This is a genomic window from Terrilactibacillus tamarindi (assembly GCF_009718825.1).
Classification (GTDB): domain Bacteria; phylum Bacillota; class Bacilli; order Bacillales; family Sporolactobacillaceae; genus Terrilactibacillus; species Terrilactibacillus tamarindi.
Genome location: NZ_WNHB01000007.1, coordinates 1 through 57,671, shown reverse-complemented (window position 1 = coordinate 57,671; position 57,671 = coordinate 1). Strand labels below are relative to the sequence as shown.

At 36.9% G+C, this 57,671-nt stretch carries 58 protein-coding genes (1 of these 58 running past the window's edge); 16 read left to right on the top strand and 42 right to left on the bottom strand.

The features are described from left to right. The 3 genes in view from flgK to flgM are tightly spaced (at most 45 nt apart) and all read right to left on the bottom strand, a layout consistent with a single transcriptional unit that may run on beyond the window. Positions 1 to 231: the 5' end (the start) of a flagellar hook-associated protein FlgK gene (gene flgK / locus GMB86_RS05960; RefSeq protein WP_155217748.1), read on the bottom strand. It extends 1,239 nt beyond the left edge of the window; only the first 231 of its 1,470 coding nucleotides appear in the window; it begins with the start codon at positions 229 to 231; the stop codon falls past the left edge of the window. A gap of 14 nt (positions 232 to 245) precedes the next feature. After that, positions 246 to 740, bottom strand: coding sequence for a flagellar protein FlgN (locus GMB86_RS05955; RefSeq protein ID WP_155217746.1), 495 nt, complete (start codon positions 738 to 740; stop codon positions 246 to 248). Positions 741 to 785: 45 nt separating this feature from the next. Next, positions 786 to 1,070 (bottom strand): flagellar biosynthesis anti-sigma factor FlgM, encoded by a 285-nt coding sequence (flgM, locus tag GMB86_RS05950; protein ID WP_196220137.1) that lies wholly within the window; start codon positions 1,068 to 1,070, stop codon positions 786 to 788. A 215-nt stretch (positions 1,071 to 1,285) separates the two neighbouring features. Between flgM and GMB86_RS15470 the strand changes: the two genes are divergently transcribed. Continuing rightward, positions 1,286 to 1,423, top strand: coding sequence for a hypothetical protein (locus GMB86_RS15470; protein ID WP_196220136.1), 138 nt, complete (start codon positions 1,286 to 1,288; stop codon positions 1,421 to 1,423). A 46-nt stretch (positions 1,424 to 1,469) separates the two neighbouring features. Here the strand turns inward: GMB86_RS15470 and GMB86_RS05945 are convergent, their stop codons facing one another. Continuing rightward, complete coding sequence (locus GMB86_RS05945; RefSeq protein WP_155217742.1) at positions 1,470 to 1,871, bottom strand: TIGR03826 family flagellar region protein; 402 nt, start codon at positions 1,869 to 1,871, stop codon at positions 1,470 to 1,472. A 263-nt stretch (positions 1,872 to 2,134) separates the two neighbouring features. Here GMB86_RS05945 and GMB86_RS05940 point away from each other — a divergent pair, with 263 nt between their 5' ends. Then, positions 2,135 to 2,917 (top strand): C39 family peptidase, encoded by a 783-nt coding sequence (locus GMB86_RS05940; protein ID WP_155217740.1) that lies wholly within the window; start codon positions 2,135 to 2,137, stop codon positions 2,915 to 2,917. A gap of 149 nt (positions 2,918 to 3,066) precedes the next feature. On the opposite strand, the gene GMB86_RS05935 is transcribed toward GMB86_RS05940, so the two are convergent. The 4 genes from GMB86_RS05935 to GMB86_RS05920 form a co-directional block, all read right to left on the bottom strand. Further along, the gene (locus tag GMB86_RS05935) at positions 3,067 to 3,861 is read right to left on the bottom strand and encodes a ComF family protein (protein WP_155217738.1); all 795 of its coding nucleotides are present in this window, start codon (positions 3,859 to 3,861) and stop codon (positions 3,067 to 3,069) included. 3 nt (positions 3,862 to 3,864) lie between these two features. Then, positions 3,865 to 5,250 carry a DEAD/DEAH box helicase gene (locus GMB86_RS05930; RefSeq protein WP_155217737.1) on the bottom strand — a complete coding sequence of 462 codons (1,386 nt, stop codon included), beginning with the start codon at positions 5,248 to 5,250 and terminating at the stop codon, positions 3,865 to 3,867. 230 nt (positions 5,251 to 5,480) lie between these two features. Then, the gene (locus GMB86_RS05925) at positions 5,481 to 6,185 is read right to left on the bottom strand and encodes a response regulator (protein WP_155217735.1); all 705 of its coding nucleotides are present in this window, start codon (positions 6,183 to 6,185) and stop codon (positions 5,481 to 5,483) included. Beyond that, positions 6,182 to 7,351 carry a sensor histidine kinase gene (locus tag GMB86_RS05920; RefSeq protein WP_155217733.1) on the bottom strand — a complete coding sequence of 390 codons (1,170 nt, stop codon included), beginning with the start codon at positions 7,349 to 7,351 and terminating at the stop codon, positions 6,182 to 6,184. The genes GMB86_RS05925 and GMB86_RS05920 overlap by 4 nt, the downstream gene beginning before the upstream one ends. Before the next feature lie 321 nt (positions 7,352 to 7,672). On the opposite strand from GMB86_RS05920, the gene GMB86_RS05915 reads away from it, so the two are divergent. Next, complete coding sequence (locus GMB86_RS05915; RefSeq protein ID WP_230459016.1) at positions 7,673 to 8,350, top strand: YigZ family protein; 678 nt, start codon at positions 7,673 to 7,675, stop codon at positions 8,348 to 8,350. Positions 8,351 to 8,606: 256 nt separating this feature from the next. Next, a complete protein-coding gene (locus GMB86_RS05910; RefSeq protein WP_155217729.1) occupies positions 8,607 to 9,608 on the top strand; it encodes an LCP family protein in 1,002 nt (333 codons plus the stop codon). Positions 9,609 to 9,860: 252 nt separating this feature from the next. Here the strand turns inward: GMB86_RS05910 and GMB86_RS05905 are convergent, their stop codons facing one another. Then, positions 9,861 to 10,916, bottom strand: a complete 1,056-nt coding sequence (locus tag GMB86_RS05905; RefSeq protein ID WP_155217727.1) for a glycosyltransferase family 4 protein — start codon at positions 10,914 to 10,916, stop codon at positions 9,861 to 9,863. A gap of 712 nt (positions 10,917 to 11,628) precedes the next feature. Here GMB86_RS05905 and GMB86_RS05900 point away from each other — a divergent pair. Beyond that, entirely contained in the window at positions 11,629 to 12,897 is a 1,269-nt protein-coding gene (locus GMB86_RS05900) for an aminopeptidase P family protein (protein WP_155217725.1), read from the top strand. 129 nt (positions 12,898 to 13,026) lie between these two features. On the opposite strand, the gene GMB86_RS05895 is transcribed toward GMB86_RS05900, so the two are convergent. The 3 genes from GMB86_RS05895 to GMB86_RS05885 all read right to left on the bottom strand — a co-directional run bounded on the left by GMB86_RS05895 (position 13,027) and on the right by GMB86_RS05885 (position 15,453). Then, positions 13,027 to 13,827 (bottom strand): SGNH/GDSL hydrolase family protein, encoded by an 801-nt coding sequence (locus GMB86_RS05895; protein ID WP_155217723.1) that lies wholly within the window; start codon positions 13,825 to 13,827, stop codon positions 13,027 to 13,029. A gap of 80 nt (positions 13,828 to 13,907) precedes the next feature. Next, entirely contained in the window at positions 13,908 to 14,660 is a 753-nt protein-coding gene (locus tag GMB86_RS05890; protein ID WP_155217721.1) for a flagellar motor protein MotB, read from the bottom strand. Between the two features lies 1 nt (position 14,661). Then, positions 14,662 to 15,453 carry a flagellar motor protein gene (locus GMB86_RS05885; protein ID WP_155217719.1) on the bottom strand — a complete coding sequence of 264 codons (792 nt, stop codon included), beginning with the start codon at positions 15,451 to 15,453 and terminating at the stop codon, positions 14,662 to 14,664. 506 nt (positions 15,454 to 15,959) lie between these two features. Between GMB86_RS05885 and GMB86_RS05880 the strand changes: the two genes are divergently transcribed. Further along, entirely contained in the window at positions 15,960 to 17,711 is a 1,752-nt protein-coding gene (locus GMB86_RS05880) for an HD domain-containing phosphohydrolase (protein ID WP_155217717.1), read from the top strand. Positions 17,712 to 18,008: 297 nt separating this feature from the next. Here GMB86_RS05880 and GMB86_RS05875 read toward each other — a convergent pair whose 3' ends face one another. From GMB86_RS05875 to GMB86_RS05865, 3 genes are all read right to left on the bottom strand, one after another. Next, positions 18,009 to 19,307, bottom strand: a complete 1,299-nt coding sequence (locus tag GMB86_RS05875; RefSeq protein ID WP_155217862.1) for an Nramp family divalent metal transporter — start codon at positions 19,305 to 19,307, stop codon at positions 18,009 to 18,011. Between the two features lie 321 nt (positions 19,308 to 19,628). Then, positions 19,629 to 20,681, bottom strand: a complete 1,053-nt coding sequence (locus GMB86_RS05870) for a YkvI family membrane protein (RefSeq protein WP_155217715.1) — start codon at positions 20,679 to 20,681, stop codon at positions 19,629 to 19,631. A 213-nt stretch (positions 20,682 to 20,894) separates the two neighbouring features. Further along, the gene (locus tag GMB86_RS05865; RefSeq protein WP_155217713.1) at positions 20,895 to 20,990 is read right to left on the bottom strand and encodes a YjcZ family sporulation protein; all 96 of its coding nucleotides are present in this window, start codon (positions 20,988 to 20,990) and stop codon (positions 20,895 to 20,897) included. A gap of 264 nt (positions 20,991 to 21,254) precedes the next feature. Between GMB86_RS05865 and GMB86_RS05860 the strand changes: the two genes are divergently transcribed. After that, positions 21,255 to 22,487: an aminopeptidase gene (locus GMB86_RS05860; RefSeq protein ID WP_155217711.1), complete on the top strand. Its 1,233-nt coding sequence runs from the start codon at positions 21,255 to 21,257 to the stop codon at positions 22,485 to 22,487. A gap of 63 nt (positions 22,488 to 22,550) precedes the next feature. On the opposite strand, the gene GMB86_RS05855 is transcribed toward GMB86_RS05860, so the two are convergent. The 8 genes from GMB86_RS05855 to GMB86_RS05820 form a co-directional block, all read right to left on the bottom strand. Then, the gene (locus GMB86_RS05855; RefSeq protein WP_196220135.1) at positions 22,551 to 24,599 is read right to left on the bottom strand and encodes a methyl-accepting chemotaxis protein; all 2,049 of its coding nucleotides are present in this window, start codon (positions 24,597 to 24,599) and stop codon (positions 22,551 to 22,553) included. Positions 24,600 to 25,041: 442 nt separating this feature from the next. Continuing rightward, complete coding sequence (locus GMB86_RS05850) at positions 25,042 to 25,572, bottom strand: VanZ family protein (RefSeq protein WP_155217707.1); 531 nt, start codon at positions 25,570 to 25,572, stop codon at positions 25,042 to 25,044. Between the two features lie 358 nt (positions 25,573 to 25,930). Continuing rightward, positions 25,931 to 26,680, bottom strand: coding sequence for an MBL fold metallo-hydrolase (locus tag GMB86_RS05845; protein ID WP_155217860.1), 750 nt, complete (start codon positions 26,678 to 26,680; stop codon positions 25,931 to 25,933). Between the two features lie 223 nt (positions 26,681 to 26,903). Further along, positions 26,904 to 27,860 carry a mannose-6-phosphate isomerase, class I gene (manA, locus tag GMB86_RS05840; RefSeq protein WP_155217705.1) on the bottom strand — a complete coding sequence of 319 codons (957 nt, stop codon included), beginning with the start codon at positions 27,858 to 27,860 and terminating at the stop codon, positions 26,904 to 26,906. Positions 27,861 to 28,095: 235 nt separating this feature from the next. Then, positions 28,096 to 29,163: an iron-containing alcohol dehydrogenase family protein gene (locus tag GMB86_RS05835; protein WP_155217703.1), complete on the bottom strand. Its 1,068-nt coding sequence runs from the start codon at positions 29,161 to 29,163 to the stop codon at positions 28,096 to 28,098. Next, positions 29,150 to 29,824, bottom strand: a complete 675-nt coding sequence (locus tag GMB86_RS05830; RefSeq protein WP_155217701.1) for an MtnX-like HAD-IB family phosphatase — start codon at positions 29,822 to 29,824, stop codon at positions 29,150 to 29,152. The genes GMB86_RS05835 and GMB86_RS05830 overlap by 14 nt, the downstream gene beginning before the upstream one ends. A 223-nt stretch (positions 29,825 to 30,047) precedes the next feature. Next, positions 30,048 to 30,782 carry an oxygen-insensitive NADPH nitroreductase gene (gene nfsA / locus GMB86_RS05825; protein ID WP_155217699.1) on the bottom strand — a complete coding sequence of 245 codons (735 nt, stop codon included), beginning with the start codon at positions 30,780 to 30,782 and terminating at the stop codon, positions 30,048 to 30,050. A gap of 188 nt (positions 30,783 to 30,970) precedes the next feature. After that, positions 30,971 to 31,945 carry an NAD-dependent epimerase/dehydratase family protein gene (locus GMB86_RS05820; RefSeq protein WP_155217697.1) on the bottom strand — a complete coding sequence of 325 codons (975 nt, stop codon included), beginning with the start codon at positions 31,943 to 31,945 and terminating at the stop codon, positions 30,971 to 30,973. A gap of 299 nt (positions 31,946 to 32,244) precedes the next feature. Here GMB86_RS05820 and GMB86_RS05815 point away from each other — a divergent pair, with 299 nt between their 5' ends. Together GMB86_RS05815 and GMB86_RS05810 are read left to right on the top strand one after the other, a co-directional pair. Next, a complete protein-coding gene (locus GMB86_RS05815) occupies positions 32,245 to 32,625 on the top strand; it encodes a DUF3888 domain-containing protein (protein ID WP_196220134.1) in 381 nt (126 codons plus the stop codon). 185 nt (positions 32,626 to 32,810) lie between these two features. Continuing rightward, entirely contained in the window at positions 32,811 to 33,005 is a 195-nt protein-coding gene (locus GMB86_RS05810) for a hypothetical protein (RefSeq protein ID WP_230459014.1), read from the top strand. A gap of 115 nt (positions 33,006 to 33,120) precedes the next feature. Here GMB86_RS05810 and GMB86_RS05805 read toward each other — a convergent pair whose 3' ends face one another. From GMB86_RS05805 to GMB86_RS05730, 16 genes are all read right to left on the bottom strand, one after another. Next, positions 33,121 to 34,053, bottom strand: a complete 933-nt coding sequence (locus GMB86_RS05805) for an ROK family protein (RefSeq protein ID WP_155217858.1) — start codon at positions 34,051 to 34,053, stop codon at positions 33,121 to 33,123. Positions 34,054 to 34,529: 476 nt separating this feature from the next. Then, positions 34,530 to 35,252 carry a metallophosphoesterase family protein gene (locus tag GMB86_RS05800; protein ID WP_155217691.1) on the bottom strand — a complete coding sequence of 241 codons (723 nt, stop codon included), beginning with the start codon at positions 35,250 to 35,252 and terminating at the stop codon, positions 34,530 to 34,532. Positions 35,253 to 35,408: 156 nt separating this feature from the next. After that, complete coding sequence (locus GMB86_RS05795; protein WP_230459013.1) at positions 35,409 to 35,939, bottom strand: KdsC family phosphatase; 531 nt, start codon at positions 35,937 to 35,939, stop codon at positions 35,409 to 35,411. A 3-nt stretch (positions 35,940 to 35,942) separates the two neighbouring features. Then, positions 35,943 to 36,926: a KpsF/GutQ family sugar-phosphate isomerase gene (locus GMB86_RS05790; protein WP_155217689.1), complete on the bottom strand. Its 984-nt coding sequence runs from the start codon at positions 36,924 to 36,926 to the stop codon at positions 35,943 to 35,945. A 14-nt stretch (positions 36,927 to 36,940) separates the two neighbouring features. After that, positions 36,941 to 37,786 carry a 3-deoxy-8-phosphooctulonate synthase gene (kdsA, locus tag GMB86_RS05785; protein ID WP_155217687.1) on the bottom strand — a complete coding sequence of 282 codons (846 nt, stop codon included), beginning with the start codon at positions 37,784 to 37,786 and terminating at the stop codon, positions 36,941 to 36,943. Between the two features lie 482 nt (positions 37,787 to 38,268). Then, complete coding sequence (locus tag GMB86_RS05780) at positions 38,269 to 39,366, bottom strand: response regulator aspartate phosphatase (RefSeq protein WP_155217685.1); 1,098 nt, start codon at positions 39,364 to 39,366, stop codon at positions 38,269 to 38,271. A gap of 266 nt (positions 39,367 to 39,632) precedes the next feature. Continuing rightward, entirely contained in the window at positions 39,633 to 40,424 is a 792-nt protein-coding gene (locus tag GMB86_RS05775) for a histidinol-phosphatase HisJ family protein (protein WP_155217854.1), read from the bottom strand. A 229-nt stretch (positions 40,425 to 40,653) separates the two neighbouring features. Continuing rightward, positions 40,654 to 41,607, bottom strand: coding sequence for a nuclease-related domain-containing protein (locus GMB86_RS05770; RefSeq protein ID WP_155217683.1), 954 nt, complete (start codon positions 41,605 to 41,607; stop codon positions 40,654 to 40,656). 499 nt (positions 41,608 to 42,106) lie between these two features. Continuing rightward, positions 42,107 to 43,147: a HoxN/HupN/NixA family nickel/cobalt transporter gene (locus tag GMB86_RS05765; protein WP_155217851.1), complete on the bottom strand. Its 1,041-nt coding sequence runs from the start codon at positions 43,145 to 43,147 to the stop codon at positions 42,107 to 42,109. Between the two features lie 105 nt (positions 43,148 to 43,252). Continuing rightward, positions 43,253 to 44,071: an urease accessory protein UreD gene (locus tag GMB86_RS05760; RefSeq protein WP_155217681.1), complete on the bottom strand. Its 819-nt coding sequence runs from the start codon at positions 44,069 to 44,071 to the stop codon at positions 43,253 to 43,255. 21 nt (positions 44,072 to 44,092) lie between these two features. Continuing rightward, positions 44,093 to 44,713, bottom strand: a complete 621-nt coding sequence (gene ureG, locus GMB86_RS05755; RefSeq protein WP_155217679.1) for an urease accessory protein UreG — start codon at positions 44,711 to 44,713, stop codon at positions 44,093 to 44,095. Positions 44,714 to 44,754: 41 nt separating this feature from the next. Continuing rightward, positions 44,755 to 45,444 carry an urease accessory protein UreF gene (locus GMB86_RS05750; protein ID WP_155217677.1) on the bottom strand — a complete coding sequence of 230 codons (690 nt, stop codon included), beginning with the start codon at positions 45,442 to 45,444 and terminating at the stop codon, positions 44,755 to 44,757. Beyond that, positions 45,437 to 45,892, bottom strand: a complete 456-nt coding sequence (gene ureE, locus GMB86_RS05745) for an urease accessory protein UreE (protein ID WP_155217675.1) — start codon at positions 45,890 to 45,892, stop codon at positions 45,437 to 45,439. Before ureE ends, GMB86_RS05750 begins: the two co-directional genes overlap by 8 nt. Before the next feature lie 605 nt (positions 45,893 to 46,497). Next, positions 46,498 to 48,210 carry an urease subunit alpha gene (gene ureC / locus GMB86_RS05740; RefSeq protein WP_155217673.1) on the bottom strand — a complete coding sequence of 571 codons (1,713 nt, stop codon included), beginning with the start codon at positions 48,208 to 48,210 and terminating at the stop codon, positions 46,498 to 46,500. Continuing rightward, a complete protein-coding gene (locus GMB86_RS05735; protein WP_155217671.1) occupies positions 48,210 to 48,521 on the bottom strand; it encodes an urease subunit beta in 312 nt (103 codons plus the stop codon). The genes ureC and GMB86_RS05735 overlap by 1 nt, the downstream gene beginning before the upstream one ends. Before the next feature lie 68 nt (positions 48,522 to 48,589). Continuing rightward, positions 48,590 to 48,892, bottom strand: a complete 303-nt coding sequence (locus GMB86_RS05730) for an urease subunit gamma (RefSeq protein WP_141191316.1) — start codon at positions 48,890 to 48,892, stop codon at positions 48,590 to 48,592. A gap of 323 nt (positions 48,893 to 49,215) precedes the next feature. On the opposite strand from GMB86_RS05730, the gene GMB86_RS05725 reads away from it, so the two are divergent. The 4 genes from GMB86_RS05725 to GMB86_RS05710 all read left to right on the top strand — a co-directional run bounded on the left by GMB86_RS05725 (position 49,216) and on the right by GMB86_RS05710 (position 52,442). Beyond that, entirely contained in the window at positions 49,216 to 50,142 is a 927-nt protein-coding gene (locus GMB86_RS05725) for an LCP family glycopolymer transferase (RefSeq protein WP_155217669.1), read from the top strand. A 156-nt stretch (positions 50,143 to 50,298) separates the two neighbouring features. Beyond that, a complete protein-coding gene (locus tag GMB86_RS05720) occupies positions 50,299 to 50,982 on the top strand; it encodes a queuosine precursor transporter (protein WP_155217667.1) in 684 nt (227 codons plus the stop codon). Further along, positions 50,949 to 51,443, top strand: coding sequence for a preQ(1) synthase (gene queF, locus GMB86_RS05715; protein ID WP_155217665.1), 495 nt, complete (start codon positions 50,949 to 50,951; stop codon positions 51,441 to 51,443). Before GMB86_RS05720 ends, queF begins: the two co-directional genes overlap by 34 nt. 87 nt (positions 51,444 to 51,530) lie before the next feature. Then, entirely contained in the window at positions 51,531 to 52,442 is a 912-nt protein-coding gene (locus GMB86_RS05710) for an alpha/beta hydrolase (protein WP_155217663.1), read from the top strand. A 49-nt stretch (positions 52,443 to 52,491) separates the two neighbouring features. On the opposite strand, the gene GMB86_RS05705 is transcribed toward GMB86_RS05710, so the two are convergent. Both GMB86_RS05705 and GMB86_RS05700 read right to left on the bottom strand, forming a co-directional pair. Further along, positions 52,492 to 52,935, bottom strand: a complete 444-nt coding sequence (locus GMB86_RS05705) for a hypothetical protein (protein WP_155217661.1) — start codon at positions 52,933 to 52,935, stop codon at positions 52,492 to 52,494. 131 nt (positions 52,936 to 53,066) lie between these two features. Further along, positions 53,067 to 53,636, bottom strand: a complete 570-nt coding sequence (locus tag GMB86_RS05700; RefSeq protein WP_196220133.1) for a DUF6944 family repetitive protein — start codon at positions 53,634 to 53,636, stop codon at positions 53,067 to 53,069. A 332-nt stretch (positions 53,637 to 53,968) separates the two neighbouring features. Here GMB86_RS05700 and GMB86_RS05695 point away from each other — a divergent pair, with 332 nt between their 5' ends. Together GMB86_RS05695 and GMB86_RS05690 are read left to right on the top strand one after the other, a co-directional pair. After that, positions 53,969 to 54,622 carry an ABC transporter ATP-binding protein gene (locus GMB86_RS05695; protein ID WP_155217657.1) on the top strand — a complete coding sequence of 218 codons (654 nt, stop codon included), beginning with the start codon at positions 53,969 to 53,971 and terminating at the stop codon, positions 54,620 to 54,622. Continuing rightward, on the top strand, positions 54,619 to 55,368 hold the full coding sequence (locus GMB86_RS05690) for an ABC transporter permease (protein ID WP_155217656.1): 750 nt from the start codon (positions 54,619 to 54,621) through the stop codon (positions 55,366 to 55,368). The genes GMB86_RS05695 and GMB86_RS05690 overlap by 4 nt, the downstream gene beginning before the upstream one ends. A gap of 139 nt (positions 55,369 to 55,507) precedes the next feature. Here the strand turns inward: GMB86_RS05690 and hmpA are convergent, their stop codons facing one another. Beyond that, positions 55,508 to 56,728 (bottom strand): NO-inducible flavohemoprotein, encoded by a 1,221-nt coding sequence (gene hmpA, locus GMB86_RS05685; protein ID WP_155217655.1) that lies wholly within the window; start codon positions 56,726 to 56,728, stop codon positions 55,508 to 55,510. A 275-nt stretch (positions 56,729 to 57,003) separates the two neighbouring features. Here hmpA and GMB86_RS05680 point away from each other — a divergent pair, with 275 nt between their 5' ends. Further along, positions 57,004 to 57,639, top strand: coding sequence for a spore coat protein (locus GMB86_RS05680; RefSeq protein WP_329602774.1), 636 nt, complete (start codon positions 57,004 to 57,006; stop codon positions 57,637 to 57,639). The last annotated feature ends 32 nt before the right edge of the window (positions 57,640 to 57,671 follow it).

Genomic DNA, 57,671 nt, shown 5'->3' with positions numbered 1-57,671 from the left:
TCGGATGCGCTGTACGGTTGTTGCATCAACGCCTGTTCCAATTTGGCCTGGAATATTCGGGGCATTAGCTCCAGGTGATGGAAATGCATTCGATTCGGTTAAATTCACACGCTGACGTGAATAACCTTCTGTGTTGGCATTCGATATATTATTTCCAGTTGTTGAGATGGCGAGCTGCTGAGCGGATAGTGCCCTGCGCATCATGTCTAAACTTGCAAAGCTTGAAATCATGGGGTACCTCCTGGTTAAGCTCTAGAATCAATACGAGATAGGGCTGATTGATAAGCCGACCGCCTGTTGGGTTTGTTATAGTTTGAGAACTTTGGCTTTTTCTGCAGTAAATTTAAATTCAATCGGATCCACTGTAACGAATGCCTTAGCATCTCTTGATTTAAATCATTGGCTTGTTTTAAATTAAATACACTCTCAGCGAGTCTTAGATGCAATGCATCCCACATCGCTTTATCTTGTTCATTCATAGATACCTCGATAATCCACTCACTAAATGTGACCCGCTCCTTCATGTTAAGTTCTATTGCTGATTGTTTGATCAACTGTTCTCGATGACTTTCTAAACGGGCTAAAGATTCAATCAATGGTTTTTCCTGAATAACCAGTTCATTTACAGCATGATGATCTCCCACTTTTATCGCCTCAAGTTTAGTTACAGCTAAAGCGTATAATTGATCATGAACATCAATTAAAGATTCAATCACTGCTTTGACTACTCTTGTCTGCATGTCGGGCTCGCCTCCTCATTCTAAAACTTCTAAATGGTCCTGCTCTTATTTACTTTTCCAATAAGAAAGCATTTTTTTTGCGACTTCATCTGTATTAATCGAATACGTTCCATTTTCAATTTTTTCTTTAATGGTATTAACTTTAGTTATCCGTTCTGTTTCTAAACGTTTGATCCCTTGCAACTTCTTCGCTTCATCGGAAATATTCACTTGGTCACTTTTCACCTGTGATGGTTGCTTGGTTTTTTCAACTTTTTTTGTTGATTGCGAATAATGTTGGTATGGATTAATGGGATTCGAATGGTACCCATTGATTTTCAATTTTTTCACCTCGTCCTTAATGAATCCTTAAGATAGTTTAATGACTTCTTTTTGATTTTCTATATAGACCTTCATCTGTTATTTTTCAGTACTTAGTCATATGAATACGTTGCAGTTATTTTCACTGTCTATCTATAGTATCGGATACTATCCTAACGATGTTTAACCTTTTTCTATAAGCCATTATATCTATTTATCATGATAAACTTAAGTTTTTTCTTATAATGCGTGTTCAAAAAGGTGACAAATTAGAAGCAAGAAGATCAAGGCGGCGCTGTTTTGAGGACCGGAATGTAGATTTTTGCTACATGAGGACCGGAAAAACAAGCCAACGCCGAGATTCGCAGCTTATCATTTGGTGACTTTTTGAACAACCTCTTATATGAGTCTTTTTTACCGTTCATATGGTTACTTCTTCGTATAATACGTCCGACTGTTTTTCTGTACCTCTTGTTGTTTTTTCTCCTGCTCAGTGAACGTTCGTAATTCAGTCTGTATTTTCTTTTGGCAGCTCGTGCATAGTTGACCTGATTGAATCATCGTTCCACATGATTTACATGGATATTTTAAACCAGGAAATTCAGCTGGTGTTAATCGACCTTCTCTAATCCAGTCATAAATTAATTTTTCTTCCACTTCTGTTGCTTCATGAATTTCTGGAACTGAGGCCATTCGATTGTCTCGATCACGAATAAAATCATACACTAAATCAAATAATTGTTCATGTTCCCTTCGACATGATGGGCACACATTTGTTGTCGTTCTAACGAATAATTTCCCGCAATAGTTACAATTTGCTAATTCAGCCATTTCTGTTCTCTCCTCTTTATTTATGTAAATTTAAGAAAATAGACCTAAAATTTTAAAGTGAAACTTCAATCAGTGGGGTTTTCTTCATTCCCCGCCTAGGAGGGCTCATTTACCCTCATGACCTTGAGGTAGGAGTCTTACTGCCGTTAAATCATGTCAATCATGTGTCACCTCGTTCTAAGTGATTGACTTCTGGTAGATGACCTAGGAAAATGAAGTTGTCCTGAGTTTCATTTTTTTGTAAGAAAGGAGCCTTTTCATCATTGAGAGTTCTACGGAAATATTGGCTACCCCTATTTCTTATTTTTGATTTACTTTTTGCTATATATGCCTTTCGTTTATATATAACGGATTCATTGAATGACGGATCTTCCGTATTTTCCATCATAAATAACAAGTTGAAAGCGACAGTGACCACTATATCGGATGTAGCTTCCACGGAAGTGAGTAAATTAACCGATAATAAAATAAAACTTGATGCGCCTCAAATTCAGCAAAAACCTGAATTGCCACGCGGTTGTGAAGTCACCTCTCTCGCCATGATGCTTCAATACGCTGGTATTAAGGCCGATAAGATGACGCTAGCATCACAGATCAAAAAAATCCCTTATCAAAGCAATGGACTGTATGGAAATCCGAACGATGGGTTTGTTGGTGATATGTACCGAATGAATCAACCAGGCTACGGTGTCTATCATAAACCACTTGCTCATCTCGGAAACCGATACCTTTCTAATGGTATTATCGACCTAACCGGTCAATCTTTTGAGTCTGTTCTCGATCAATTACGAAAAAAAATACCTGTCGTCGTGATTACGAATGCCTCTTTTAAACCATTACCTAAAAGTGCCTTTGCCACTTGGAACACAGCGTCTGGTCGCGTTAAAATCACCTTTCATGAACATGCGGTCTTAGTCACTGGTTTTGATGACGAGAACATTTATTTTAATAATCCTTTAGGGAAAAAGAATGAATCTACGGATCGAGAGACATTTATCAAAGCGTGGGAACAAATGGGACATCAAGCCATTAGTTATCAAAAATAAATTTCAAAACAGAGCATAACATGTTGCTCTGTTTTTTCATCCCGCCTGAACGGCTAGTAAAGACCCACCCCTCAAGGTCGTGAGTGTAGACGAGCATCCTAGGTGGGGGTAACTGCTCGCCTAAACCCCTCATTGATTGAAGTTTCACTTCATCCATGACAAAGGGTTAAGGAGATGACTTGCTTAGGTTTTGCCACTTTCAGTGCGGCCGCAGCGAGTCGAAGTGTCGTTCCTGTCGTATAGATATCATCGATTAATAAAATATATTTATCACGAATGGCATCTGTATAATCACTATCCAAACGATATGGATTTTGAAAGGTATTTAATCGTTCCGCTCGTCCTTTTTTACTTTGTTTTCCCCCATCCTCTCTCCGTTGTAATGCTGGGATCACCGGTTGTTGAAGAAGTTCTGCTAATACGACAGACTGATTGTACCCTCGTTCTTTTAGACGTTCTTGACTAAGAGGTAATGGAACGATCACGTAAGGATATTCTTTAAACTGCCAACCCATCTGATATAAAAATAAGTATCTTGCTTTTTCAAACCACGTTAAGGGTGATTCTTTGATCACTCGTTTATACAACCATAGAACAAGCGGCTTAAAACCTACTGCCAGTAACACGTCGCCTCTAAACTTAAAGGTTGACATGATTTCTTTCATAAAATCATTGTAACTATAAAGGGCATAGTTTTTTTCCAACAAACCATGTAAAGGACCTTCCTCCCACTTCATGCAATCCAAACACGTCCCGTCTTTAATATAAATGGCATCCAATTTTGTTAAATCTCGCCCGCAAAGACGGCACGATTGATGAGCCGGAATTTGTTCTAGCTTAGCGACGCATTGTGGACAATAGCCGACTTGGTTAGAAACAGACAATAAATGTCGGAAATCAAGCGGATGGGCATAAATCGATTGGCACCATATACATAAACTCATTAATTAGAACCCCCCTTCTCTATTCATCGACTTAATATGGTTGATCGCCTTCATCATTTCAAGCGTTTTTCCATAATGAAAAAAGACAACTTCGCCCTTCGGATCTTCAAGCGATCGTCCGGCTCTTCCTGCCATCTGAACAAGAGCTGCCTCATCAAAAATGGCATCCTCTGAACCAAAGATAGCCACCCTGCTTCGGGACACGGTAACGCCTCGTTCTAGGATCGTTGTTGTGACTAAAACCTGCGTCGCACCTTGTCGAAAACGGGTAATTTTATCGTGCCGATTTGGATCCTCCGCGTGTACATGATCTATCGATACATCAATTTGTTCTTTTAAGGCATGAAATAGATGTTTGAGAATGGTAACGGACGGAACAAAAATAAAAATGGGGCAGTTAAATTGCGAGGTTTTCATCAGCCATTTCATAAACAAGGATGGTAGTCGGGATTTTTTTAATCTTCTTTTCCAATTTCCAATCCAAATGCATTTTGGAACAGGCAAAGGGTGACCATGAAACCTCACGGGGATTCGAGTCCCTTGTAATTGATTCTTTAGAAAGGGCGTCTTCAAATCAGCTGGCGGGGTAGCCGACAAATAAGCCTTAGAGCTTTTTAATCGGCAAGCTTGATTAACCGCAAAGTGCAGCATCGCATCATGATGAAACGGGAAAGCATCAATTTCATCAATGATGATGTGGTCAAAGTAACGATAAAAGCGAAGAAGCTGATGTGTGGTTGTCAGCACTAGTGAGGCGGAATCTTGTGTATCTTGGCTTCCTGAATAGTGAGCACTCATTCTAACTTGAGGAAAGGCTTTTTTTAATCTTGGATAAAGCTCGCGAACAACATCGGTTCTTGGAGTGGCTATGGCAATAATCCGACCATCTTGGAGAAGTTTTTCAATCGCAGGAAATAAAAGCTCCGTTTTACCCGCACCGCAAACAGCCCATATGAGGTAATTTTCACGACGCATCAGCGCTTTAGCTAGTCCATCTGACGCCTCGATTTGTCTGGAAGAAAGCTGTCCTGTCCATTTACAAATGGGCATCGTATACTCTAGAAACTTAGGAGGCGGGCCCACCCAAGTGACCAGTTTTGAACAGGATTTGACGACGCCCATGTTTAGGCATTTGCGGCAATAGGTACATTCTTGATGACATTTTTCACATGGGTAAGAATGAAAGAGTCTTTGATCCGTATTACCGCACCGACAACACCGATGGATTGTCTGTTTTCCCCATGGTCTTTTTATCTCACATTGAACAATGCCTTGTTCCATTTCTATTAAGCCATTTTGATGTAGCTGATCGAGTTCCTGAATCGAAAAAGGAATTTCATCTAACAATAATCTTTTACCAAATAATAGGTTTTGAATCTCATTCGTCAATAATGAAAGCCACCTTTCTAAAAAAAAATCGTAGATAATGGAAAAAAGGATAAGTCACCTGAGGGATTAGGGGTGTTAATAAAATAAAAAGGGGGAATCCTACCCTATACAAGTGGCTCCTTGGTGTAGTGCCTATACACCAAGGATCGTACGAGGATGATTCATCTCATACCGTTTGTATACGGAATTAATTAAGTCTTTAACTAGTTCGATATGAATCTTCGTTGTGACTAACTGACTTTGACCCAACCTTTTTTAATGGCTTGTACAACCGCTTGGGTACGGTCATCAACATTCATTTTTTGTAAAATGTTACTCACATGATTTTTCACGGTTTTCTCACTGATATAAAGAGCTTCGCCAATTAAGCGATTACTTTTCCCATCTGTCATTAATTGCAAGACTTCGCATTCTCTTCGAGTGAGGATATGTAGAGGTTTTTGATATTCAATGTCTCGAAAACCCGATGCTTCCCGTTGATACCCATTTTCCGCTAATCGACGGAATTCTTTGACGAGGTTGTGAGTGACTTTTGGATGAATGTAAGCTCCGCCATCTGCAACGACTTTAACAGCCTCAATTAATGAATCAGCATCCATTTCTTTAAGTAGATAACCGAGTGCCCCGCATTTCAAAACGTGTGTGACATAGGTTTCATCGTCATGAATCGATAAGATTAAAATTTTGACATCCGGATATTTTTTGACTAACGTACGAGTCGCTTCAACACCATTCATTTCTGGCATGTTAATATCCATCAGGATAACATCTGGATTTGATCCTTCTATAATAGCTTCAACAACACTGCCGTTGTCTCCTTCAGCAACGACTTCGAAGTCGGATTCCATTTCTAATATACGCTTGACCCCTTCTCGAAATAGTCGGTGGTCGTCAATTAGCGCGATTTTTGTCTTTTTTGGGTGCGTATTGGTCAATGCTCTTCCTCCTCTATAATGGGGATATTAATTATGATACTTGTTCCAACTTTTGGCTCTGAATTTAGTGTCCATTTGCCTTTTAATAATTCGACGCGTTCTTTCATTCCCATGAGCCCAAACTTACTCGTATGGCTCTGCTCAGGATCAAACCCTTTTCCATTATCTTTGATCAATAAAACAATTTGTTTCTCTTTAAATTCAACAATAACTTTAATAAATGATGCTTCGGCATGTTTACACGCATTTTGAACCCCTTCTTGACATAACCGAAATAAAGCTACTTCCATATTCGAAGATACGCGATGTTCATGACCTATACAATTAAAATGAACTTTTAGACCTTTAAATTGATTTTCGACTTGACTCAAGTATTTTTTTAGCGTTGGGATGAGTCCCAGATCATCTAGCGTCATTGGTCTCAAATCATATATGATGCGTCTGACTTCAGCTAAGGCTGAACGTACCATTTCACGATAGGTTAACAACTCTTTGGCGGATGCTTCAGGTCCTTGATTACGATGAACACGTTCGACGATATCCGAACCAATTAGGACTCGTGCCAAAATTTGTGCAGGTCCGTCATGGATTTCTCTCGACAGTCTCTTACGTTCTTCTTCCTGCGCTTCAATAATTTTCAACCCGAATGCTTGTTTTTCCTTCGCACTCTCAATCATTTCTCCCATTTTTTGCAAATCACCGGTTAAGTAATTTAAGACCACGGAGACTTGTCCAACTAACTTATCAGCTTTATCCACTGTTGCTTTTAACTTCGTAATCCGTCTTTCAATATCATTTCGCCTGATTTTTAATTGACGTTCCATTTCTTGGACGATGGATAGTTCCACTTGGATGCTGTTTGCTCGTTCGTAAGCTGCTCTAATATCTGCTTCTTGATAAGTATTAAAATGACTACTCACTTTAGCCAGGTGACCTCTTGCTAATCTCGCATCTCTTTCAAGAGTATCATAACGATCAATGACGTCATGGACTTGATGTTTAATGACCTCTAATTCCTTAACGAGAGCGTCGTGTTCTTCACGAGACTGTTCACCAATTTCAAATATTTGAGTTTTGCTATCTTCAACAGCGTAAACCATTTTATCAATGATTTGATCGAGATGTTCCGCATCTAATGGTAGAGATGCCTCATGGTTTCGTGACATAAACATTCCCCTAACATTACTTTAATCTAGCAAGAGATATAAGGACTAGAACCTTTTTACCTAACTGTGCATAGGTCTAACTCTCTATTTTAAACGATTCATTGATCAGTCAGAATCATATGAAAAAAATGACCGCAGCAATGAGCACTATTTGACTTATTTTTCTATAAGAGCATCAAATATTAAAAAAAATACAAACAACACTACTTCTATTTTAAACGAAAAAAGGCATTACGTTTATTACAAATTCACTACAGGTATATAACTTGATCATACCATCACAAGACACTCATCGTCTATCTATGATAATCTATAGTATATATGACATATTTTTATCATCTTATGGAGGATATCATGGTCGAAGTTAGACAGTATAAAACCATAAAAGAAGAAGCCATTCATGAAATTGACATACAAAAATCTCGTTTCATCTCTCATATCTTTCCTGTAGCGTCAGAAGACGAAGCAAAAGCGTGTATTGAGAGAATTCGAAAAGAACATTGGAAAGCCACACATAATTGCTTTGCTTATACCATAGGAGAAAACCAAGCGATTCAAAAAGCAAGTGATGATGGAGAGCCGACAGGGACTGCAGGTGTTCCTATTCTAGAAGTCTTAAAAAAACAACGCCTTGAAGATACACTCGTGATTGTCACACGTTACTTCGGAGGAATTAAACTTGGAGCTGGCGGACTCATACGAGCTTACTCGAATTCAACAAGCGAAGGTTTAAAAGTGGCAAACGTGATTGAACGAATACCATCACAAACCATCAGAATTCAAATCTCTTACCCACTGCTTGGCTCTATCGAAAATGCCCTTAGACAGTCCTCTTATATAGTAAAAGACATGCATTATACTGAAAATGTTTTGATTGATGTTTATGTCAAACTTGTAGAGGTAGATTTATTTAAAAAATGGATAACAGACATTACAAATGCCCAATGCCAATTAGAAACCATAGAGACAGGTTATTTAGACAAAATTATTGAAAATTAGACAGTTTACATGCGTAATTTGTATTGTTCAATCGAAAAATATTAGGTAAAATGGTATGTATGATATTTTTTGTCACTGGCTATGTTTAAGACTATCGATTATCAAACTAACTTAGCTTTGGTAAAACAATCATACAAAAGCAAATCAACGTTAAAAGATAAAGAAAACTGGCCGATTTGGCTGAATGGATGGTCACCACTGTTTAAGTGGCCAATTTTTTATACTTCCTTATTAGTATAGACAAAGGAGAACGAAGATGGGTAGGATTGAACAAAAAAAGAATATGAAAAAAAGAAAGCGAAAGAGACTTATTGTTTCTATTCTTGTGATCTTTTTACTTTTAATTGGTAGTGGTGTTGCCTACGCAACCGTTCTTTACCAAAAGTTCCATAATGTCGCTAATACAGCCCATACCAATCTCGCGCGAGGTGACAAATCGGATCTGCGTGATGTCGAAGTAGATCCAATGAATGATAATATCTCTATTTTATTTATCGGTGTTGATAAACGAAAAAATGAACCTAGTCGCTCAGATGCCATGATACTTGCCACGTTTAACCATTCTAGTGATTCAGTTAAATTAGTCAGTATCCCAAGAGACTCGAAGGTTCAAATTTATCCAACCACACCAAAAGATTATGGTGTAACAAAAATCACTCATGCCCATATGTATGGTGATTTAAATGATGATAAAGGGGCCGATTATACAATCGCGACCGTAGAGCATTTATTTAACATTCCAGTCGATTATTATGTTCAAGTTGATTTTAAAGCCTTTACTAAAATCGTCAATGCCTTAGACGGTGTCAAAGTGGATGTTCCGGTCAAACTGGTCACGCAAGATAGTAAAGACAAGAAAAATGCCATTGTGTTAAATCCAGGTAAACAAACTTTAAATGGTGAACAAGCTCTCGCCTTTGTTCGGAATAGAAAATCTGCCGGCGCCGGTGGGGACTTTGGCCGTGGACAACGACAAATGGCACTAATCAAAGCGATCTTGCATAAAAGTGCGAACATCTCCTCTATTACAAAATATGGCGATGTCATTGATTCGTTAAATGGACATTTTCAAACGAATTTAACATTTAGCCAAATGCTCGGTCTTCATAATTACGCTGGCTCTCTTTCAAATGTCGATATGCTGCAATTAAAAGGAACAGATGATATGTCAACAGGACGATATTACTTTGACCTTGATCAAAATTATCTAGAACAAATCAAAAGTGAATTGAGAGACCACCTAGAATTAAATCATTAATTAAAAACAAATTGAATCCCCGTATAGAGAATACAAATTCCTATACGGGGATTTTTGTATTTAAACATGGAACTTTCTAGGCTCTTGTATCCCATTGTTTTATTAGACAACGAGAGAATCACCATACTTACGCCAAAAACAAAAGAGTTGAATCCCCTCTTTAATAGAGAGCATTCAACTCGGGATTGTACATAAATAAGGCTCATTCCAGAAAAGATGATTTCTAAGGAATGAGCCTCATTTATTGTCTGATTATTTTGCTTTAGATGAACCAACTAACCTTTTATAAAACTTCAGCATCGGTTTATAGTTAACGTTGACTAAACCTACAAGTTCAACAACAAGTTCGATGATGAACATAACGAACGTAATAATAAGGAACGATCCCCATAACGTGGAGAGTGATAATACGATGGCAGCAAGAGCAAATAAGGCACTCATACCATAGATCAACAAGACTGTCTCACGGTGAGAAAAGCCAAATCGTAAGAGACAATGATGCAAATGTGATTTATCAGGAGCCGAGAGTGGTTTTCGATTCACTACTCGTCTAATAATCGCAAACAAGGTATCTGAAATAGGAACAGCCAAAATAACAACAGGAACAACGAGTGAAAATAACGTGACATTTTTAAATCCTAGAAGGGATAAAATCGAAATAATGTAACCGAGAAAATAAGCCCCTGTATCACCCATGAATATTTTAGCTGGATTAAAATTATAAGGAAGAAAGCCTAATGTACTACCTATTAAGATGGCGCTCACCATAAAGACAAAGATTTGACCTTGAGCAATGGCAAGACCCGCAATCGTTAATAACACAATCGTCGAAACCCCTGCAGCTAATCCATCCAATCCATCTATTAAGTTAATGGCATTGGTTATACCAATGATCCACAGTATGGTTAAAGGAATACTAAACCAGTGTAGATATAAAACTCCATTAAAAGGTAAATTAATAAATTCCACTTGAATCCCGCCAACAACGATAACAATGGCGGAAATAATTTGTGCCACCAGTTTCACTCTTGCAGACAATGTGAATATATCATCTAATATACCTGTCATCACCATAATGAAACTTCCAATAATAATGGGCAATGTATAACTACTTTCTGGTCTCAGAATTAGCATCCCGAGAATAAATGCAAGGTAGATGGCTAAGCCACCTAATCGAGGCATTTTCACTTTATGGACTTTTCTATTGTTTGGTTCATCCGTTGCCCCAATTTTGATGGCAATTTGTTTTACAAGCGGTGTTAAACTTAATGATGCTAAAAAGCAAATAAATAATGTCAAATAAACCATCTTGCCACCCCTGCCTAAGTTCATACTCGATATAATCATATTTCTAATTTAAAGAACGAATAAATAAACGAGAAATACGGCCGCTATACTAACGGAACTTAGAATAGTTTTTTTTTGTATGTGTAAAATTACGTATTGTTTGTGTAAATAATTGTTAAAGCTTATTTAGTACGAATATCATTATAGCACAGCTTATAAAAATAGCTATTCACTATGAAAAAAATTTGTTAATTTATGTACAAGTTTGTCTAATAGCTTGTTCAATTATTAAAAACGCGCCAATTTCCGATTAACTTGTTCATGCGTAAAGCATACTCTACTTTCTCAATATTACCTTAACATTCTTTTTACAGTCAAAATTTAACACTTTATTTTATTTTTTCTAGGAGATTGTAACTAGTTGTTTTCGAAAACAACCTATTTTTAACTTAGCTATCTAAACTTGGTCCTCTCATTTATTCGCAGTTCTATCTGAGTTTACGTCTAATTTGGTGTAAATCCTTATTTTTCTAATATATCTTTACTTATATTCCTCTCTAACTGTTTAACTTATGCATGTTTCATCTAATTTGTCACCTTTTTAAATACGCACTCTAAGGAAATCTGAGTAATAAACGGAATCATGTACGTACGCGTCGATATGATTGTAAAGAAACAAATTATGGTAGAATAAACAGGGATGGTTATTTCATTAAAAAGGAGAGGAAATCGCATGAACTCTGTATTCTTCAAAAACAATCGAGAAAAGTTGTACCAAGGACTTGCCGATCCATCGCTTACCGTTCTATTCGCTGGGGAAGCACCTCAAAAGTCCGCTGATGAAACATATCCTTTCGTTCCAAATCGCCATTTTTATTATTTAACAGGACTTTCTGAACCAAAGGTCATCGTGGTAGCCACAAAAGTAAACGGGGTAGTTACTGAGACCCTTTTTATCGAAAAAGCAGATCCCTTTATGGCTAAATGGGTTGGAGAAACGATAAAACCTGAAGAAGCTAAACGAGTATCCGGAATCTCGACTATTCGAACACTTGATACATTCGATAACTTTCTCAAACGCGAACTTTCATCTAAACCATACACCGAGTTATATCTTGATTTAGAAAATGCTTCATGGGAAAGTTTGGCACGTCCAAGCCATCAATTTGCTCAAAAAATTCTCAAACAGTTCCCATATATCACTATTCATGATATTTACCATACTGTTAGCCAAATGCGTCTCATCAAATCTCCTGAAGAAATTGAAAATATACGTCAAGCTGGAAAAATAACTGTAGACGGGATTAAGCATCTCATGAGTCATGCCAAGCCCGGTATGAAGGAATATGAATTAGAAGCTTATTTCAATTTTGTTTTAAAATCTCATGGTGTCACCGACTTTGCGTTTCCAACCATATGTGCCAGCGGACAAAATGGAACGGTACTTCATTATGCCGATAATCATTCCACCGTTGAAGATGGCAGTCTCGTTCTTCTAGACCTTGGAGCCCAATACCATTATTACAGTAGCGATATTAGTTTCACTTTTCCTGTAAACGGAAAATTCTCTGAACGTCAAAAAGTCATTTACAATATTGTCCTTAAAGCGCTCAATGAATCAACAAAGATCATTAAACCGGGACTCTCATTTACCGAGTTTAATAATTTCGGTAGAGACCTACTTGCCAAGGAATGTCAGAAAATTGGATTGATTGATGACCTAGAAGATATAACGAAGTACTACTTCCATAGCTTGGGCCACTCATTAGGTTTAGATACACATGATGTGGGGGATTATCGCCGAAGTGATTATCAATTTGAACCAGGTTTTGTAGTAACGGTTGAACCTGGATTGTATATTGAAGAAGAAGGCATCGGGATACGGCTTGAGGATGATGTTCTTGTTACAGAAGACGGTTACGAAATCCTAACACCTGGTCTTCCGAGAACGGTTGAAGAAATTGAAACCTTCATGGCTAAATCATCAAGCCAAGTTCACTAAGTAAGATTACTAGTAGGCAAAAACAACAATGTTTGCGAAAACATACTTATATAAAATAACAATCCCCATCTCGAGTTAAGTTTAACTTAGAGATAGGGATTTTCAAATTGTAGCTATCCACTACAAGATTCAATCTTCACTTGTAAAATAGTTGGTCAAATAGGTTGTCCATACTTTTTTCCCTTGATCATTTGGTGTGTGGCCATCTTTTGTTGTTAACTTGCTTCTAGCTTTTGCCTTTTTAGGCCACTCGGTTAAATAATCAAGATAAGTTATTCCTTGATCTTTTGCATAGGTTTTCACATTGTCAATTCGATCATTCAGATAGTCAAATTTCGCAGAATAGTTAGGCGGCTGTACAAGGAATATCAACTGACTATATTTCTCTTTAAAATTTTCATTGACAAGACTCATAACGGCTTCGGTATCTTCAGTACTCACTTTGTGATCATCGTTATAAATGAGCGGTGTGTAGATAACCACATCAGGCTGGTCGTTTTTTTTCAGTGAAAGCAATGAATCCAATTGTTTATTATAAAAGTCTAGAGACGATGATTGGCCCACATTCTCCTCATTCACTTTAAATAAATCAAAACCATAAGATTTATTTAATTGCGTTTGCAATTGTTCAGCGACTCCGGTTCCATCACTTCCAACGATCATCATAATTTGTACCTCTTTATTTTCTGATGCCGCATCACGAATTTTATTTTTTAACGGTTCAGGTAATCGAGCTGTTAACTGATCGATTTTAGACTGTTCTTGCAGCTTTCTTTTTGCCTCTTGCTGAGCGGTTTTGTCTTGGTGCGTTTTATTCGCCACTTTTGCATCTGCATACGTTTTTGATAATTTATGATTCCAAAACATATTCCCGCCTATGATCGTCAAAACAAAGATAAAAATAACTAAAACAAGTGCCACTTTCTTCACTAAGTCACCACATCCTAAATTAACATCATTCTTCTTTATTGTATCAAAACTTTTTAGATTTGACTTTAAAAAAATGTAAGTTATTTTTCTTGGCGTAAAATCGTAATATTAACACGACGATTCATGGCCTGATGGGCTTTTGTATCATTCTTGACGATGGGCTGGTATTCCCCGTATCCCACGAAATTCATTCGATCGGGTTTCAACTTGTCCTCTTTGATTAAGAAAAACATGACTTGTTGAGCTCTAGCTCCCGATAAATCCCAATTGGAAGGATACTTTGAATGGCCGGATATTGGATTATTATCCGTATGGCCTTCGATACTCACATTATTGGGTAATTTTTCAAGCATTCCACCAATTTTCTTTAAAACCGGCTTCGCTTCATTTTTTATCTCTGCATCACCTAGATCAAACAGAATCTTCTCTCGAAAAGTAAGCTGAACGCCTCGTTCTAAGTTAGTCAACGTTACAGCAGGGCTAAGATCGTTTTCTTTTATGTAGTTATCTAATTGAACATAAAGTTTATCAAGCTTCTTCTTGTCTTCATCCCTCTGTTTGGTAACAACGGGTTTCTTCTTAAACGGGATATCAGGCATATCTGTCGACTGTGATTCAGGATAGCCTGTATTTTGCATAATGGCATCACCTTGAAATGCGGTTTTCAATGAGTTTACGAGAGCGTTAAATTTTTTTGCCTCAACTGAACTCATGGAATAAAGCATAATGAAAAATACAAGGAGCAAGGTAATCAAATCTGAATAAGTAATAAGCCAACGTTCATTGCTTCCGCCTTCTTCTTCACTTCTTCTTCTTCTTTTTCTTCTACTCATGTTACATTTCTCCAGCTTCAGTTGCATCACTTAATCGACGTTTTTCCTTACTATCAAGAAAAGAGGTCAGCTTGTTTTTCAATAATGTCGTGTTTTCACCATTCACAATCGATAGTAATCCTTCAATTTGAATTTCTTTTATTAAAACTTCCTGTGCAAGTCTACCTTTAATTTTTGCAAATATCGGCAAATAGATGAGGTTGGCACTTCCAACACCATACAAGGTTGCAATAAAGGCAACCGCGATCGATGGTCCTAAAGTATCCGGTTTCTCTAAACTTCCAAGAACGTGAACAAGTCCCATAACCGTCCCGATGATCCCCATCGTCGGTGCAAATCCACCAGCTGATTCAAAAACACGACCAACAGATAAAACACTTTGTTCACGAAGTTCAATATCTCGATTGAGAATATCTTCAATTGAATCAGCATCTACACCATCTACAATTAATTGAATGCCCGACCGTAAGAACTCATCATCACCCAATTCCTCCACTTTACTTTCTAATGCTAAAAGTCCTTCTCTTCTAGATAAATTAGCTAATTCGACAATTTTTTGAATCATCTCTTCAGGCTTATTCGGTTCTTTAAAAAAGGCATATTTAAGCACACGTGGAGCTTCCTTAAGAACCGAACTAGGAAAACTGATAATAATGGCCCCTATCGTTCCACCAAATACAATGAGAGCTGCCGTTCCCTCAATTAAAGCCCCAAGAACTCCTCCTTCTAATACAAACCCAACAATTAAAGACGCTATTCCAACGATGAGTCCGATGATCGTTGTCAAATCCATTTCTGACCACCCCTTAAACCTTTCACTATCACAATCGATTAATGAATAAAATCTATTATGTTAATCCAATCACCACATCTTAACACTTAAACTAGCATGTTTTCACAATTTAATTCAAGCCAATAAGGTCCCCTATCAAACTATAAGTGGACTTATATTATATATCGGTTCATTTTTTATTTTTTAAAGTTTTCATATGTATTTCCCTAACTTAGCTAGGTTAACTCTTAACAAAAACGTTCCTTCATTCCAACATTTTTGAAAAAAAATGTTTACCACCTAAACTAACAGATATTTAATTAAAAGATCTCTTTCTCCCACTATTTTTCTTTTTAAATTTTAAGAAAACAACTTAACAATTCCATTTCTTAACCGATAAAAAATATATGTAATTCTTATCACCTTAATATTAATAAGAAACCAACGATTTTTTACCCCTCCATCATGTTGTGTCACGAGATTATTTGAATAAATTAAGGTAGAAAAATACGAGGAGAAAAATCCTTATGTCGCAGATACAAACTAGCCAACTAATCGAAGGGATGTTCCTTTCTAAAGATGTTTTTATCAACTCAACGGTCCTTTTCAAAGCAGGTACTCTGGTGACTAGTGCGATTATAGAAGAACTAAATCAACTAGGAATAGAAACTGTAACCATAGACAAAGAAAGACCCATTTTAAAATATGAAGGTTTACATCATAGATCTACGACAGATGCAAGAGGTTTCGCCCTATCAGAAGAATTCTCGCAACATTTTTCCCTGATCGCCAATGAATTACGATATGGCCGTGCTTTAAATGCTGAAAATACCTATCAATGGATTAAATCGTTATACATCTATTTACTATCTGACCCGACTGTTGCCCAGCTCGTACGGGATCTGAAACAGTGGAATTTCTACACCTTTAATCATTCATTAGATGTGTTTGTCCTAGGTGCTTTGTTAGCTAAAAAAAGTAATATGAAAAACGTTGAAACCTTTGCATTAGGTTGTTTACTTCATGATATTGGAAAAATGTATACCCCGCGTACATTATTGGATAAGAAAGGCAAGTTAACGGAGCATGAATATGGGATAATTAAACATCATCCCGTTGATGGTGCAAACATGCTTGAAAAACTTGATTTCCCACAGACCGTTGTCAAATTAGCTCGTTCTCATCATGAACGTCTTGACCAATCCGGTTATCCTTATCATGCCTCTGCATCCGAATTAGATAAAGATGTTCGAATCATCATGATTATTGATGTCTACTCAGCATTAACTTTAAATCGTTCCTATCGTAAACCCGTCCCGGCAACACAAGCGTTAGAAATCATTCTTAAAGATAGTGACAAACAATACGATGTTAATCAATGTTATGATCTTATTAATTTATTACGTCTTTATCCACAGATGACCGAAGTCATTTTGTCAGACGGCAGACAAGGAACCATCACCTACGACAATGGTTCATCAGAAATGCTGCCGATTGTAAAATTAAAAGACAACAATAAAATTATTCAACTTCCACGAAATCTATCGACGACCATCTCATCAGTTATTGGTTGGAAAAAGAGTTTCGTAAAGGAAAAAGGAAAGCAAAATTGGTTTGATTTTATTTTCTCTTTAATCAATAATACCAGGATGGAAACACTTCGGCTTTTTGATATTCTATCTGATAGTAAACGTGTTGAAGATATCTATAGTGATATTATTGAAAGAGCCATGAACGAAATACAGCATGCAGTGGACAAAAACCAGATCTTAAAAGCGGATCAATTGGTTGCCATGTATTCTTTGATTCATCTTCTTGATATTAAAATGGTTGATTTTATTGGAACCATAAGGCAAGAAAATGCGGTTATTGTTGCCAATATCGAGGGATTAAATAACCGATTGCCTCTTCGGATGGTTAATGACTTAATTGAGATTAATGGTATGAAAACAAAGTATTTGGGAGAAGTCGATCAACTAGAAGATATTATTCAATTAATGAAAGTTAAAAACTTGCATACCCTTGCGCTTTCATTAACTAAAGAAGAAAGTATTTTACCAATGAAACAACATGTTATGAAGTTAATAAAATTTGATCCACATATTCGAATTCTTGTTCATGGACAGAAATCTAAGTATCTTAGAGAAACCTTTAGTCATCTGAAAAATGTCGTTTTAACAGAAAACATACCTGGATTCATTTGTGTGCTAAATAATAATACACTTTTTAACAATGTAGACCAGTATAAAAAGACGGGTTCATCTTCTCGCCACCATTAAAGCGCAACCATCACAAAATCAAGGCGTCTAATTTGCTGTCGCCTTGATTTTCTCATCTCAATTATTAATCTGTTTATTTTAAATGCGAGAACAACCTCTATAAGAATAAAAGACAACCAATAAACAGCATCATCGTCAACCCAAAACGTTTAACATGCTTCATACTCACATTACCCTTTAACCTCTGCAGCAAGTCACCTCACCCCTATACAACTTCTGAAGCCAGTTTAAAGATTAGATACGCACCGACTCGAAGCTTGATTGAAGGCTGATTACCTTAAGTAAATGCAGTTAAACTCAACTAAGAGTTTGATAAAGAAGAAAGATGTTTAATGACACAATTAGGGTGACAATAACCCAAGAAGCAACGACCGTAATACGTCTGTTTCTTAACTGTCCCATTACTTTTTGATTACTTGTAAAAATAATCAGTGGAATTAAGGCGAAGGCAATCCCAAATGATAGGATGACCTGACTTACAACTAGAGCCGATGTAGCATTAACCCCCGAAATGATGATGGCAAGTGGTGGAATCATCGTGATAAAGCGCCTTAAATAGATTGGAATTCTTTTTCTGATGTAACCCTGCATAATAATATCCCCTGATAATGTCCCAACAGAAGAACTTGATAACCCAGATGATAATAACCCGACACCAAAAAGAATAGCTGCAAAAGGACCAATAGCTTTACCAAATTCACTGTATGCGACTTCTAAGTCCTGTACAACGATACCTTGACCATGGAATAACGCACTTGAGACAACAAGCATACATCCATTAATCGTCCCCGCAATAATCATTGCAATCAATATATCGATGAATTCAAATTTAAAAATCTTTTTCTTCTCCAATTCATTCCGTCCAACAATGCGATTTTGGGTTAATCCTGAATGTAAGTAGATAGCATGAGGCATGACTGTTGCACCTAGAATACCTGCTGCTAAAAGAATACTGTCAACACCTTCAAACTTAGGAGTCACCATTCCTTGAAATAGTGGAGCAAGTTCCGGTTTTGCCATAAAAACTTGCAAACCAAAAGCAATCACAACGACAAAGACCATGGCGGCTATCATAATTTCTAAAGGACGAAAGCCTCTACGTTGCAATTCTAAAATTAAAAAGGACATCGCTGCGGTTATCAAGGCAGATGGTACCATCGGAATACCAAAAACAAGATACAGACCAAGAGCCGCACCAATAAATTCAGCTAAATCGGTTGCCATAATCATCAATTCACCTTGTATCCATAGCCCTACCGACGTCCACTTTGGTACATGTTCACGCGTTATTTCACATAAATTTTTTCCCGTTGCAATGCCGAGCTTTGCAGAGAGAGATTGAATGAGGATAGCCATAAGATTGGAAAGGACAATAACCCATAAAAGCATATAGCCAAATTGTGACCCTGATTGAATATTGGTTGCAAAGTTACCTGGATCAATATAAGCTACTGATGCAATAAAAGCTGGGCCGATAAACGGTAATAGCTGACTTAATCCTTTTCGTTTGCCAATCGCTAATTCAAATGATATCGAATGATTTTTATCTTTTTTATTAGAAGCAGATGAGGAAATATCTTCGCCAGACTGAGTCATTGATGCACCGCTCGATCCTTTATCCATGTGTAAATTTCCTCCTTATTAGCTTAAAGACCTTTTTTTGCTCTAGTGCAAAACTAGTGGTTAACATCAACATACGCTAATACTACCTTTTTTGCAACTCTTTTTCTTATATTTTATATATATAATCTTAAAAAAATCAATTTAATCATCTTAGTGTTAATATCTCCTATTTAAATGTTTATATAGGCGTAATTTGTTTGATGTCTTCCTTTTAGAGATTGTTATTCAAATAAAAAAAGCCAACACTTGATCTGTCAGCTTTTTCACCTTACGTCAGTTTTTATGGAAGAAAAATCAAAATCTTACCTCTCCCTTTTTCGGCAATCGCACAGCCATTAACGTAAATAAACAAAACATACACAAATAGCCATATAACGGGTATAAAAAGGTTATTAATGAACCATACCCTATTTGACTTATCGCACAAGTTAATATTAAAAATACGACAATTATTTTTCTATATTCCATACCACTTAAACTTTGAATTTGTCTTGACATGCCAAAGATGTTTCCTATAAATGTCGTGAAAATCTCTCCATAAATAATCGTAACATATAGGAAATGGATGATCGGGCCAAAGTGTTTCACGACTTCAGCTATAGGTATCTCGAACAACAAAACTTGTGGGTGATTTAACAATACAATATGTGACACAAATAGCATCAAGGTAAACCCTATTCCCCCGATGGCTCCACCATAAAATAATACTTTTTCATTGTTTATTTCTTGACCAAGAGGGACCAAAACGGTTAAGGCTGTAATTAAATTGAACGAAACGTAGGATAACGCATGAATGACCCAATGATAATGAAAGGGTTTATTAATGTTCCATATTGTCGCGGGATCAATTTGACCCTGCATCATGAAGTAAAGACCAATGGCTAGAGAAAACGTAATCATGATTGGAACAATGAAAGAGTTGATCAACATGACACCCTTTGCGCCTTTTAACAATAAAATGAAACAAAGAAGAATAGCAAGGGCAATCCCAAAATGTCTTGATAGTCCCCATTGCTCTTGAAAAACAGCGCCGCTTCCAGCCAGCATAACACCTGTCACGCCAAACACGATAAAAAATATTAACGCCTGTATGATTAAACCTATTTTTATTCCAAATATGTATTCTGTTAACTCGTTAAATGACGTTGCTTTGATTCGACCTGCTAAAACTAACATTTTTGTTCCAATCCAAGTAAAAATAACACCACTAACTAGAATCCCAATACTTCCTAAAGATCCGAACTGTGTGAAAAACTGAATAATTTCTTTTCCAGATGCAAAACCCGCTCCAACAATGGTACCGATATAGGTTGCAGCCACTTGAAAAGTCAATCTAATATTACGCATATCGACACCTCTTTAATTTGTCCCAATTCCATACCATTATATAGACAAGTTGCCTGAAATATGCTTGTTAATAATGAAAACTTGCCGATTGCAGGGCCTATAAGGCGAGACAGAGGCTTCGTTGCACGTATAGTTTATATCTTAAAATGTAAATAGAAGTGCCTCAAAATGAGACACTTCTAATCTTTCTTGCTTGATTCAATTCATCGAAACTTAGTATACGTAAGCTGTTCCGATAATGACCAATAGAATAAACAAGACAACGATAAGAGCAAAACCTGAACCAAATCCTGCTACAGATTCTCCCATCAATGCCACCACCTTTTCTTATAGCTTAGTATATACTATGTCATATGCGGATAAGGGTTATTGAAAAATGGAAATTTGGGCCTTGGCCCCTCGTTATTTAAAATAAAATCTTTGGCATGTACAACCGAAATTTATCCCCTCGCTAATCTCGGCTATTGCTTTTACATCCCTTGAGGAAGAGGGCTTCTTTCGGGGAACAGTAAAATCTAATATGTTATACTAATAATTGGTAACACTGATATACATATGATTGGGGGATTATATATGAAAAATTTTCAAAATATTTTAGAAAAATATGCCGAAGTCGCTGTAAAGATAGGCATCAATCTACAAAAGAACCAAACGCTCGTTATTGATGCTCCGATACCGGCACTTGATTTCGTCCATCTTGTGACGAAAAAAGCCTATGAGCTAGGGGCAAAAAATGTCATTGTTAATTGGATGGATGAAACCACCAAACGATTGAATTTCGAACATGCTTCCGAAGAAGCTCTACTTGAATTTCCTGAATGGTTAAAAGTAAAATACGATGAACTTATCAAACAAAATACGGCGATCTTGACAATATACAGTCCAAACCCTGACTTATTACAAGGGATTGATCCAAATCGACTTTCAACGGCCATGAAAACACAGACAGAAGGCTTGAAACATTTACTTAATGCTAAAAAGTCGGCCACAATCAGCTGGTCTATTGTATCTGTGCCTACAAAGGAATGGGCAGCCAAAGTCTTTCCTAATCTTTCAAAAAGTGATAGTGTGGAGGAACTTTGGAAACAAATCTTCCATACCACTCGTATGACTTCTGAGAATCCTGTTAGTGAATGGCAATCTCATATTGATCGATTCATTGAAAAATTAACCTTTTTAAATGAAAACAAATTTAAAACGTTGCACTATTATGGTTCTGGAACCGATCTAACGATTGATTTGGCAAAGGATCATATCTGGTCTGGTGCAGGTATGACTAATCAAGAAGGGACTTACTTTGTCCCAAACATACCAACTGAAGAGGTCTTTACAATGCCCGCTAGAAATGGGGTCAATGGGACTGTAACCAGTACAAAACCATTAAACTATAACGGAAACTTAATAAACCATTTTTCACTAACTTTTAAAGACGGCCGAATTATCGATTATAAAGCAGAGGAAGGCTATGAAATTTTAAAAGGCCTAGTTGAAACGGATGAAGGTTCTCACTACTTAGGTGAAGTGGCTTTAGTCCCTCATCATTCACCGATTTCAGATACAAACCTTATTTTCTATAACACTTTATTTGATGAGAATGCTTCATGCCACCTTGCTATTGGTTTCGCCTATCCATTCAATATCGAAAATGGAACGAAATTGACTGAAGAAGAACTTGCAGAACACGGGGCTAACTTAAGTCTTGTTCATGAAGACTTCATGGTGGGTTCGGCAGATCTTAACATTGATGGTATAAAATCAAATGGTGAAAAAGTAGCCATTTTTCGTAATGGTAACTGGGCATTTTAAGCACCTCAAAAAAACCCGCTCTGACAAAATGTCAAAGCGGGTTTTTCTAATGCTGACTTTCTCTTACTCTTCTTTTTCTTTCACTTCTATATGACTCTCTTCCAATTTAAAGTGTGTCAGCATGTCATTTAAGAGACTGGCATGCTCATCTAAATCCGTTGCTAACTTATTTAGAACTTCCATTGAAGACGTTTGTTCTTCAACAGATGCAGCTATTTCTTCTGTTGCAGCAGCTGTTTCCTGACCGATCACGGTTATACTATGAATATTGTTTTTAATTTTTTGATTGTCTTTCAGCATTTGTTCCATAGATTGGGCAATCTTATCAATAAGGATGGAACTACTCTGCGAATAGTCACTAATTCGATGAAACACTTTTTCGGATTGACTGACAACACGGAATTGTTGTTCAAGAACTTTACTAGTACTTCCTGCGAGTTTAACCGTACGATTTGTGTCACCTTGAATATCCCCTATGATTGAAGAGATTTCTTTTAAAGCCTCATTCGTTTGTTCAGAAAGCTTTTTCACTTCATCTGCTACGACAGCAAATCCTTTTCCATGCTCACCGGCTCTGGCGGCTTCTATGGCAGCATTTAAAGCAAGTAAATTTGTTTGGCCGGCGATTTCAGCCACTGTATTGACAATCTTACTTACATTCTTAGATCGTTTGCTTAAATGAGTAATGGCTTCGATGATATCTGCCGTAATACTCGTCGTATCTTCTGACTGTTTTCGTAAACTTTGAGCGGCTAAATTCCCCTGTTCACTGACCTCTGTGATTTCCTGGGCGCCTTGCTTAAATACATTCACTTGTTCACTCATATTTTCTAGTTCATCCGCAAATTCATCTGTCGCTTTAAGATTACGATCCATTAATTCAGATTGATTATTCGCTCCTACGGATATTTCCCCCATCGTCGTCGCAATTTCATTTGAAGAAGCCGTATTTTCTTCAGCACTTGCAACAAGCGTCTGTGAAGCTTCCTGAACATTTGATGAAATAAGCTTAATATTCTCGATCATTGATTTGTTTTGAGTAATCATTCGATTTACACTTAATCCTAGTTGTCCAATTTCATCGTTTTGGAAGAAGTTAACATGATTTGTCAAATCACCTTTTTCAAGGCTCTCTATAGCGCCTTTTAAAGTATTTATTCGTTTTTCAATTTTTTGTGTGATGAAAATGGCTATACCAACCGCCAACAAAATAACAATGGCTAAAGCAATGAGAATGGTTGGTAAAATTCCTTGAGCTTTTTGGGTAAATTCACTCTTATTGACTTGTCCTACAATCGTCCAATTTGTCGTATGATTTTTAACAAATGTGGTGATGTGATCGACACCCTGATCTGTTTCAGTATAAAGACCATCTTGCCCCATTTTTTTCATTCGGTTTAGATCAAATTGTTTGGATGCAGACTTTCCGAGAAGTTTATGATTTTGTGCTGCAAGAAACGTGCCCTGTTTATCTAGCAAGTAGACCTGCCCCGTCTCACCAAACTTAACATGATTAATTTGATTAATTAATGTGCTAAGTGAAATATCAACCGCAAAGACGCCTTTTAATTGATTCCCTTTGTACACGGCATGGGCCACCGTCACTAACAATTGTCCATCGGTGGCATTTTTATACGGCTGAGTCCAAATGGTCTTTTCCTTATTTGCTAAGGCCTCTTTATACCACGGCCGCGTTCTAGCATCATAATCCTTAGAAAGATCTTGCCTTGGATAGATCGACATCTTTCCTTGTTTTGATTCACCAAAATAAATATTCATCACGTTCTTGTTTGTCAGACCAATATTCTCAAACTGGCGATCATATAGCGTTTTTTCACCATTTTTCAATTCTTGGCTATTCGCTACAACATTAACGAGATTCTCTGTATCGTCAACAAACGCATCAAAATTATCGTTTACGGCTTTTAACTGACTACTCACTGACTGTGATAATTCATCTTCAACTAAACGGGCACTATAAAAATAACCGATGAGAGATAATGCAACTCCTGATATCACAATGATTGAGATAAACGGAATTAACAGTTGTGTTCTTAACTTGGTGATTCTTTTTTTCTTTTCTTTAGGTTCTTTTTTTGTTTTAGACTCCAAAATTCCCATCCCCTTTTTTTCTAAAGCATGCTATCTCTATAAGTGAAACTTCCATCAGTGGGGGTTTTCTTCATCCCCACTGATGGTTAGCTGAACCAATCGGACCTTTACGGGCAGTTGATCCCCACCTATCTTTTTTGAATACTCGGAATCTTGAGGTTGGGTCTTTACTTGCCGTTAAAGTGGGGTAAAAAGATTCGATATAACCAGTAAAAAAGTCTTATGCACATAGTTATTATCGGTTAGAATGAGGGTTTTTTAATATCTAAATATAAAAAGGTTAACTAAATACAAATTCTGCCTCATTTAGATAAAACAGAATTGACGCTAAACAGAAAAACTGCCTCCCATTTGTCATTAATGTCTAACAACTAGGATGCAGTTTAAACAATTGACTGATAGAAGGCAGAAGCTACATCTTCTTTCGTCATCTACTTTATTTTCATTTTTTTATCGTTCGAGGTTTACTTACATTTTTATTAGAAGAAAATAGAACAAGAATGATGCAGCGAAAAATGAGGGCCAAAACGAGGCCAATCACCATACCTGCTAAATCAAACGTTATAACGTCAATCAGATGTCCAGTTCTTCCAGGAATAAAGCGTTGATGAAATTCATCGATACACGCATATAAAAATGGGAAAAGAAGGCCGAAAAAAATAGCGATTCGACGCATCAAGCGTGTCGTTAAAAGCAAATTAACAAATAAAAAAGTGAGAACAGCGTATTCCGTCACGTGGCTCATCTTTCGAATCACAAATTCGACGAAAGCATAAGGATCCTGTGTCGTTACGAGTGTTCCATCGTACCAAAAAGAAACATGGGGAAGTGTATTGGCGTTCCAGTCAAAATGAGACCGTAAAAAGGGCTGAATATTTTGCTGTTGATAAGGTGTGTTAGATGCCTGAAAAATAGCGACAATGAGGATTAAAATTAATATTAACCAAAAATAAAACCCAAAATGACGACGCATAAGAAATCTCCAATCCGAAAAATTTATTCTTATCTAGGGGTGCATTCTTGTTCTATGTAAGAGTTTAATTAACTATTAAATACTTTGATTTAAACTAAACTATGAGACTCTGAAGTTATACCTGTTATTATAACCTAGGTTCATTGAAAAGTAAGACTATTTTTTTCTTACTTTTCAGTTTTTCATTTGAGAATGAACCGTGTGCATATGTCTGAATTGAATATTTAGTTTAGCCGATTGACATCGTTTGAATTGAATCAAAAACTAAGGGAATCAGGAGTTGGTGCGATCCTGATTCCCTTGTTATTTTCCGTTCAATATTGTTTTTGATTTTCCATTTATAGAGTCAACAATAGATTCATTTATTCGCTCGACTAGCCAATTCGGCAATTTGGTCATTGACATGATTATCAACGAGACCGCCATGATAGCAAATAACTTTTTGTATATCCCAAGTTGTCAATTTTTTTAACGACGTCATGGCCATATCCATATCAGGGGTCACCGCTTCTCTTGGTCCTTCAAGCTGCCCATGGTTAGCAATCAGCGCATCTCCTGCGATAAGGACTCTATCCCTGTGACAATATAAGCTAATGTGTCCCGGTGTATGTCCAGGGGTATGAATGACTGTCATACCACCACACTGAGGTAAATAATCACCATCCGTTAATACGTGATCCACTTTTCCCTTAGGCGGTAGGGCTTCAAGTTTTTTCTTAGCCTCCGCTTGGACCTCGGGAGAAAATCCACTTATTCGATCAAGTAATGCCTCTTCATTAAATTTTATTAAAGGACATTCTCCTTCAATGTAAGGTTTATCTAATGGATGGGCGTATACAGAGAGAGATTCATCCAAATCATGGACAAGTTCAGACAAGCTTCCGATATGGTCGATATCTTGATGTGTTAAAATAATCGCTTTAACTTTGTCTAATGAAATTCCTGTTTCTTCTATGGCATGTTCAATGAAATGACTTGATTCTGGTGTTCCTGTATCTACCAGAATAGCATCTTGATCATCCCAAATAAGGGTTGGAAAAATCGGACTTGAATTTCCAAATAAATTCATCTTCACATCGATGGTTTCAATACCTTTTGTAATCCTCATATCCGTTTGGCTCAAGACCTGAGCCACACCTCCCTGATCTTTTTTTATAAGATCCACTCACTGTACGTTCATCCATCCAAATCGTCGTTATCTCGTTTTTATATTATATCGTACATTTAGTTTCGCTTCTAATTATAAGATCGCTCATTTCCATTTAGAACATGAAATAATACCAAAAACCACAGCTTCCTTAAACCGTGGTCTCCGTATTTAACCTAAGTTGTTAAACGGCATAGGATACAATGAGTTCAGCTTGACCGTTTAATGAAAATGAATCAACACTTGCCGGAATAATAAAGTGATCCCCTTTATTAATTTGGAATTTTTGACCGTCTATTGTCATATCACCAGATCCAGCAATGACACTTGCCAATAAAAACGGCCAACCTTTCTCAATCGTTTTTGACTGTCCACGAATATCCCATTTTGAAACGGAAAAATATTTTTCATGGCATAATTCTGTAAAAACAGCTTGATCTTCTTGTTTAACGTGATACGTGAGTGTCGGGTCTTCATGTGGATAATGGGTTACATCAATGGATTGTTGAATATGAAGTTCTCGCTTATTTCCATGAACATCTTTACGATCATAATCATATACACGATAAGTGATGTCCGAGCTTTGCTGAGATTCGAGAATAAGTATGCCTCCACCTATGGCATGGATCGTTCCACTTGGCACATAAAAGAAATCACCTGGTTTGACTTTAACTTTTCGAAGTAAGTTATTCCACTGGCCTTTATCCACCATCTCTTGAAATTCTTCTGGTGAATGGGCTTCGTGACCAAAGACGATCTCCGCGCCTTCCTCGCAATCTATAATATACCAGCATTCGGTTTTCCCAAAAGGTTGATGTTCTTTTTCTTGAGCATAATGATCATCTGGATGAACTTGAACGGATAGGTCCGTCTTGGCATCTAATATCTTTGTTAACAAAGGAAAGTCTTTACTTTTATAATGATCAAAGAGTTCAGGGTTTTCTTTCCATACAGTTTCTAGTGTTTTCCCTTTATGAACCCCATTCTTAATAATAGATGGGCCATGAGATAGAGCTGAAATCCCCCAACATTCTCCCGTCGTTTCTGTTGGAATATCATAGCCAAATAACTCTCTTAAACGGGTACCGCCCCAAATACGATCCTGAAAAACAGGAGTCAGAAAAAGTGGTTCTAAAAGCATGTTATATATCCTCCTTCTATTAAATTGAATATGTATTTTTAATTCCCAAGTAGAGTATATCATGAACTCCTTAAGGCGGGATATGACCAAAAATCTACAACCAATTAAGTGGTGATAAATTCTTTAGGATGAAAGCCTATTTTATAAAACAAAAAGATCTACCAGAGCGTTTTTCTCTGATAGACTTCATATGTTATATAGTTGCACAAAATTTAATAATTTCATGGTCATTCATTTAGTCTTGGACTAAGATCTCATTTAATATTTTATCGTCATGTAAGAATTTCTTCGCTGCTTCTTGATAAGGAGGGTGATGTAAATACGTATAACGAGTTGGTTTAATGCTTGGTGCTTGATCAATGGCTTTCTCAAAATCAGATCGCTTCATGCCCAATGTCTTTGCGTAATTAAAGAAGCCCGTTTCCGTTAAGACGCGAGAGACTCGTTCAAAACGATGATTTTGTACTTTACTCATAATATAAGTAGCGATGCCAACTTGAATTCCATGAAGTTGAGGTTTCTCCGCTAGTTTATCTAAAGCGTGTGAAATCAAATGCTCACTGCCGCTTGATGGGGCACTGCTCCCTGCAATCTCCATTGCAATACCGCTCATAATAAGTGAATCCACTAATTCTTTTAAAAAGAAATCATCTCTAACATTTTCAAAAGTTGTTCTAGCAAAACTGTTGACCGCTTTTTTTGATAACATGAGAGCACAGGCATCGACCTGTCCTTTTTCATGTTGTTCTTCATATTCCCAATCGTACAGAGCTGTTATTTTTGACATTAAATCACCAACACCAGAATGAATAAACATTTCAGGAGCCCCTTTTATCACATCGGTGTCAACGATAATACCATAAGGCATCTTTGCACTTACAGAGACACGTTTCCCTCCTATTGTTAAAGAAGCATTCGAACTCGCGAACCCATCATTTGATGTTGAGGTGGGAATACTAATAAAAGGTACTTTTCTAAGTAATGCCATATATTTCGATGCATCTAATGCCTTGCCTCCACCTATGCCAACAATGGCTTGCGTTTGATTAGGAAGCGAAAAAGCTTGATTTACAATATGATTCATATCAATATCCGTAACTTCTTGTTGATGAAGAACGTCAATATGAACTTTATTCAGGGAGTCTAATGCTTGAGAGCCAAATAATTCCGTTAATCCTTCACCCAAAAAAATGACAATACTTGAGAAACCACTTTTTTGAAGTAAGGGTCCAATGTCGTTAAGCGTTCCTTTTCCTACTTCAAGAATCGTTGGAATTGAAATTTGATGTTCAGACATTTTCATTCTTAAAGACCCCTTCTTCAATAAAGTAATGATGAATGTCTTTATAATTTTTAATCGGAATAAATGGATGTTTTTCATCCTCAAGCAGTGATATTAATTTACCTTTAGCAAATGTCACATCAGCAGTTAATGCTGCCTTTAAATCTGGTGCCGTATCGCCAGCAAAATACACTTTTTCATAACCTTTAGACGCTAAGTCTTTCGTGACTTTGGCTTTATCAATCCCATACATTTCAGAATAGTGTGGGTGGTCTTTTTTTACAGTTAATTGAATGCCGTTGTCTTGAAAACGACCTTCATTCGAATAAACGTCGACACCCTTTATACCTAAGTGTTCAAATAATCGTTTAATATAATAATCTGATCCTGCACTAATAACCACGAAATCGCCACCAGCGTCTTTAACCTTTTCAATGAATGTTTTGGCATATGGATCGAACGGGATATTTATGATATCTTCCATAATTTCTTCTTCACTCCGTCCAATCGATTGAAACAGGTGACTTAAAAAATCAATATCTGTTTGTTGTTTACTATCCCAAGCTTTGTAAAGCTCTTCTTTTTTATCTTGAAAATAACTGTCTATCATAATATGAAAAAAGTCTTTGTCCGTCAGTGTACCGTCAAAATCTGAAATAAAAAGAAATGGTTTTTTTGTCATATAAAACCCTTCCTGTTTCGTATCTGTTATAATACAGTTTCATTTATTATACCAAGCATAAAAAAGTTGTCATTAGTGTGTAAGCGGATTCTATATGGCAAATTTTCGAACAAACACCGTGATGATCACGGCACTCTATCTATAATTTTAACTATAATCAATTTTTTGGATAGTAAAAAAAAGAGGTCACAATACTGTCGTATTATGTCACCTCTTCCTATTTTTATTCCAATTTAAAACCTTGAGAGGCAAGATAATCTCTCATATAAATACGGTTTTTCTTTGATAAATAAGCACTCATACTTTCTGTCCAAGTCGTATCTTTTTGATTCGTTAATCTGTTTTGATAATAATCTTTTATCATCTCATCATATTCATCAAGTAACTGTGAATAGTTAACTTGATCATAAGCATTTTGATGAAGAACGGCTCGTTTTGGTAAACGTGGTTTGACTCGCTGTTCTTCATCAGGTATTCCGACTGTTAATCCAACAAGAGGAAAAACATACTCTGGTATTTTCAATAAATCACTGATTTTTTCGATATTATTTCGAACACTTCCGATATAGCATGTGCCATAGCCTAATGATTCGGAAGCTAGAGTCAGATTTTGAGCAAATAGTGAAGCATCTACCGTCGCAACAAGAAAATTTTCAGTTGTTTCTGTATGTATCGTCACATCGTGTTTTTTACCAGCAAGAGCTAAACGATGATAATCAGCACATATGACAAAAAAAACAGCTGCATCCTTGACATGATCGTTGTACGTCAGTTGAGCACATTCTGCCTTAATGTCTGGATCTGTTACAGCAATAACCGAATAAGCTTGGACAAAGTTTGAGCTAGCGGCGTGCTGTGCTGCTTCAACAAGTTGTTCAATGGTTTCTTGCGGAATAGGTTCAGATTTATATTTTCGTACCGAGACATGATTTCTCATTGTTTGTAGAACATCATTCATTTCTAAGGACCTCCTCTAAGTAACTTTATTATATGGAACAAGAAATGTTGTTATCAAGACAACTACCCACATTCTTTCGGAAAAAAACCAATCAAAAAATGAAATCATTAATATAGCAAAATACGTAACCTTTCTAAACAAAAAAAAACAGATGTAGCTTAAGTAGCTAATCTGTCATCTACAAATAGTTATATATAATCGATTAAATTCACGCTGCCATTTGCCACTTCATCTACTTTGTTCATCGTTTTATCCATACGATCCATTGGATTATTTTTAAAATCAGCATAAGCAAGCGACAAACCGTCAAATAAATCAATGGTTGGTTCGTATAGTCCATGGGCTAAGGCTTTTTCATTTGATAATAAATAGGAAACGGGCCTAAAAGGAAAATAATGCCGTGTTTTTATTTTGTCCGGTAACAGAGCTTCATCTACAAGAACAACTTTGGCCTTTTTACCAACAACTAATTCAGCGGTTTCAATCCATGTTTTCCAATTCACTGGTGTTTTATAAGTGACATTGTAGGCTTTTCCAACAGAAAAAGTATGGTTAATCACGCTTGCCATCATTTTAACAGCATCCGTAATATAAATGAATTGAACCTGACAGTCGCCCACTGGAACGGGTATTGGTTTGCCTTGTTCGATTCTATCAAACAAATAGGCTTCACGATATAAATTGTTACCTTCTCCATAAATGTAAGAAGGTCTAAATATTGTAATCGGCAATTCTTTTACCGCATATGAAAAGACATAGTCCTCAGCTACTTTTTTATCCAGACCATAAACGCCCCAGTTTGGATTGACGCCACGAGAGCCTTCTTCATCAATCCAGCTTTCGGAATGATGGTAGACGCTTCCAGAGCTGCAGAAAACATATCGCTTAAGATCTGACTTTGGTAAAACATCAATTAATATTTCAATATCTTTTTTCGTATAAGCTGAGACATCAAACACATAATCATAAGATCGACCTTTTAAGACTTGTTCGAGTTGATCTTTATTATGCCTATCGGCGATTAAATGTGTTCGAAAACCAGCATAATCTATGGGATGTTGACCTCTCGTTAAAATATCAACTTTATAATTTTCCTTGATTAAGTACTTTGCAAGAGCCTTACTTACAAACTGACTACCACCTAAGACTAATATACTCGTCATTTCATCTACGCCCCTTTAGCAAACACTTAGAGTGAAATATATAATTGCATACTTCCTATTATACGAAATTTAGACAAGAAAAACTATGATTAACTCCCTTGACTTCTTTAAGGTGATTTGCATGTGTTCTCATCTAATGAAGATATACATAATTAAATTTAAATTGAATAATTAAGACGATATGTGACAAACTAGTAAAAGAATGATCAAAGCTGACAAAAGCTAAATTTATTTAGTATGCCTAAATCGTGTTACGGTGTAAATTAGTGATTCTACTCTACTAAAATGGAGGAATGAACATGGTTAAACATACCATTTTCAGTTTTTTTATATGTTGTGTACTTCTACTCTCTGTCACTTCGATTTCTGATGCACAAACGGATTTAAAATCAGCCAATACACTAGAAGATTTCACAACCTCTTTGCTCTATCCTGCAATAGAAAATGCTGTTAAGCACCAATACGGTAAAAAGAATATCTCGATTTCCGATGTTTCATTAATTCGGACAAACAATCTAGATCCTGATCGTAATACGGCATTTGTTTGCACCGTTAGCCTACATACATCTCTAGCTGGACGCAGACCACCTTTTGCCGTTGATACCATAAAGTTTAAAGTCAATAAGGGAGTTATTCGGGTTCTCGAATATAAACATAAAATGATCCCAGCTACATTGTAAACGAAAAAGACTAGGCTATTAGACTAATTATTAAAAATTTGTTAAATGTTTATGTCATTTTGCATAAATATTTAAAAAATTCATAGACATTTATTGAACTGCGTTTTATTCTTATATTAATCATTCATTATTTTTAGTCCAATAAATTATGGATGTTAATACTCAGATAAGAGGGATTGATGTCATTGAATCGAAGAAAAGGATTCAATTTTGCTCTACTTATTTTGTTAATATACGGTATTGTTAATACTGTCTACAGAAAAATTATTCATCACGAACTTGACTATTGGTGGGTTCTTGTATCAATCATTATTTTAATTGGTTTTCTTCCGTTTGAAAAATTACTTAGTAAACGAAAAACTCATATATTTAAAAGTTAGAAAGATGAATTTAGATTTCCACTTACATGCTGATAGCGAAAAAAATATCAAATTAAAATGGTTGCTGAATGATATATTCAGCAACCATTTTTATGGACTTCCACTTAGATATTGATTATTTCACTTTTACTGTCTTGTATGCTTCGCCTGCAAGAATTAACGCTCCAGTAATACCTGCATTATCACCTAGTCCAGGTGGAACAATGTAGTCATCAATGTGTTCAGCAACCTGAGGAAAGGCGACGTACCCATTAAGTAGATCCTTTACCTTTTCTCTAATGAGCGGGAATAATCTTTCTTGCTTCATGACACCGCCACCCATAATGATCCGTTTAGGAGCAAGAACGAGAATGTACTGCATGAGTGCTTGAGCCAAGTAATCTGCTTCGATTTCCCAAGCTAGTGCATGATCTGTTAAGAGATGACCTTTTTTACCCCATCTCGCTTCAATCGCTGGTCCCGCTGCAAGTCCTTCTAGGCAATCCTTGTGAAATGGACAATGACCTTCATAGTGATCTTCTGGATGCCTTCTTACAAGAATATGCCCCATTTCAGGATGGGAAAATCCTTGAACAAGTTGATGATTACTTATAGCACCCGCACCAATTCCTGTTCCTACCGTAATATAAAGACAGCCGTCAAGGCCTTTCGCCGCACCGTATGTTAATTCACCCAGAGCTGCACCATTCACATCTGTTGTGAATCCCACTGGTATATTAAGTTCTTTTTCAAAGTGACTGATGAAAGGATAGTCCTTCCAACCTGGTTTAGGTGTTGACGTGATGTTTCCATAAGTTGGACTGTCCTTATCAACATCAACTGGACCAAATGATGCAATTCCTAATGCATCCACTTGATGCGTTTTGAAGAATTCAATCACAGCGGGTATCGTTTTATCGGGATGATCTGTGTCTACCTTCATTCTTTCAAATACTTCACCTTCGCCATTACCAACAGCACAAACAAATTTTGTTCCGCCTGCCTCAATCGCTCCTAATTTCAATGTATTCACCTCTATTATATATTTCCCTTTGTATAGTTTAATCATTAAACTAATAAAATATGATTCCGCTTTCAATTTATATCACTCTATTATAATATCAAAAAAAGCCAACAAAAAGCTAGATGTTTTTAAAAGAATGTAAATTTTTATTATGAGTAACAGGTTGGATATCCATCCATTTATACCAATCCCTTAATTCACAATCATTTGTGTTTCAATCGACTTAAGATTAGCTATTTCCCGAGAAATAGTGACTTTTTCCAACAACACTCACACGATATCTTGTCGACTTGATATACATATCTAATTAAAAACACCTTCGATAAGTTCTTATTTTAATGCGCGTTCAAAAAGGCGACAAATTAGAAGCAAAAGGCTAAGAGCGGCGCTGTTCCTGAGGACTAACCCTTCACAGGATGTGGTGGCTTCTGGCGCCAGCCACAGGACGTGAGCGGCTTTAGTTGAAGATCCTCTTGGACAACGCCCGAGATCTCGTAGCTTATTAATTGGTAACTTTAAGATTAACCCAATCTACCTTGTCTAATTGTATTAATCATCATTTCAGCATTTGGATAATCAAGTGATTGATACTGCTTGACTACTTTTTCAATATCGTAAGGAACTTTAATAATACGTCCGCTTATATTTCCATCCGTCATATCTAATAAACCATAAGATGCCTTGGCGACACCATCAAACGGCAAACCAACACTACCAGTATTCATAACCAAATTCCCTTTGATAAAACGAATGAAGGCTGTATGTATATGGGCATAAACATACACGTTTTCAGAGCCTTCTAGATGAAAACGATCATAAAGCACATCATCCTTTGAATCAGAAGGAACCACTTCGAACAAACTTTCAGGGGTAGCATGGAACAGGTTAATCATCGAATCATCCACTTGAAGCTGATGTCCTGTCGGCAAATGACTTAAATAATTCAAATCATCTTCATCAAGCTTTGATGCTCCCCACTCTTGCTCTTTCTTCATGATTGATAACATGTGATCAGGTACCTCACCTTGTTTTACCCCACGAACGATCCATTCATCTGCATTCCCTTTAATGACGACCGTATCTAGAGAACGCACCCGTTCTAAAGCCCGTTTTGGCTCTGGCCCGCGGAAACAGAGATCTCCTAATACGAAAATCTGATCAACGTGCTGTTTTTTAACATCTTCCAAAACCGCGTCTAGTGCAACAGCGTTACCATGAATATCTGATATGAGTGCTATTCTCAAAACAACTGAACCTCCTAAAAAGTAAATTATTGTTAACCATAACCATTTATATCAGTTTAGCATATCATACATTATTTAAGCAGCAAAAAACCTAACGACAAACCTTAACGCATATAAAAAAGCCCCTCCAAAACAAGGGACTAAGTCAAAAGAAAATTATTGTTTTACTTCAATTTTATTTTGTAAAAACTTCATTACAAAGTCATCATAGTCAAACTGTTCAGTAAGAATACGATCAATAACCTCTCTAACCGCACCCTCTCCACCTGAGCGTTTTGTTATATAATGCACATTTCGTTTGACCATGTCTACCGCATCTTTTGGAGCACAAGCTAATCCAACCTGTTTAAGGATTAACAAATCATTAATATCATCACCAATAAAACAAACTTCCTCATGACTGATATTTAATTCGTTTAATAAGTTTTCAAAAACTTGAATCTTGTCACTAATCCCTTCATATAAATAATCAATACTTAACTCTTTTGCTCTACGTCTCACAGCATCTGATTTTCTACCCGTAATAATCGCAAATTGAATACCTGCATGTCTTGCCAGTGTAATTCCCATGCCATCTTGACTGTGAAACGCTTTGAGTTCGGTATGATTGGTTCCTATGATTAACTTACCATCTGTTAAAACGCCATCGACATCCAAAACAATTAGTTTAATTTTCGAACTCATCATCCGTTACAACCCTAATCTCGTTAAATCTTGGATGTGTAAAAGAGCAATCGGTTTGTTATCCTTTTGAACAACCGGTAGAACGTCAAAATTATGATCTTCCATAATTCGGAGTGCTTCTGTCGCTAGCTGGTTAGTATGAATCACTATCGGATTTTTGCTATAAATATCCGTTATTTTTTTATCTAAAACTTGGTTGCCCTTCGTCAGTTCACGCCTGATATCTCCATCTGTTAAGATACCGCAAACTCGACCCTCTTTATCTACAACCGTTACAGCACCCAGTCCTGATTCAGTCATCTTAAATAACACATCTTTGACGTCGTCATCAGCGTTAGCTGTCGGATTGACTTTTTTCCTTTTTGCAATATGGTTAACCGTCAATAAAAGTCGTCTACCTAAAGACCCACCAGGATGAAAAAGAGCAAAGTTCTCCGGCTTGAAATCTCTTGCCTTAAGCAGAGCAACGGCAAGAGCATCGCCTAAGGCAAGAGTGACTGTCGTTGTTGAAGTTGGGGCTAATCCAAGAGGACAAGCCTCTTCAATATCACCAATATCGATAACAAAATCTGAGCGTCTTGCAAGAGTCGATGTTTTGGACCCGACAATACTGATAATTTTTGCCCCAATCCGTCTAACAGATGGCAATATTTTCATAATTTCTTCTGTTTCACCACTATTGGAAATCGCCATAACGATATCATCTTTGGTTATTTTTCCTAAATCACCATGAAGGGCTTCTCCAGGATGAAGAAAAAAAGATGATGTTCCAGTACTTGCAAAAGTGGCCGCTATTTTTCTCCCAATTAAACCTGATTTCCCCATACCTGTAATGATTATCTTCTCATCACAATTCAGAATCATGTTGATAATGTCGTTAATGCTAGAATCTAACCGATCTTTTAACTTTAGAATTTCCCTTGCCTCAGTTTCCAAAGCTTCCTTAATGCTTCCCAAATAGCTTGTATTCGTTTCCATATTTGTCAGCATTACTAGCACCTCCATTAATGATTATTCACAATCTGAATATCTCTCACTAACTGGTCAATGTCTTTAATTGGTTTAAGTGTTTCTTCTAAATCAGATAATTTAACCATATTGGGTCCATCAGACCATGCTTGATCAGGATCAGGGTGGACTTCCATAAACACTGAATCTATCCCAACTGCTGCTGCTGCTCTAGATAAGTAGGGAACAAATTCTCTCTTTCCACCCGTTGATGATCCGTTTCCCCCAGGAATTTGGACACTATGTGTGGCGTCAAATACAACAGGATAGCCAAGTTCCCGCATCGTAGGCAATGATCGCATATCAACGACCAAATTATTATAGCCAAAAGAGGATCCACGTTCGGTCAATAATATCCTTTCATTTCCGGATTCTTCAAGCTTATTTATCACATTCTTCATATCCCATGGTGCCAGGAATTGCCCTTTTTTCACGTTAATAATCTTTTCTGTTTTTGCTGCTTCAACAAGCAGATCTGTTTGTCTACATAAAAAAGCAGGAATCTGCAAAATATCTAATACCTCACCAGCTACTTTTGCCTGATTAGGCTCATGAATATCTGATGTTACAGGTATATCCAATGTTTCCTTCACTTTTCTTAAGATACGCAACCCTTCGTCAATTCCCGGTCCACGTTTTGAATAAATAGAAGAACGATTGGCTTTATCATAAGAAGCTTTAAACACAAAGGGAATATTAAGTTTTGACGTAACGTCCTGAATGGCAGCTGCCGTTTGTAATACCATATCTTCACTTTCAATCACACATGGACCTGCTATTAAAACAAAAGGATGATTTCCACCGAATACGATATTTTCATTTAATTTTACTGTTTTCCCCATATTAACACCTCTGATGTTTGAATTTTTAGATATTTAAATTTAAAGTTAATTTTTCCTACTCCTCCTTTTCCCAAAATTCATCGCACCCTAATTTTTTTCTATCTGTAACCCAAAGAAAACGTTTAGCTATCCGTTTAGTACATAATATGCTTCATTTTATCGCTACATACATGAATTAAACTTCGGGCTTATAGCCTTTATACCCGTTAATTAATTAAATAAACCTATATTTATTGCATTTTTTATATTTTTCCGCAATTAAAGACAAAAAGAGCACGCACGATAGCTTTTGAGAATCAAAAATAAAAAAGACAGTTCATCTAGGAACTGCCGAAAAGTGACTGCCATTTAATTTACTATTTCAGTCTCATTGAACACAACCCCACGTTCAGTTTGAGATAAAGGTGAATGTATGAAACCTCCGAACAAAACGATTGCTGTAGACAATAGAAAAACAAAGGTGATCAATTTACCACTTTTCATTAAATGACCTCCCCTATGATTTTCCGTTTAATCTCAATGGCTTTACGATAATAATGTGTTGACTTCTCATAGTGTTGAAGATTAAAGTAATAATCCCCTATCCATACCAAGTACTCTTCTAAGTCGACCCATAACTTTTGTTCTTCAAAATAAGCTAATCCTTTTTCAAATACGACTTCAACTTCTCCAATATTTGCTCGTCCAAATAAGTGATGGATAAGATCTAATTTTACCAGATACTCTTTATCATTTATTTCAGTTGCTAGTCTTCTCCCTTTTACAAACCATTCTTCTGTATCAACGGCTGCTATTTTATGTTTTTCTCTAACAATCGTGAACAGTGTTTTTACCTGAAATCGCTTATTAAAGTGACAAAATTTTAAGGCAACTAAAAAATGATGAATGGCTTCTTCAATCTCACTCTGCTCCGAAAAAAACAACCCTAAATTATAATGAATGGCATATTGAAATCTTAAGTCTGTTATTTTAAGAGAATCCTGCTCCGCCTGATCAAAATAATTTCTCGCTTCAGGAAAATTTTGCATGTCAACATAATTTAGAGCTAATAGAAGTTTACAATACGCCCTATTTTTTAAATAGTCGTCTTTGTCTTGATAAATCATTAGAGCCGTTTTTGCATGACGAATGGAAATAAGATTTTGTTTCATTTGATAATACATAGATCCAACTTCATAATGAAACTCTGCTAACTCCATCTCATCTGAAATATTAGAAACGAATTCTTCTGCTTTTTTATAATAAGAAAGTGCCGTTTCATAGTCTTTGACACTGCGTGCATATATTCCTGAAAAAAAGTTAAAGTAATACATCAATAAATCCGTCATGTCTTCTTTAAATGGCTGCACTTCGGACAGTACTGTTTTTGCGTTTTCATATTGACCTAGGAGGAGTTTATGTCTGAATTCTAGAAGTGAATGATAGATTAATAAAGATTGATCTTCTTCCATATCTACGATCATTTGTTCAATTTTCGATTTGACTTTTTTAGCCTCTGGCAAATGATTCTTTCGTATCGCACTGTACCAAGTATTCAGTAAATGAGCAATGTCCGATGAACGTATGATATTTTGATTCATCCTTAAATATCTCCTCCCTTTTTATTTTTTATTATACAGCTTAAATTATCCATTATATACAATTTTCTTTCATCTCTTACTATTTTATCCCGCCTTAACGGCAAGTAAAGACCCCCACCTCAAGATTCTGAGTAGTCAAAGAAGATAGGTGGGGGATCAACTGCCCGTAAAGGTCCGATTGGCTCAGCTAACCATTAGTGGGGGATTGAAGAAAACCCCCACTAATGGAAGTTTCACTTTATTAAAAAATTTGTTATTTTAACAAATTAGTCAATTTTAATCCATTCAGGAACTCGGTTTGAAAAGACCGTAATATGATCAAACCCACAATCTTTGGCTATTTGGATCGCTTCTTCAAAACCTGCTCCAACATCTTGCACCTTATGCGAATCTGAACCTATTGTAAGGATTTCACCGCCGAGTTCCCTATAACGCCGCACGATATCTAAAGACGGAAGCGTTTCTCCGACACCTCCACGAAGTCCAGAGGTATTAATTTCTATACCGATATGTCTTTCAACCGCTTTCGTTAATATTTTTTCAATTATACTCGCATGATCTTCATAGCGGTAATAACCTAAAATAGGATGAGCATAGCGTTTCATTAAGTCAAGATGAGCAATAACATCAATATCTGCATAACTGACTAATTCAAAAACTTCGCTAAAATAATGGGAATAAGCCGTTTCTGGTTCCCTTTTAATCACTTCACGAAGTTTATAGTTATCAATATTGTGGACCGAGCCTAAGATAAAATCGAAATGTTTGCCAGCTAATTCTTTTTTATATTGATCTCTAAGTAAGTGGGGCTCACAAAGCTCAATTCCTTTTTTTATAGAAAGCTCGTCGCCATATTGTTTTTGACAAGCGGCTATTTCACTAAAATAACGTTCAAAATTCATATGACCATATGTTGAAGCTTTTGGGTTCACTGAGAAATGTTCCGTAAAACAAACCTCATGTATTCCTCTTTCTATGGCTTGTTCACAAACTTCTTTCATAATGGCCTTTGAGTCAAAAGAATTATTGGTATGATGATGATAATCATAAACAAGCATCATATTAACCTCCAATCGATTTGTTGAGTCAGGAAGATGCTGTCTAATGTTATTCCGGACCTGATATTATAAATCTATTATAACAAGTTCAATCTCATGTTGAATACATCTCTGTTATTTTCTCCCATGAAATTTTTACAATATGAAGAAAGCCTATCCAACCTACGGATATAAAGGCAAAAGAAAAGACGTCTAGTTCTGTAATTTGACTAGACGTTTAAAGCGTTCATTAAGAAACGTAATTTAAACCTTCAAGCTGTTGCTTAATTTCGAATAAATCCTCTGCTGATAACAACCATTCTTGTGATTGTAATTCTTTCCTAATAAAGAGATTTAAGTCTTTTGGTCCGATACATACTTGTGGCCAATCTCTTTCTGAATAATTATGAATGCGATTGTCATCCTTTGGTGAGTCAAAATATAAAACAGATACAACTCGACTAGAATCCAAATTGAAAAGGGATCGTTTTAATTCATTTGCTAAATCACAAAGTTCCCTTCCGATATTCATTTGAAGTTCAATATTCAATGTATTTTTAAAGCCACCTGAAACGTCACTGCCTTTTTTTCTAGATAGGATGAACGTATGCTCACCACCCTTTAACGCCTCTTCATGGAAGATATCAAACAAAAAGTCAAGAGGATGGGATTGCTCCCTTGTTAAACCATGATAGACTCTTCCTTCCCAGTATTTTGATTCAATTATATAAATACCGGTAGGCAATAATAAAACATGACTTAATTGCTTTATTTTATTTTCACCGTCCATCGTATAATAAGGCAAAAAGACATTACCGATGATCAACATATCTTCTTCTTGAATAAGTTGTTCATTTATGCACAATTTCTTAATATCTTTTAAGATTCGAAACGTAGCGGCATCCTTTGGACATTTTAAACTTCGTTGTAGAAAGTTAATGTAATCCTTTTGTTTACTTAATTTTTTTTCATAGTTTTCTTGAATGCCAACAACGGTCATACTATGATCCTCAAGTAATTCTTGCATGGTCTTTTCTGATTCTTGTTCTAGCCGGCTTCTCTCTTCTTCAAGAGATAAAGCGACTTCTTTCTTACTTTGCTCTATTAAATGATAAGCCTCATTTTTAATTTTCTTTTGTTTGCTGAGCAAATAGAAACAAATAACGACAAGACTTACCAGCATGATGATTAATATAAAAACCAAAAGATATCCATCCTTTCATAATGAACACCTCTATCATACCAAATTTTGATCTAAACATTTGCATTGACGAAGGTTTTTGATAGATTACTAATTTTTCATTGATTGATGATGATGGACTCTTTGGGGGTTGCCATGGATACAATGGTCAATCCGATTCAGATCATTTAACGAATTGTATAAAGAAATAAACACAAATAAAGATCAAGATCCACAATGGAAGGCTAAACAAACAGGCAAATAGGAAACCTTTGAAAAAGGATGGTTTATTTTCATCGAACATATGAACAGCTCCTACTCTTCTTAGTAAGAGCATTATTCCCATATTAGATAGATAATAGTACTGCTTTTTTATTTAAATCTAGAAATCTACTGAGATAGTCCTACGCTGATTACCCATGAAGAAAACCCCGCCTCGAATTAAATTTTAGGTAGGGTTTTAAAGAGAACTTGCCGACTGTGGGGCCTGTTTATGCTTTCTTAAAGTGTAAAAAAAGAACGATCAAGCACGATGGTTCATCCATTTCTCTTCTATTCTGAATAACTTCCAAATGGCGACGGATACGAGCCAAGATCCAAGAAGAATAATCACCAACCCATAACCAAGATAACCTAAATCTAATCCGCCAAGCCAATTCCAAAACGCTCCCTCTAAATGAAAGGTCTCTTTAGATACTTGAGCTAATTCCACAAAACCAATTAAGAAAGCAGCTGCAACAGAAACGGCTGTGACGGTGATATTGTAATACACTTTTCGAACAGGGGTATGGAACGCCCATTTATAGGCATGTGTCATAAAAATACCATCAGCCGTATCCATGATATTCATCCCTGCGGCAAATAAGAGAGGTAGCGAAAGAATACCAATAAAAGGCATTGCACTCTTGGCAGCTCCTGCGGATAATGCGAGCAAGGCAACTTCACTCGCTGTATCAAATCCGAGTCCAAATAGAAACCCTAATGGATAAACATGCCAACTACGAGAGACAAAGGAAAACAAAGGTCTAAATAGACGGGACATGAACCCTCGTTGGTCTAATAATTTTTCAAGTGCTAAGTGATCATATGGATCATGTTTCATACGTATAAAGAGTTTTCTTAAATCTACCAATATCATGAGATTTATCATACCGATGATAACAAGAAAGATTCCGGAGACCGCTATGCCAATCGTACCACCAATATGCTCAAACATCGGCATATGTTTTTGTGCCCATCGAACAGATAAACCAAGCGCTAATGTCATAAGAAAAACAACCGATGAATGGCCGAGTGAAAAGAAAAAACCAACACCTGACGCATCCTGTTTTTGTTGAACCAACTTTCTCACCGTATTATCAATCGTTGCGATATGATCTGCATCAAAAGCATGTCTCAGTCCTAATGTGTAAGCAACGATACCTAAACCTAAAATGGCTGGGTATTCTGATGCGGACATGATTAAAAGGGTGATACCAACAATATGTACGATAATTGATGCCACACCAAAACCTAACCATTGAAATCTATGTTGTTCTTTCTTCACTCCATCTCCTCCAAACATCACTTTTTATAACTACTCATGAGTCTGAACTGCATAACCAATTTGAATTGATCGCCATCTTATTTTGCTCGTGTTTAAATTTGATTAGTGGTTTATGCTGTTAGGTTAATATTTTCGTAGCTCTGGAACGACTCGTCCAAATCGTCTCTTAAAAAACGTCGAACACCCTTTAAATACATCTTCCAACTGCTTTGTATTCGTGGCTAAAATTCGTATTAGAATACCTGAAACGTCTAATCTAGAAAAACCAATTTGACACTCATCGTAATCTCTTAATAGATGCTGAGATAACTCCTCTAAATATAAATCAATCGATGGGTCAATGATCATAAGTGAACCAAAATGGGTGTATCCTTCAAGAAAACCCATACCTTTGATTTTTTGGGTTTGTGGCATAAAACGCAAATGATCCAAGACAACCAGTTTGCCATCCACATAGATGTCTGATTTCAAATGGACAAGTGTGTAAGGAAATAGTTTGGCCTCTTCAGACCATCCTGGAGTCATGGTTTCTGCATAAAACAACGATGCGCTTGATGACATATCAATGGTGGTTTTTTGTTCGTATCTTGCATCTTGATAAGCGATCAATGGATCTGGCCAATATTCGAATACACTCCCGCTCTCAAGATGAAATCGATTTTCTTGGTAGATAGGACTTTGCACGGTCTTATACACTTTTGTAGCTGATTGCGTTGTTAATAGTAGTTCAGCATCTTCTTGTAGATGAACGGAGATCAAATAACGATCCCCGTCGACATAGCCCCCGCCAGGATTTAATATGTAATAACACGCTTGTCCACTATCATCCAGATAGAGTGGACGCATGACTTTAAAAGCGCCTTGAAAAAAAACCGATTCAGCTATTGTTTTATTCGTCTTATTTTTCATGTTTAATTGGAGTTCGCCTGTCCATCGGTTCATGAATGGTCGTCCTTCCTCATCTTAGATGTCTTCGCTCATTCCTTGTAATAAAGCATTTTGTTCAATCCACTGAATCACTTCATCCAGACCAGATTCATCTTGTAAATTTGTAAAAACAAATGGTTTTTGGCCTCGAAACGTTTCGGTATCTCGTTTCATGACATCTAAATTGGCATGAACAAAGGGAGCGAGATCCGTTTTATTGATGACAAATAAATCTGACTTAATCATCCCTTGACCACCTTTTCGAGGAATTTTCTCCCCTTGGGCAACGTCGATAATATAAATCGAGAAGTCAACCAGTTCTGGACTAAACGTTGCGGCTAAGTTATCTCCGCCACTTTCAACAAAGATCAATTCAATATCCGGATGACGTTCTTTCAATTCATCAATCGCTTCGACATTCATGGAGATATCTTCTCGTATAGCCGTATGCGGACACCCACCTGTTTCAACACCAATGATACGACTGGAAGGCAATACACCATTTTTCATTAAGAATTCCGCATCTTCTTTCGTATAGATATCATTCGTTACAACAGCCATACTTAATTTATCCTGCAAATGACGAGTTAATTTCTCAACAAGCATGGTTTTCCCAGCTCCTACTGGACCGCCAACGCCAATTTTAATTGGTTCCATCCTCTTCACCTTTCCTTCTGTCTATTTTAATATCCAAAATGTTAACTCATAAAAATTCGGACAGCCAAATGTTCATGCCGCATTTGGGCGACTTCTAGACCTGGAGGTGTTGCCCCAAGATCATCGATGGACAGTGTCTTGATTCGGTCTGTTAGTTTTTCAATCCGACTTTTCATGTCATGTAAGAGTGTTTGGCCAGCTGTTTGGCCGATTGGAATGCCTCTAACCGCATTCTGAATAAGACCAGATATGGTGCTATATAAATAGGCAACAACCGTCTCTGTCTCCGATAGATGAAGCTCATAAGCGATCATCGCAAAGACAAGCGCTGGATGTGCCTTGATGTGATCTGTTTTAATTTTTTGTTTGTACACTTCAAGCGTGGAGTTGGGATAGAGATCCTGACCAAGCTTAAGTAATCGCATGCCGACTTTTCGGTTTGCTTCCCTTGATTCCCTTGATAAAGATTGTGCATCTAATCTAACGGCAATTTCCCAAAAGTCCGTCAAGTTTCCTTCGTTTAAAGCTTGAAACCCCAGATAACAGCCGAGCCCATCCGAAAAGCACATCTGTTCCTCAGCATAAACCATAAGCCATTCTTTCATGGTTTGTTTGTCATGGACCTTCCCATCTTGAATATACGTTTCAAGTCCGTAAGAATGACTAAATTGACCCACTGGTAAATTTGAATCACAAAGTTGAAAAAGAGAAAGTAATTGTAAATTATCCATGGGTATGTCCGATATGTTTGAAGGCTTGTTTTAATTTTTTTTGTCTTTTTTCAAACGGAATACCTAATTTCTCAAGTAGTTCTTCCACAAGATAATCATATTGAACGTACATCTCGGCCCCTTCAAATTGGGCAGGTAGATGCCGGTTTCCTAGCTGATGAGCAATCGTTCCCATCTCTTCCATATCCCGAGGTAAAATGGCAATGATTTCATCAGGTAAAACATCGACAATAATCATGTTGTGATCATCTTGAAACAGAATATCGCCAACATGAAGTTCCGAATACTGCGGCAAACGAATGCCGATTTCTCTTCCGTGATCCGACTTGACCCGTTGCACGCGTTTCAACAGATCACTACTTTCGAGATACACCTTTTCAATATGCTTTCCCTTTTTTTCATCTATTGACCAGTCTTCAATATTCCCAACCACTTTTTCAATAATCATGCTGTCGTTTTTCCTCCCTGTTTGCCGAAAATTAATATGATTCAACAAATATGCTATTGTTATATTTTTACTTATTTAGCAGACATAGATTGTTTCTTAGAATGCAAGTTCAAAAAGGTGACAATTTAGAAGCAAGAAGATCAAGGCGGCGTAGTTTTGAGGACCGGCCTTCCACAGGATGTGGTGGCTTCAACGCCAGCCACAGGACGTGAGCAATTTTAGTTGAAGATCCTCTTGGCCAACGCCGAGATTCGTAGCTATCATTTGGTGACTTTTTGAACATCATCTTTAAATACGTGTTCAAAAAGGTGACAAATTAGAAGCAAGAAGGTCAAGGCGGCGCCGTTTTGAGGACCGGAATGTAGGTACTTTCTACATGAGGACCGTAAAAACAAGCCAACGCCGAGATTCGTAGCTTATCATTTGTTGACTTTTTGAACTTCCTCTTTAAATACGTGTTCAAAAAGGTGACAAATTAGAAGCAAGAAGATCAAGGCGGCGTAGTTTTGAGGACCGGAATGTAGGTACTTTCTACATGAGGACCGTAAAAACAAGCCAACGCCGAGATTCGCAGCTTATCATTTGTTGACTTTTTGAACATCCTCTTAGAACAAGAAATACCTTTGCGCCATCGGAAGAACATCCACAGGATCACATGTAATATGCTCACCATCCACCGTCACCTTATAGGTTTGCGGATCCACTTCAATCTTTGGCGTCTTATCATTAAATTTCATATCTTTCTTCGTTAAGTTCCGGATGCCTTTCACCGGTTTGACTTGTTTTTGTAAGCCTAGTGTTTCTTTTATTTGATGTTCATAAGCATAGGTGGATACAAATGTAAGGCACGTTTGTGGCAAGGCTTTTCCGAAAGCACCAAACATAGATCGATATAAAACAGGCTGTGGTGTCGGAATCGATGCATTGGCATCTCCCATCACACTATAAGAAACCATGCCGCCTTTGATAATCATATCTGGTTTTGCTCCGAAAAACATCGGATCCCATAAAACAAGGTCTGCCACTTTACCCACTTCTACAGAACCAACATAGTCAGAGATACCATGAGCAATGGCAGGATTAATGGTATATTTTGATATGTAACGTTTGACTCGGTAGTTATCCCCTACTCCTGTATCTTCTGGGAGTTTACCCCGTTGTTTTTTCATTTTATCCGCCGTTTGCCAAGTACGAAGAATAATCTCACCAATCCGGCCCATTGCCTGAGAGTCTGAACTTGTCATACTAAAGACACCCATATCTTGAAGAACATCTTCAGCCGCTATGGTCTCAGGACGAATACGAGAATCCGCAAATGCAAGATCTTCTGGAACACTAGGATTAAGATGGTGACACACCATCAACATATCAAGATGCTCCTCAATTGTATTTACTGTATACGGCAACGTCGGATTAGTTGAAGAAGGCAAGACATTTGGAAAGCTTGATATTTTTATAATATCGGGTGAGTGACCGCCCCCCGCACCTTCTGTATGGTACGTATGGATCACACGATCTTTGAAGGCTTCGACCGTATGTTCAACAAAACCGCCTTCATTAAGCGTATCGGTGTGTATGGCGACCTGCACATCATACTCATCGGCGACATTTAGTGAATGATCAATAGCCGCATAAGTAGCCCCCCAGTCTTCATGAACTTTAAGTCCAATGGCGCCAGCTTTAACTTGTTCCGCAAGCGGTTCATCGCTTGAGGCATGTCCCTTTCCGAGAAAACCTAAATTAATCGGCAGGCCTTCTGCTGCTTCTAGCATACGATGAATATTCCATTCACCAGGCGTAATCGTTGTGGCTTTGGTTCCTTCAGCAGGTCCTGTTCCCCCGCCAATCATCGTGGTAATACCAGACATAATGGCTGTTTCGACTTGATGAGGATTAATAAAATGAACGTGCGTATCAAGACCGCCAGCCGTTAATATTTTCTTCTCTCCAGCAATGACCTCTGTAGAAGCTCCAATGACGATATCAACGCCTTCCATCACAAGAGGATTCCCAGCTTTTCCGATTTGACTAATTTTACCATCCCGTATCGCAACATCCGCTTTGTAAATCCCTGTGTAGTCAACAATAATGGCATTGGTAATCACAACGTCTGGAACATTATCCGCCCTTACAGCCAGTGGATGTTGTCCCATGCCGTCACGAATAACCTTACCTCCACCAAAAACAACTTCATCACCATAGCGGGTATAATCCTTTTCAATCTCAATAAAAAGGTCTGTATCGGCTAAGCGGATCGCATCGCCTGTTGTTGGACCGTACAAATCTGCATATTGTTTTCTCGTCATTTTAAAAGACATTAGGGTTTCACCTCACCGTTCGTCTTATTGTTCAATCCATAGACTTTTCTTTCTCCACTAAGAGCTACCAGCGGTACTTCTTTTTCATCGCCTGGTTCAAAACGGACCGCAAGTCCAGCTGGAATATCTAACCGGAAGCCGAGGGTTTCTTCTCTATTAAATTCTAAAGCCGTATTGACTTCATAAAAATGATAATGTGAACCGACTTGAACAGGGCGGTCTCCCCGATTAACCACTTTTATTGCCTTTGTTTCTCGGTCTTTATTGCAAATGATCTCTTCATCACATAGAATGTACTCTCCAGGTATCATCTTTTACCCTTCCTTTATCTCATTTTATCCCGCCTTAACGGCAAGTAAAGACCCCACTGATGGAAGTTTCACTTTATAGGATTATGAACAGTGACTAATTTCGTGCCATCCGGAAAAGTAGCTTCGACTTGGACATCGTGGATCATTTCACTGACGCCTTCCATAACATCCTCTTTTGTCAAAATTTGTGTCCCGTACGCCATTAGCTCAACGACACTTTTTCCGTCTCTTGCTCCTTCAATGATTTCATATGTAATGATGGCAATGGCTTCTGGATAATTCAATTTCAAACCTCTAGCCTGTCTACGTCTTGCTAAATCAGCTGCAACGACAATTAAAAGCTTCTCTTGTTCTCTAGCCAATAATCGCATAATATGTTCTCCTTTCAGGAACTCCCGACCATTTACTTTAATTCATTCATGATTTAAATCTTCTAAAACCAACCATTCTAGTAAATCCTTTTTTTTATAAAAACAAACATTCATTAGTTATAGAATATTCTAACATAAATTGATTTATTGAAAAATAAATAATTGGGTTGATTAACCCAATAAATTCTAGTCGTTATGGTTACAATTTTTAACATTGTAAAATTTTTAAAAAAAGCAACCTCCATTCTTGTTTCATGGTACTATATCATTATAATGAAAATTTTGTCGTTTAGTGTTTGAAATATACTGAAAGGGACTATCCAATGCTTAAAAAAATATTTGTGACATTAGGTATTATCGTAGGACTAGCTATTGTAGCTGGTGGTGCAGGTGTTTGGTACATGTATCATTCGGTCAAAACCACGGCAAATAAAATATACGATTCTACAGAAACGAAAACTCAAAGTGATTCAAAAGAACTACAAAACCAAAAACCTTTCTCCATCCTTTTACTCGGTGTAGATCAACGTAAAGGCGATCCCGGACGCTCAGATACCATGATTGCTTTAACTTTGAATCCGACTAAGAAATCCATGTTAATGGTCTCCATCCCACGTGATTCGAAAGCTGAAATTGTCGGTCACGGCTCTATTAGTAAAATTAATAGTGCCTATGCTTATGGCGGTTCTAAAATGGCTCTCGATACCTTTAATAAATTTTTGGGAGTCAACTTTGATCACTACATCCGCATAAACATGGAAGGTTTAGCTGACCTTGTAGATGCAGTGGGCGGCGTTACCGTTCATAATGATATCAGCTGGCACGATGAAGGGTATTATAAAAAAGGCTATTACTATCAAAAAGGTGATATTACGCTAGATACCGGTGCTAAAGCACTTGGATATGTAAGAATGAGACATTTAGACAATCGAGGCGACTTTGGGCGAAACCAACGCCAACGCGATGTGATCATGGCTGTGATCAATAAGGCCGCAAGCTTTTCATCATTTTCCAAATATCAAGATATTCTAAAAGCAGTTCAAAGCAATATCAAAACAAACTTAACCTTTGAAGATATGAAAAATATGGCCCAAAATTACCGTGACTGCCGGCAAAATGTCACAAATTATGAAGTCAAGGGGAACGATGACTGGGAAAAAACTGCAAGTGGCCAGAGAATTTATTACCTTAGTGTGCCTGAAGATGAGAAACAACGTGCACGTGACATGATTTCAGAACAACAACAATAGTATTTGGATAACACCGATCTTCCATCCAGCTTGGGAGATACGGTGTTTTTTATACTAAACTTGCAACCTATCTTTAGGATGGCTATAATCATTTAAGTATGTAGCAGAGTTCGAAACCCTCCTCTGCTTTACTAAAAAAACTATGGGAGAGATTTTATGAACCAACAAGAAACAATCATCGATGTGCCTTATCGCCTGATTATTTTGGCGATGCTATTTGTTACTTGCCTTATCACTGCCAATTTATGTGCAGTCAAACTTTTTTCAGTAGGGTCAATTTCTATGACTTCCCCTATTATTTTTTACCCATTAACCTTTATCATTCTTGATAGTATGACAGAAATTTGGGGAAAGCATGTGGCGCAACGTATCATTTGGATTGGTTTTTTGGCCAATGTCGTCTTTATTGGATTAATCCAAATCGTTCTTCACTTACCGGCTGCACCATTTTGGCACGGCCAACAGGCAATGGAAACGGTACTTGGTTCTCTTCCAAGAACAGTTTTCGCTTCATTAGTCGCTTATTTATGCTCCCAAACTCTTGATGTCACCCTTTTTTCTAAACTAAAACAACGCACTCAAGGACGAATGCTCTGGTTAAGAAGTATTGCAAGCACCGCCTCAAGCCAGCTTATTGATTCGATCATGTTCATGTTTATTGCTTTTATCGGTGTTATGCCTATAACGAGCATACTTACAGCGATGAGCTCTGAATATATTCTTAAATTTAGTTATTCTATTATTGGGGCCCCTCTCATTTATTTAGTTGTCTATTATGCAAAACGTAAACAAGGAGGAAATAAAGCATGTCAGAACGAAGCGAGCAAAATGATGAATTAACGTTACTTGGAAATAAAAAAACCGTCTATAGCTTTGATTATGATCCAAGCGTTTTGGAATCCTTTCAAAACATGAATACACACCGTGACTACTTTGTAAAATTCAATTTTCCAGAGTTTACGAGTTTATGCCCCATCACGAGCCAACCTGATTTTGCCACACTTTACATTAGCTATGTGCCAGATGAAAAAATGGTTGAAAGTAAAAGTTTGAAACTATATCTATTTAGTTTTCGAAACCATGGCGATTTTCATGAAGATTGCATGAATAAAATTGCCGATGATCTGATAAAACTCATGGATCCAAAGTATCTTGAAGTCTGGGGTAAATTCACGCCAAGAGGTGGAATCAGTATTGATCCCTATGTGAACTACGGAAAACCAGGTACAAAATGGGAAAAGGTCGCGTTTGATAGACTCGCCAACCACGATTTATATCCTGAAAAAATTGATAACCGTTAACAAAGCAGGAGCTATACATGCAGCTCCTGCTTTTAATATTTAGCGATATGTATGGTAAACTTTATATAAAAACACGAGGTCAAAATGATGAATCGATTTTTGAAGGCTGCCCTAGTTACAGCTGGTGCCACGATTGCAGCAGGCTATTACTTTACGAATAAGATCATGTATATAAAGAAGAAAACAGATCAGTTTATCGTTGATCGAGAAATGCATACTTATGAGCATTTTAATTTAAAAGAATATCAATCAATGCCAAAGGAACCCTTTTCTCTTAGATCGCCTTATGGTTACCTTATAAAAGGCCACTATATTCCCGGAAAATCCACTCAGAAAATCATGATATTTTGCCATGGCGTCACGGTTAATCAGTTTAATTCCGTTAAATACGCTAACCTTTTTTTGAAAAGAGGTTTCAGTGTCATTATTTATGATCATCGAAGACATGGACAATCTGGTGGTAAAACGACCAGCTATGGTTATTATGAGAAATATGATCTAGAAACTTTGGTCAATTGGGTTAAAGAACGGTTTGGCAACGACATTATTCTGGGCATTCATGGAGAATCTATGGGGGCATCTACCATGCTTCAATATGCAGGAATGATTGAGGATGGAGCTGACTTTTATATTGCTGATTGTCCTTTTTCAGATTTCTATCAACAATTGCATCATGTTTTAAACACAGATTACCATCTGCCAAGATGGCCTTTATTACCAATGGCCAAATTACTTATTCGGATTCGTGACCGCTATCGGATACAAGATGTCTCACCCATTCGCTATATTAAAAATGTGCATCATCCCGTTTTATTTATCCATAGTAAACAAGATGATTATATTTTAAATGAAATGACTGTGGCTCTATATGAGGCAAAACCAGACAACAAGCAACTATTCTTGGCTGAGCTGGGTGCTCATGCTTGCTCATATTCTGACAACAAAAAAGAATATGAAGCGGCTATTGATAAATTTCTTGCCGCTTATCACTTTAATTAATACTAAAAAACAAGCATGATCATATTTCGATCGTGCTTGTTTTTTCCTATTATCTACACCATGGATGCCATGGAAAATAGGCACACCAAGGTGGTCTGGGACTCCCGCCCGGTCCGCCTTGACCCGGAAGACTTGGCGGCGTAGGTCCTAAATAGGTCAAACCAAATAAATCTGTATTATGTTCTTGGTGGAATACCCATTGTCTTTGTGCAGGAATATAGACATTCATGTTTACCATACCCGTAGCTGGATTAAAACCTAACAATTGAATCGTCATCATTTGACCAAAGCTTGCAAGCCTTGTTCTGTAATAATGACCGGTTCGACCCAAATTTATTTCTTGTTGAATGGTTGCCTGTGGAATTAACGAGGGTGAAACTCGAACATCTTGATCATCATAATCATAATAATTCTCTTGTCCGTTAGAGAATTGATCTTGGTATCCTGGAAAAGTATAGCTAAATTCATTTTGGTCAAAGCCGTTATAGCTCATCTAAGTGCACCTACCCATCTATTTTTTATTACAATATTCAATTTGCCTAAAGATGAATAGGTTTTAGCCCATGTATATAACCTAATCCTTACTTTTTAAAACAACCGTCAATTCTAGTTATCTTATACATCTTACTTTTCTTTTTTATCCTCTAACTCATCATTATTTAAACTCGCCGTATATTCTAACGATGACATTAATGAACCAATCACCTGAACCCAGCTACCTGAAAATTCTAGTATATCCGTTATATCCATATTTAAGTTTTGAATGGGTGCTTTTAATTCTTCGATTCCCGCTATTGCTTGTAAAGAGTTTCCTATTGCCTGTAATAAACACCCCACCCTGTCGTGTGGTGTTTTCTCATTTACAACAGAATGTGAAAAACAAACTAGGGTCCCAAGCGTTTGTAACCAATTTCCTGTAATAAACTTCCTAAGATCTTCTCTGTGGTTTATAGGAAGTAAAATGCCATAAATTATAGTTAAATTACCTACAGATTGAAGTTCTAAACCCAATCTATATTTAAAATCTTCTTCTTCAGCACTAAGTCCATTTCCAGTTGCTTGAAGTACATTTCCCCATAATGAACAATTATTTCTGAAACTTAGACTAAAAGGAAGGGCTTTAGTTATGCCCAATGCATTTAGAATGGTACCCAGTGTCTCTAACCAGGTACCTGTTAGAGTTTTTAATTCCATTTCCATTAGAAAATCAGCCCATTCGTATTATATCTTTATAATATATTCAAAATAGCAGGGAAGGTTATATAAACCCCAACTTGTTGTTGATTTTTTAGAAAGTAATATGAATTCTATACATAGGGTTCTGCAGCGCAAATAACCCCTATTGAACGACTCAGATTATTGTTATCTAAACCTTTGTGAGGTATCATCTTTTTTAGACAGCCCGATCATTGTAATTGAATATTCTTAGGGATATCTTATAGACTTCTAATTGATATGGGTATGATAGGTATACTTACTCAATTTATTTTAACTTACTCAAAAATTTTCTTATAAGGTGGACTTCCATGTTAGAATTAAAAAATATTTCCTTCCAGCCAAACGACGCTCCTATTTTATCCCATCTTAATTTGACGATTAACGAAGGAGAAACAGTCTCAATTATTGGTCCTTCTGGGAGTGGTAAGAGTACTCTACTACGATTGATGGCTGATTTGATCTCGCCTACAGATGGGCAATGCTTTCTGAATGGTAAAAATTACATAAGTTATAAACCTGAGCAACTACGTCAAACCGTTAGTTATTGTCCTCAAACACCTACACTTTTTGGCGAAACAATATTTGATAATGTCAGCTTTCCAGCAAAAATCAGAAAAGAAAAATGTGATATAAAGCGCGCTAACTATCTACTCACTGCGTTTAATTTAAGTCAATATGACTTAAATACAAATGTTAGTCGTTTTTCCGGCGGTGAAAAACAACGTCTAGCCATCATCCGTCAACTTATGTATGTCCCTAAATTTCTTTTATTAGACGAAGCGACCTCTGCATTAGATCAGAAGAACCAACAGTTAGTTGAGCAAGAAATATTTAAATATCATCAAGAAAAAGGGTTAGGTATAATTTGGATAACTCACGATATTAAGCAAAGTACCCGCTTATTTTCCCGCAGGTTAACAATTGAACAGGGGAAGATTTCAAATGAGGAAGTGATCAAATGAGTATGACCTCCCTGATCCTCGCATCGAGTTTACTTATCATTCCAATCATTGTTTCATATAAACAGCAACTCGATTTAACAAAGGATATGATCATTTCTGTCCTTCGAGCGATCATTCAACTTCTTATTGTTGGTTACATATTAACGTTCGTTTTTGAAGCCAAACAACCATTAATTATCTTAATGTTAGTTTTTATTATATTGATAAACGCTGCCTTAAATACAAGAAAAAGAGTGCCTAACGTTGTTAACCATGGCTTTTGGATATCTCTATTTGCCCTTGTCATTAGTACAAGCATAACGATGACCATTCTAATTCTTACAGGGGCCCTTCAATTTAAAGTTAATGAGATCATCCCTGTATCAGGAATGGTGATTAGCAATGCCATGGTTGCGATAAATATTGGTTACACCAACTTAGAAAAGGCTTTTACTCAACAACGAATGGAAATAGAAGCAAAATTGTCTCTTGGAGCCTTACCTCACTTAGCTTCGAAAACCCAAATCCAAGATACAATGAAAATGGCCGTGATCCCAACCATCGATTCAGCAAAAACGCTTGGAATTGTGGCCCTACCAGGAATGATGAGCGGACTCATCATAGCAGGAACGCCGCCTCTCCAAGCTATCCGCTTTCAAATTATGGTAACGTTTATGTTGTTATCTGCAACCATGATAGCAACCATGATCGCCATATTTATCAGTTATAAGCAGTTTTATAATAAAAGACACCAGTTAAAGATTTGAATATGGTTAGTCTCCCGAAAAATAATTTAACCCTCACTCTAGGTTCATGACGAGTGAGGGTTTTCCTACGATTACCATACTATCTATTTCACTTAATCCATATAATGATAAAGCTTTAAAATTATATTGCTCTTTTCGCCTATTCATCACCTAAAATTGCCACTGGGCTAAATGACTCATAATGAATACGCTCCTTAGGAACTCCCCATTCTTGTAAGGCTTTAATTATAGCGTCCATAAAAGGAATGGAACCACATAAATAAAAGTTAGCATTTTGGGTTGCAACGTTCAATTTTAAGAAGTTTAAATCAATATGCCCTTCTTTATCAAAGTCTTTAGAGGCTTTGTCCTCTTCAGTCGGTGAGTTATAACAAACCAATGATGTTACATTGCCATTATCTGTAGCTAATTGTTTGACATCCTCCCGAAAAGCATGGGTTTTACTATTTCGAGTTGAGTGAATAAACGTTATACTCTGTTTGACTTGTTCCTTAACAAGAGATTGTAACATACAGAATAAAGGCGTTATTCCAATACCTCCACTTATTAAAACCACAGGCAAGTCATCATGTTGAAGTACAAAGTCTCCCGCAGGAGCAGAAAATGGAAGTAGATCGCCAGTTTGAATCGTTCTATGTAAATAGTTTGATACAATTCCTTCCGGTGAAGTATCGTGCTCATCTTCTCGTTTTACACTGATACGATAATAGTCTTTGCCTGGTGCTTCTGAAAGACTGTAATGGCGGATGTGGGTATATTTCTCTCCAGGTACATTTACTTTTACGGTGAGGTACTGTCCAGCTTTATTAGTAGCGATGGCTTTTTCATCTTCAGGCTTTAGATAAAAGGACGTCACCTCATCACTTTCTTTGACTTTTTTATCCACAATAAAGTTTCGATAACCTTCCCATCCTCCTGGTTGACTTTCTGTTTCTTCGTAAAGCTTTTTTTCAAGTTCGATAAAAGCATCCGCAATATAGCCATATGCTTTTCCCCACGCTTCAATAATTTCGTCTGTTGCTGTATCACCAAGAACGTCCTTTACCGCTTGAAGTAAAGTTTCTCCGACTACAGGATATTGATCTGCTGTAATACCGATAGCTCGGTGTTTTTGAGCAATCCTTTCAATTACAGGCTTTATCGCATCAAGATTGGTGATATGCTCTCCAGCCGCATAAACGGCATATCCCAATGCTTCTTGCTGGAGACCTCTTTTTTGATTCGTTTGATTAAAGACGTTGTATAAATTAGGGGCTTTTTCAAACAAAAGCTTATAAAATCTTTTCCCGATTTCTTTACTATGTTCCTTTAAGACGGGAGCGGTAGCCTGAACTATTTCTATCGTTTTTTCATCCAGCATATAAAACAATCCCTTTCTTCAAATAGATTTACAAGTATTAACACAAAGGCATAAAAGCTTTTTTATTATTCCACATTCTGTTTGTTTTACTCTTAGTAAGTGGTATTTTTGCCTCTTTAGATTCCATATCAAAAACAACCCCTCATTAGGAATTTTCTTTTTGTTGAACGATTGTAAAATTTATGCCAAATAAGATTTAATCAACGAATGAATAAATCCATTGCCACAATACATACTAATTTTGATTCATCATTTTAACTATGGGAGGAATCATCGTGCAAAATCAACAAAACCAAACATCTCAAAATACGCAAACATATCAAGTACCGCCTAATTTAAATCATGGTGGTCATGAATTGTTTGATGTACACGAAGTTTTATCTGGATCCATTAACACGTTAAACACATATATGTTAATGCGTGAATTTGTCAAAGATCCTGAATTACGTGATATTCTTGATCGTCAATACCAATTTATTCAAGATGAATATAACTTAACATGTGAATGTTTTAAAACAGGGCAACATCCTTCTAAGAGAACAGAGCCCTATATGATGAAACAAAATAATGATTTCATCTATGGAATGACGCCAACTTCTCCAAAAAAACCAATGCAAAGCACTTCTGAGATTTCTGATCAATTTATCTCAGGTACCATGCTTTCTTGTTGTAAACAAGGGGCTTCAGCAAGAACTATGGCAGCAACTGAATCAACAAATCCAGTTGTTCGTCGAGTATTAGCTGCTTCAATAGCAAACTGCATTGAAATGGCTTATGAAATTTCTCTCTACCAAAATAAACACAAATATTACCAAGTACCACAACTCGCTCAAGAGGATATGCAACAAATTCTTAACTCATATGCCCCTGCGCAAACATCTCCTATGCAAAATAATAATATGACTCACTAAAAAACGGTTTTTAAGATACTCTCCTCAAATCA

Excerpts from the sequence above, each read along its gene's own strand:
- GMB86_RS05955 (WP_155217746.1), bottom strand. The coding sequence starts at position 740 with ATGCAGACAAGAGTAGTCAAAGCAGTGATTGAATCTTTAATTGATGTT.
- GMB86_RS15470 (WP_196220136.1), top strand. The coding sequence starts at position 1,286 with ATGCGTGTTCAAAAAGGTGACAAATTAGAAGCAAGAAGATCAAGGCGG.
- GMB86_RS05945 (WP_155217742.1), bottom strand. The coding sequence starts at position 1,871 with ATGGCTGAATTAGCAAATTGTAACTATTGCGGGAAATTATTCGTTAGA.
- GMB86_RS05935 (WP_155217738.1), bottom strand. The coding sequence starts at position 3,861 with ATGAGTTTATGTATATGGTGCCAATCGATTTATGCCCATCCGCTTGAT.
- GMB86_RS05920 (WP_155217733.1), bottom strand. The coding sequence starts at position 7,351 with ATGTCACGAAACCATGAGGCATCTCTACCATTAGATGCGGAACATCTC.
- GMB86_RS05915 (WP_230459016.1), top strand. The coding sequence starts at position 7,673 with ATGACATATTTTTATCATCTTATGGAGGATATCATGGTCGAAGTTAGA.
- GMB86_RS05910 (WP_155217729.1), top strand. The coding sequence starts at position 8,607 with ATGGGTAGGATTGAACAAAAAAAGAATATGAAAAAAAGAAAGCGAAAG.
- GMB86_RS05905 (WP_155217727.1), bottom strand. The coding sequence starts at position 10,916 with ATGGTTTATTTGACATTATTTATTTGCTTTTTAGCATCATTAAGTTTA.
- GMB86_RS05900 (WP_155217725.1), top strand. The coding sequence starts at position 11,629 with ATGAACTCTGTATTCTTCAAAAACAATCGAGAAAAGTTGTACCAAGGA.
- GMB86_RS05890 (WP_155217721.1), bottom strand. The coding sequence starts at position 14,660 with ATGAGTAGAAGAAAAAGAAGAAGAAGAAGTGAAGAAGAAGGCGGAAGC.
- GMB86_RS05885 (WP_155217719.1), bottom strand. The coding sequence starts at position 15,453 with ATGGATTTGACAACGATCATCGGACTCATCGTTGGAATAGCGTCTTTA.
- GMB86_RS05880 (WP_155217717.1), top strand. The coding sequence starts at position 15,960 with ATGTCGCAGATACAAACTAGCCAACTAATCGAAGGGATGTTCCTTTCT.
- GMB86_RS05875 (WP_155217862.1), bottom strand. The coding sequence starts at position 19,307 with ATGACTCAGTCTGGCGAAGATATTTCCTCATCTGCTTCTAATAAAAAA.
- GMB86_RS05870 (WP_155217715.1), bottom strand. The coding sequence starts at position 20,681 with ATGCGTAATATTAGATTGACTTTTCAAGTGGCTGCAACCTATATCGGT.
- GMB86_RS05865 (WP_155217713.1), bottom strand. The coding sequence starts at position 20,990 with ATGGGAGAATCTGTAGCAGGATTTGGTTCAGGTTTTGCTCTTATCGTT.
- GMB86_RS05860 (WP_155217711.1), top strand. The coding sequence starts at position 21,255 with ATGAAAAATTTTCAAAATATTTTAGAAAAATATGCCGAAGTCGCTGTA.
- GMB86_RS05850 (WP_155217707.1), bottom strand. The coding sequence starts at position 25,572 with ATGCGTCGTCATTTTGGGTTTTATTTTTGGTTAATATTAATTTTAATC.
- GMB86_RS05845 (WP_155217860.1), bottom strand. The coding sequence starts at position 26,680 with ATGAGGATTACAAAAGGTATTGAAACCATCGATGTGAAGATGAATTTA.
- manA (WP_155217705.1), bottom strand. The coding sequence starts at position 27,860 with ATGCTTTTAGAACCACTTTTTCTGACTCCTGTTTTTCAGGATCGTATT.
- GMB86_RS05835 (WP_155217703.1), bottom strand. The coding sequence starts at position 29,163 with ATGAAAATGTCTGAACATCAAATTTCAATTCCAACGATTCTTGAAGTA.
- GMB86_RS05830 (WP_155217701.1), bottom strand. The coding sequence starts at position 29,824 with ATGACAAAAAAACCATTTCTTTTTATTTCAGATTTTGACGGTACACTG.
- nfsA (WP_155217699.1), bottom strand. The coding sequence starts at position 30,782 with ATGAATGATGTTCTACAAACAATGAGAAATCATGTCTCGGTACGAAAA.
- GMB86_RS05820 (WP_155217697.1), bottom strand. The coding sequence starts at position 31,945 with ATGACGAGTATATTAGTCTTAGGTGGTAGTCAGTTTGTAAGTAAGGCT.
- GMB86_RS05815 (WP_196220134.1), top strand. The coding sequence starts at position 32,245 with ATGGTTAAACATACCATTTTCAGTTTTTTTATATGTTGTGTACTTCTA.
- GMB86_RS05805 (WP_155217858.1), bottom strand. The coding sequence starts at position 34,053 with ATGATTAAACTATACAAAGGGAAATATATAATAGAGGTGAATACATTG.
- GMB86_RS05795 (WP_230459013.1), bottom strand. The coding sequence starts at position 35,939 with ATGATGAGTTCGAAAATTAAACTAATTGTTTTGGATGTCGATGGCGTT.
- GMB86_RS05790 (WP_155217689.1), bottom strand. The coding sequence starts at position 36,926 with ATGCTGACAAATATGGAAACGAATACAAGCTATTTGGGAAGCATTAAG.
- kdsA (WP_155217687.1), bottom strand. The coding sequence starts at position 37,786 with ATGGGGAAAACAGTAAAATTAAATGAAAATATCGTATTCGGTGGAAAT.
- GMB86_RS05780 (WP_155217685.1), bottom strand. The coding sequence starts at position 39,366 with ATGAATCAAAATATCATACGTTCATCGGACATTGCTCATTTACTGAAT.
- GMB86_RS05775 (WP_155217854.1), bottom strand. The coding sequence starts at position 40,424 with ATGCTTGTTTATGATTATCATCATCATACCAATAATTCTTTTGACTCA.
- GMB86_RS05765 (WP_155217851.1), bottom strand. The coding sequence starts at position 43,147 with ATGTTTGGAGGAGATGGAGTGAAGAAAGAACAACATAGATTTCAATGG.
- GMB86_RS05760 (WP_155217681.1), bottom strand. The coding sequence starts at position 44,071 with ATGAACCGATGGACAGGCGAACTCCAATTAAACATGAAAAATAAGACG.
- ureG (WP_155217679.1), bottom strand. The coding sequence starts at position 44,713 with ATGGAACCAATTAAAATTGGCGTTGGCGGTCCAGTAGGAGCTGGGAAA.
- GMB86_RS05750 (WP_155217677.1), bottom strand. The coding sequence starts at position 45,444 with ATGGATAATTTACAATTACTTTCTCTTTTTCAACTTTGTGATTCAAAT.
- ureE (WP_155217675.1), bottom strand. The coding sequence starts at position 45,892 with ATGATTATTGAAAAAGTGGTTGGGAATATTGAAGACTGGTCAATAGAT.
- ureC (WP_155217673.1), bottom strand. The coding sequence starts at position 48,210 with ATGTCTTTTAAAATGACGAGAAAACAATATGCAGATTTGTACGGTCCA.
- GMB86_RS05735 (WP_155217671.1), bottom strand. The coding sequence starts at position 48,521 with ATGATACCTGGAGAGTACATTCTATGTGATGAAGAGATCATTTGCAAT.
- GMB86_RS05730 (WP_141191316.1), bottom strand. The coding sequence starts at position 48,892 with ATGCGATTATTGGCTAGAGAACAAGAGAAGCTTTTAATTGTCGTTGCA.
- GMB86_RS05725 (WP_155217669.1), top strand. The coding sequence starts at position 49,216 with ATGCTTAAAAAAATATTTGTGACATTAGGTATTATCGTAGGACTAGCT.
- GMB86_RS05720 (WP_155217667.1), top strand. The coding sequence starts at position 50,299 with ATGAACCAACAAGAAACAATCATCGATGTGCCTTATCGCCTGATTATT.
- queF (WP_155217665.1), top strand. The coding sequence starts at position 50,949 with ATGTCAGAACGAAGCGAGCAAAATGATGAATTAACGTTACTTGGAAAT.
- GMB86_RS05710 (WP_155217663.1), top strand. The coding sequence starts at position 51,531 with ATGAATCGATTTTTGAAGGCTGCCCTAGTTACAGCTGGTGCCACGATT.
- GMB86_RS05705 (WP_155217661.1), bottom strand. The coding sequence starts at position 52,935 with ATGAGCTATAACGGCTTTGACCAAAATGAATTTAGCTATACTTTTCCA.
- GMB86_RS05700 (WP_196220133.1), bottom strand. The coding sequence starts at position 53,636 with ATGGAATTAAAAACTCTAACAGGTACCTGGTTAGAGACACTGGGTACC.
- GMB86_RS05695 (WP_155217657.1), top strand. The coding sequence starts at position 53,969 with ATGTTAGAATTAAAAAATATTTCCTTCCAGCCAAACGACGCTCCTATT.
- GMB86_RS05690 (WP_155217656.1), top strand. The coding sequence starts at position 54,619 with ATGAGTATGACCTCCCTGATCCTCGCATCGAGTTTACTTATCATTCCA.
- hmpA (WP_155217655.1), bottom strand. The coding sequence starts at position 56,728 with ATGCTGGATGAAAAAACGATAGAAATAGTTCAGGCTACCGCTCCCGTC.